This window comes from Asaia sp. SF2.1 (assembly GCF_000505765.1).
In the GTDB taxonomy this organism is placed as follows: Bacteria; Pseudomonadota; Alphaproteobacteria; order Acetobacterales; family Acetobacteraceae; genus Asaia; species Asaia bogorensis.
In genome coordinates this window covers 14156-71826 of sequence record NZ_AYXS01000009.1, presented here as the reverse complement: position 1 = coordinate 71826, position 57671 = coordinate 14156, and the positions used below count along the sequence as shown (strand labels likewise).

The 57671-nt window shown below is 58.8% G+C and carries 53 protein-coding genes and 1 pseudogene (1 of these 54 cut by a window edge); 27 read left to right on the top strand and 27 right to left on the bottom strand.

Translation table 11 applies throughout. From position 1 onward, the window contains the following. The 6 genes and pseudogenes from P792_RS25875 to P792_RS25850 all read left to right on the top strand — a co-directional run. Window positions 1-355, top strand: a pseudogene (locus P792_RS25875) (phage tail protein) (its annotated part extends 1295 nt beyond the left edge of the window); the annotation flags it as partial. Then, on the top strand, window positions 352-1959 hold the full coding sequence (locus tag P792_RS25870) for a hypothetical protein (protein ID WP_023978227.1): 1608 nt from the start codon (window positions 352-354) through the stop codon (window positions 1957-1959). The pseudogene P792_RS25875 and the gene P792_RS25870, both read left to right, overlap by 4 nt. A gap of 799 nt (window positions 1960-2758) precedes the next feature. Beyond that, window positions 2759-3529, top strand: coding sequence for a hypothetical protein (locus P792_RS25865; RefSeq protein ID WP_023978226.1), 771 nt, complete (start codon window positions 2759-2761; stop codon window positions 3527-3529). Beyond that, window positions 3529-4251, top strand: a complete 723-nt coding sequence (locus P792_RS35925) for a hypothetical protein (protein WP_023978225.1) — start codon at window positions 3529-3531, stop codon at window positions 4249-4251. Before P792_RS25865 ends, P792_RS35925 begins: the two co-directional genes overlap by 1 nt. Beyond that, complete coding sequence (locus P792_RS25855) at window positions 4236-4637, top strand: hypothetical protein (RefSeq protein WP_152530168.1); 402 nt, start codon at window positions 4236-4238, stop codon at window positions 4635-4637. The genes P792_RS35925 and P792_RS25855 overlap by 16 nt, the downstream gene beginning before the upstream one ends. Then, window positions 4630-4896: a hypothetical protein gene (locus tag P792_RS25850; protein ID WP_023978223.1), complete on the top strand. Its 267-nt coding sequence runs from the start codon at window positions 4630-4632 to the stop codon at window positions 4894-4896. The genes P792_RS25855 and P792_RS25850 overlap by 8 nt, the downstream gene beginning before the upstream one ends. Window positions 4897-5095: 199 nt before the next feature. Here the strand turns inward: P792_RS25850 and P792_RS25845 are convergent, their stop codons facing one another. Together P792_RS25845 and P792_RS0118445 are read right to left on the bottom strand one after the other, a co-directional pair. Next, the gene (locus P792_RS25845) at window positions 5096-5875 is read right to left on the bottom strand and encodes a hypothetical protein (protein WP_023978222.1); all 780 of its coding nucleotides are present in this window, start codon (window positions 5873-5875) and stop codon (window positions 5096-5098) included. Window positions 5876-6201: 326 nt separating this feature from the next. Beyond that, window positions 6202-6813, bottom strand: a complete 612-nt coding sequence (locus P792_RS0118445; protein ID WP_023978221.1) for a TetR/AcrR family transcriptional regulator — start codon at window positions 6811-6813, stop codon at window positions 6202-6204. Here P792_RS0118445 and P792_RS25840 point away from each other — a divergent pair. The 5 genes from P792_RS25840 (at window position 6812) to P792_RS25820 (ending at window position 11247) form a co-directional block, all read left to right on the top strand. Beyond that, window positions 6812-7309 carry a phenylacetaldoxime dehydratase family protein gene (locus tag P792_RS25840; RefSeq protein WP_023978220.1) on the top strand — a complete coding sequence of 166 codons (498 nt, stop codon included), beginning with the start codon at window positions 6812-6814 and terminating at the stop codon, window positions 7307-7309. The genes P792_RS0118445 and P792_RS25840 overlap by 2 nt on opposite strands. Before the next feature lie 120 nt (window positions 7310-7429). Beyond that, window positions 7430-7756 carry a lysozyme gene (locus tag P792_RS25835; protein ID WP_023978219.1) on the top strand — a complete coding sequence of 109 codons (327 nt, stop codon included), beginning with the start codon at window positions 7430-7432 and terminating at the stop codon, window positions 7754-7756. A gap of 745 nt (window positions 7757-8501) precedes the next feature. Then, on the top strand, window positions 8502-8930 hold the full coding sequence (locus P792_RS25830) for a hypothetical protein (protein ID WP_152530167.1): 429 nt from the start codon (window positions 8502-8504) through the stop codon (window positions 8928-8930). Continuing rightward, a complete protein-coding gene (locus P792_RS25825) occupies window positions 8927-9673 on the top strand; it encodes a phage antirepressor KilAC domain-containing protein (protein ID WP_023978217.1) in 747 nt (248 codons plus the stop codon). Before P792_RS25830 ends, P792_RS25825 begins: the two co-directional genes overlap by 4 nt. A 236-nt stretch (window positions 9674-9909) precedes the next feature. Then, window positions 9910-11247, top strand: coding sequence for an SH3 domain-containing protein (locus P792_RS25820; RefSeq protein ID WP_023978216.1), 1338 nt, complete (start codon window positions 9910-9912; stop codon window positions 11245-11247). A gap of 648 nt (window positions 11248-11895) precedes the next feature. On the opposite strand, the gene P792_RS25815 is transcribed toward P792_RS25820, so the two are convergent. Continuing rightward, the gene (locus P792_RS25815) at window positions 11896-12660 is read right to left on the bottom strand and encodes an EAL domain-containing protein (protein ID WP_023978215.1); all 765 of its coding nucleotides are present in this window, start codon (window positions 12658-12660) and stop codon (window positions 11896-11898) included. A 301-nt stretch (window positions 12661-12961) separates the two neighbouring features. Here P792_RS25815 and P792_RS25810 point away from each other — a divergent pair, with 301 nt between their 5' ends. Beyond that, window positions 12962-14224, top strand: a complete 1263-nt coding sequence (locus P792_RS25810; protein WP_235075424.1) for a DUF563 domain-containing protein — start codon at window positions 12962-12964, stop codon at window positions 14222-14224. A 137-nt stretch (window positions 14225-14361) separates the two neighbouring features. On the opposite strand, the gene P792_RS25805 is transcribed toward P792_RS25810, so the two are convergent. Then, window positions 14362-15711 carry an inorganic phosphate transporter gene (locus P792_RS25805; RefSeq protein ID WP_023978213.1) on the bottom strand — a complete coding sequence of 450 codons (1350 nt, stop codon included), beginning with the start codon at window positions 15709-15711 and terminating at the stop codon, window positions 14362-14364. Window positions 15712-16040: 329 nt separating this feature from the next. Beyond that, entirely contained in the window at window positions 16041-17159 is a 1119-nt protein-coding gene (locus tag P792_RS25800) for a zinc-binding alcohol dehydrogenase family protein (protein WP_023978212.1), read from the bottom strand. 60 nt (window positions 17160-17219) lie between these two features. Between P792_RS25800 and P792_RS25795 the strand changes: the two genes are divergently transcribed. Beyond that, window positions 17220-18191, top strand: coding sequence for an AraC family transcriptional regulator (locus P792_RS25795; protein ID WP_023978211.1), 972 nt, complete (start codon window positions 17220-17222; stop codon window positions 18189-18191). Between the two features lie 171 nt (window positions 18192-18362). Here P792_RS25795 and P792_RS25790 read toward each other — a convergent pair whose 3' ends face one another. Genes P792_RS25790 through P792_RS25775 form a run of 4 tightly spaced genes read right to left on the bottom strand, consistent with a single transcriptional unit; the run spans window position 18363 to window position 21843 of the window. Beyond that, entirely contained in the window at window positions 18363-19778 is a 1416-nt protein-coding gene (locus P792_RS25790; RefSeq protein ID WP_023978210.1) for a sugar porter family MFS transporter, read from the bottom strand. 9 nt (window positions 19779-19787) lie between these two features. After that, window positions 19788-20795 (bottom strand): asparaginase, encoded by a 1008-nt coding sequence (locus P792_RS25785; RefSeq protein WP_023978209.1) that lies wholly within the window; start codon window positions 20793-20795, stop codon window positions 19788-19790. Window positions 20796-20828: 33 nt separating this feature from the next. Further along, window positions 20829-21299, bottom strand: coding sequence for a hypothetical protein (locus P792_RS25780; protein WP_023978208.1), 471 nt, complete (start codon window positions 21297-21299; stop codon window positions 20829-20831). 43 nt (window positions 21300-21342) lie between these two features. After that, a complete protein-coding gene (locus tag P792_RS25775; RefSeq protein ID WP_023978207.1) occupies window positions 21343-21843 on the bottom strand; it encodes a Fur family transcriptional regulator in 501 nt (166 codons plus the stop codon). A 90-nt stretch (window positions 21844-21933) separates the two neighbouring features. On the opposite strand from P792_RS25775, the gene P792_RS25770 reads away from it, so the two are divergent. Genes P792_RS25770 through P792_RS25760 form a run of 3 tightly spaced genes read left to right on the top strand, consistent with a single transcriptional unit; the run spans window position 21934 to window position 24346 of the window. After that, window positions 21934-22842, top strand: a complete 909-nt coding sequence (locus tag P792_RS25770; RefSeq protein ID WP_023978206.1) for a metal ABC transporter solute-binding protein, Zn/Mn family — start codon at window positions 21934-21936, stop codon at window positions 22840-22842. A gap of 6 nt (window positions 22843-22848) precedes the next feature. Then, complete coding sequence (locus P792_RS25765) at window positions 22849-23526, top strand: metal ABC transporter ATP-binding protein (protein WP_023978205.1); 678 nt, start codon at window positions 22849-22851, stop codon at window positions 23524-23526. After that, window positions 23510-24346 (top strand): metal ABC transporter permease, encoded by an 837-nt coding sequence (locus P792_RS25760; RefSeq protein ID WP_023978204.1) that lies wholly within the window; start codon window positions 23510-23512, stop codon window positions 24344-24346. The genes P792_RS25765 and P792_RS25760 overlap by 17 nt, the downstream gene beginning before the upstream one ends. A gap of 137 nt (window positions 24347-24483) precedes the next feature. On the opposite strand, the gene P792_RS39535 is transcribed toward P792_RS25760, so the two are convergent. After that, the gene (locus P792_RS39535) at window positions 24484-24609 is read right to left on the bottom strand and encodes a hypothetical protein (protein ID WP_023978203.1); all 126 of its coding nucleotides are present in this window, start codon (window positions 24607-24609) and stop codon (window positions 24484-24486) included. Between the two features lie 67 nt (window positions 24610-24676). On the opposite strand from P792_RS39535, the gene P792_RS25755 reads away from it, so the two are divergent. The 3 genes from P792_RS25755 to P792_RS25745 all read left to right on the top strand — a co-directional run bounded on the left by P792_RS25755 (window position 24677) and on the right by P792_RS25745 (window position 28612). After that, a complete protein-coding gene (locus tag P792_RS25755) occupies window positions 24677-26158 on the top strand; it encodes a sugar porter family MFS transporter (protein WP_031240409.1) in 1482 nt (493 codons plus the stop codon). A 194-nt stretch (window positions 26159-26352) separates the two neighbouring features. Further along, window positions 26353-27222 carry an acetyl-CoA carboxylase, carboxyltransferase subunit beta gene (gene accD, locus P792_RS25750; protein WP_023978201.1) on the top strand — a complete coding sequence of 290 codons (870 nt, stop codon included), beginning with the start codon at window positions 26353-26355 and terminating at the stop codon, window positions 27220-27222. A gap of 76 nt (window positions 27223-27298) precedes the next feature. Next, window positions 27299-28612, top strand: a complete 1314-nt coding sequence (locus tag P792_RS25745) for a folylpolyglutamate synthase/dihydrofolate synthase family protein (protein WP_023978200.1) — start codon at window positions 27299-27301, stop codon at window positions 28610-28612. Between the two features lie 18 nt (window positions 28613-28630). Here P792_RS25745 and galE read toward each other — a convergent pair whose 3' ends face one another. Both galE and hydA read right to left on the bottom strand, forming a co-directional pair. Beyond that, the gene (gene galE, locus P792_RS25740) at window positions 28631-29620 is read right to left on the bottom strand and encodes a UDP-glucose 4-epimerase GalE (protein ID WP_023978199.1); all 990 of its coding nucleotides are present in this window, start codon (window positions 29618-29620) and stop codon (window positions 28631-28633) included. 207 nt (window positions 29621-29827) lie between these two features. After that, window positions 29828-31207: a dihydropyrimidinase gene (hydA, locus tag P792_RS25735; protein WP_023978198.1), complete on the bottom strand. Its 1380-nt coding sequence runs from the start codon at window positions 31205-31207 to the stop codon at window positions 29828-29830. 225 nt (window positions 31208-31432) lie between these two features. On the opposite strand from hydA, the gene P792_RS25730 reads away from it, so the two are divergent. Continuing rightward, a complete protein-coding gene (locus P792_RS25730) occupies window positions 31433-32887 on the top strand; it encodes an NCS1 family nucleobase:cation symporter-1 (RefSeq protein ID WP_031240407.1) in 1455 nt (484 codons plus the stop codon). Here the strand turns inward: P792_RS25730 and P792_RS25725 are convergent. The 4 genes from P792_RS25725 to P792_RS25710 are packed head-to-tail and all read right to left on the bottom strand — an operon-like array spanning window position 32847 to window position 37567. Beyond that, window positions 32847-33614 carry a TetR family transcriptional regulator C-terminal domain-containing protein gene (locus tag P792_RS25725; protein ID WP_023978196.1) on the bottom strand — a complete coding sequence of 256 codons (768 nt, stop codon included), beginning with the start codon at window positions 33612-33614 and terminating at the stop codon, window positions 32847-32849. The two genes, P792_RS25730 and P792_RS25725, sit on opposite strands and share 41 nt — an antisense overlap. 59 nt (window positions 33615-33673) lie before the next feature. After that, window positions 33674-34909: a M20 family metallo-hydrolase gene (locus P792_RS25720; protein WP_023978195.1), complete on the bottom strand. Its 1236-nt coding sequence runs from the start codon at window positions 34907-34909 to the stop codon at window positions 33674-33676. A gap of 16 nt (window positions 34910-34925) precedes the next feature. After that, the gene (gene preA, locus P792_RS25715; protein ID WP_023978194.1) at window positions 34926-36194 is read right to left on the bottom strand and encodes an NAD-dependent dihydropyrimidine dehydrogenase subunit PreA; all 1269 of its coding nucleotides are present in this window, start codon (window positions 36192-36194) and stop codon (window positions 34926-34928) included. Window positions 36195-36196: 2 nt separating this feature from the next. Then, window positions 36197-37567, bottom strand: coding sequence for an NAD(P)-dependent oxidoreductase (locus P792_RS25710; protein WP_023978193.1), 1371 nt, complete (start codon window positions 37565-37567; stop codon window positions 36197-36199). Window positions 37568-37948: 381 nt separating this feature from the next. Between P792_RS25710 and P792_RS25705 the strand changes: the two genes are divergently transcribed. From P792_RS25705 to purU, 4 genes are all read left to right on the top strand, one after another. After that, window positions 37949-38638 carry an aspartate/glutamate racemase family protein gene (locus P792_RS25705; RefSeq protein ID WP_023978192.1) on the top strand — a complete coding sequence of 230 codons (690 nt, stop codon included), beginning with the start codon at window positions 37949-37951 and terminating at the stop codon, window positions 38636-38638. Between the two features lie 291 nt (window positions 38639-38929). Then, on the top strand, window positions 38930-42283 hold the full coding sequence (locus P792_RS25700; RefSeq protein ID WP_051395830.1) for a TonB-dependent receptor domain-containing protein: 3354 nt from the start codon (window positions 38930-38932) through the stop codon (window positions 42281-42283). A gap of 143 nt (window positions 42284-42426) precedes the next feature. Next, window positions 42427-43542 carry a metallophosphoesterase gene (locus tag P792_RS25695; RefSeq protein WP_023978190.1) on the top strand — a complete coding sequence of 372 codons (1116 nt, stop codon included), beginning with the start codon at window positions 42427-42429 and terminating at the stop codon, window positions 43540-43542. A gap of 197 nt (window positions 43543-43739) precedes the next feature. After that, window positions 43740-44624: a formyltetrahydrofolate deformylase gene (gene purU, locus P792_RS25690; RefSeq protein WP_023978189.1), complete on the top strand. Its 885-nt coding sequence runs from the start codon at window positions 43740-43742 to the stop codon at window positions 44622-44624. A gap of 78 nt (window positions 44625-44702) precedes the next feature. On the opposite strand, the gene P792_RS25685 is transcribed toward purU, so the two are convergent. The 6 genes from P792_RS25685 to P792_RS25660 all read right to left on the bottom strand — a co-directional run bounded on the left by P792_RS25685 (window position 44703) and on the right by P792_RS25660 (window position 50632). Continuing rightward, window positions 44703-45584, bottom strand: coding sequence for a methylenetetrahydrofolate reductase (locus P792_RS25685; protein ID WP_023978188.1), 882 nt, complete (start codon window positions 45582-45584; stop codon window positions 44703-44705). A 25-nt stretch (window positions 45585-45609) separates the two neighbouring features. Beyond that, window positions 45610-46161: a flavin reductase family protein gene (locus P792_RS25680; RefSeq protein WP_031240395.1), complete on the bottom strand. Its 552-nt coding sequence runs from the start codon at window positions 46159-46161 to the stop codon at window positions 45610-45612. A 134-nt stretch (window positions 46162-46295) separates the two neighbouring features. Then, window positions 46296-47327: a methionine synthase gene (locus tag P792_RS25675; protein WP_023978186.1), complete on the bottom strand. Its 1032-nt coding sequence runs from the start codon at window positions 47325-47327 to the stop codon at window positions 46296-46298. Window positions 47328-47402: 75 nt separating this feature from the next. After that, window positions 47403-48380, bottom strand: a complete 978-nt coding sequence (locus P792_RS25670; RefSeq protein WP_023978185.1) for a DUF1852 domain-containing protein — start codon at window positions 48378-48380, stop codon at window positions 47403-47405. 209 nt (window positions 48381-48589) lie between these two features. Then, window positions 48590-49468: a LysR family transcriptional regulator gene (locus P792_RS25665; RefSeq protein WP_023978183.1), complete on the bottom strand. Its 879-nt coding sequence runs from the start codon at window positions 49466-49468 to the stop codon at window positions 48590-48592. Window positions 49469-49738: 270 nt separating this feature from the next. After that, a complete protein-coding gene (locus P792_RS25660) occupies window positions 49739-50632 on the bottom strand; it encodes an SDR family oxidoreductase (RefSeq protein WP_023978181.1) in 894 nt (297 codons plus the stop codon). 98 nt (window positions 50633-50730) lie between these two features. Between P792_RS25660 and P792_RS25655 the strand changes: the two genes are divergently transcribed. Continuing rightward, window positions 50731-51594, top strand: coding sequence for a helix-turn-helix transcriptional regulator (locus P792_RS25655; RefSeq protein WP_023978180.1), 864 nt, complete (start codon window positions 50731-50733; stop codon window positions 51592-51594). A 496-nt stretch (window positions 51595-52090) separates the two neighbouring features. Further along, window positions 52091-52414, top strand: coding sequence for an AlpA family transcriptional regulator (locus tag P792_RS25650; protein WP_023978179.1), 324 nt, complete (start codon window positions 52091-52093; stop codon window positions 52412-52414). A 28-nt stretch (window positions 52415-52442) separates the two neighbouring features. Here P792_RS25650 and P792_RS38485 read toward each other — a convergent pair whose 3' ends face one another. The 3 genes from P792_RS38485 to P792_RS25645 form a co-directional block, all read right to left on the bottom strand. Further along, complete coding sequence (locus P792_RS38485; protein WP_023978178.1) at window positions 52443-54398, bottom strand: hypothetical protein; 1956 nt, start codon at window positions 54396-54398, stop codon at window positions 52443-52445. A gap of 27 nt (window positions 54399-54425) precedes the next feature. Continuing rightward, window positions 54426-54917 (bottom strand): MobC family plasmid mobilization relaxosome protein, encoded by a 492-nt coding sequence (locus P792_RS0118430; RefSeq protein WP_023978177.1) that lies wholly within the window; start codon window positions 54915-54917, stop codon window positions 54426-54428. A gap of 265 nt (window positions 54918-55182) precedes the next feature. Then, complete coding sequence (locus P792_RS25645) at window positions 55183-55479, bottom strand: helix-turn-helix transcriptional regulator (protein WP_023978176.1); 297 nt, start codon at window positions 55477-55479, stop codon at window positions 55183-55185. Between the two features lie 318 nt (window positions 55480-55797). On the opposite strand from P792_RS25645, the gene P792_RS25640 reads away from it, so the two are divergent. Next, window positions 55798-56397: a recombinase family protein gene (locus P792_RS25640; RefSeq protein ID WP_023978175.1), complete on the top strand. Its 600-nt coding sequence runs from the start codon at window positions 55798-55800 to the stop codon at window positions 56395-56397. Window positions 56398-56420: 23 nt separating this feature from the next. Here the strand turns inward: P792_RS25640 and P792_RS25635 are convergent, their stop codons facing one another. Continuing rightward, window positions 56421-57281 (bottom strand): hypothetical protein, encoded by an 861-nt coding sequence (locus tag P792_RS25635; protein WP_023978174.1) that lies wholly within the window; start codon window positions 57279-57281, stop codon window positions 56421-56423. 10 nt (window positions 57282-57291) lie between these two features. Beyond that, window positions 57292-57671: hypothetical protein (locus P792_RS37490; RefSeq protein ID WP_031240382.1), on the bottom strand; the 380-nt coding region annotated here is incomplete at its 5' end.

The window sequence follows — 57671 nt, the reverse complement described above, 5'->3', positions numbered from 1 at the left end:
CTCGGCGGAAGCGCAATATCGTGCGGCGAATGACAACTTCACCAGTATCGCCGCGCAAGCCCAGCGTGGCGACTATGAGGCCCTGCAATCGCTGCGCAGCGCGTCCGAGACCTTTCTGGCGCAAAGCCAGAGCTATAATGGGTCAGGGCGTGATTTCGTCTCGGACTATACCCGCGTGCAGCAGCTGCTGCAGTCGATCGGGACCATCAGACCGAACACGATCACTGAATCGGCGCTCAAGGCCATGCTGGCGAGCAACAATCAGACCCTGGCGGAATTGCTGCAGCGTCTGCTTGATACGGCAAACAAGCAGCTGGCCGAGCAGCGCCACCAGGCACAAGGCAAGGCAGCATGAGCGGCGTTCTGTTCCATCTTGTCGAAATCGACATGGAGCGCGTGGTGGATGTCACCTTCGTCCGTGGTCTGGGTACAGCGGCGGCAGGCACGATCACGCAGCTGCCGTTCCGTATCAGCATCATCGACACCCTGCGCCTGTCAGATGCAGGATATGTTGATGAGGCAAGTCGGCCCTATCCGCCTTTGCTGACCGATGCCTTCGCGATCGATCGCAGGCTCGATCTGTCGCCAGCCTCACCCTCGGTGCGCGAAAGCTGGGGGGCGATTACCATCGCCAATCCAGACGGACGTTTCGACGCGCTGATTCGCGAGCGCGTGATCGACCGGATGCCGGTGCGTATCCAGACCGGTTTCAAATCGCGGGATTCGGTGCGTCAGATCGATCTCGACCCGGTGAGCGCAGCTCTCATGCCCATCTTCACGGGCCTGGGCAGTTCGTGGCAACCCGACCGGCTGAACGTGCAGATTCCGCTGCGTGAGGTCTCCGGCTGGCTTGATGAGGTTATCATGCCGGTTGGCTCCTATGCCGGTTCGGGGCGCTTTGGCGGGGATGCCAACGTTAAGGGCCGTTCGATGCCTCGCCTGCGTGGTACCGCGCTCAATCTGACCCCGGTGCTGATCGATGCCGTCAATCTTGTTTACCAGATCAGCGACGGGCCGGGTGTGGTCACGGCCCTTTATGAGGGCGGGTTTGCCGGGGGCATCGCTTATGCCGGGGCCGTAGGCGATCTCTACGGGGCCGCACCAGTGCCGGGCACCTGGCAGATGCAAAGCAGTTCGGGCGGGTTGTTCATCCGTCTCGGCACGAAGCCCGTCTATGCGATCACGGTGGATGCCACAGGCGATTTTCCTTCGGGGGCAGCGCCGCGCACCGTGTTGCCGCTCCTGCGCCAGATGCTGATCGAGGATCTGACCATGCCCGCGCAATGGCTTGCCGGATCATGGGACGATTCACGTCAGGCGGGGTGGTATTGGGACGGGAGCCAGGCAGTCACGGGGCGTCAGATCGTCAATACCTGGCTTTCGGGGCTCGGCATCCGTCTGGTCCCCAGCCACGAGGGTACGCTCACGCCCTTGCGCCTGCAAATATCCGGCGGCACGCCCACACGGGTGCTGACGGCAGACCAGGTCACGGCTCTGTCGGGGCTTGCGCTCGATAGCGGCCTGGCACCACCTCCCTATCGGTGGCGGATCGGCTACGCACACAACCAGACTGTGCAGCAGGGTGGCAACGCGCTGCATCCGCGCATCACGGCCGGGCGGCAGAGTTATGTGCTGCAGGAAGACCGGGTAGCGACTTGGTACCTGCCTAGCATCAAGCTGCGCTATCGCCAGCCTGGCGATCTGCCGGTGATCCCGACCGTACTTCTCGACGAGGACGATGCCCAGAACGCGGCCAATAGCCATGGCGATCTCTGGGGGACGGAGCGCCATCTTTGGGCCGTAACGCTGCCGCGCTCCGTCGCGAGGGGCATCGATCTCGGTCAGGCGCTGCGGCTCGATCTGCCAGCGCCGGGTTTGCGAGGGGGCGTGACCGGGCTCGTGATTGGCGAGCAGATCCGCTCTGCCGAGGCAAGCATAACCCTGACCGTATTGGTCTGATATCTTTTTCGGGGAGGGTGATATTCGGTTATTCGAATCGTTATTTTGCCGTTACATATGCGCGGGGTTTAGGTTAGGGTGTGCATGGCGTGATGCATGAACGCTAATTGAGCATCTGACTGACCAACCCTGAGGTTAGTCAGATGCTTCCCAAGCTTCGATGGTGTGACCGGGAAAGCAGCGTTTTCTTTCTGGTGGTTCGGGTGAGAGCGTCTCCTCCCTCCCCGTTGCATTGTCGCAGGCAAGGTGGCCCACCGTTTTTAACGAGATGGCAGCGGCTGGGCCACCTTTTGCCTTACGCCGCATTGATGAGCGGGCACGATAGTTCGGGTCTTCGAGAGCGTTCCCATAAACCCGCATATGCTAGGCCAGGTCGAAAGAAGCGAACCTTCCGGCGGTGTAGCGGCATATATCAGATATCATGATCAGTAATCGGGATTAATCTGAACATAATATATACAAATATGACGAATTGATTTTATTATGAATATATAATATATATCTTCATTAGAAATACATGGAAAATATCTTACACATTACATTAACATAGGCTGGAAATGCATATTTTATATCGTCGATGAGGTTTTCTATTTTACTGCGCATGGATATCCTCCCAGGAGAGATGCGTTCTTTCGTTCGACTAGAAAGATGTATTGTTCCAAAAGAATGGACCGAAAAGACGAGTCCTGCATAACGCGTTTGATCGAAAATATACATATATACTTATGTATATATCGGCTGATTATGCGCTGAATTATCCACAAATAACTCTACTCTTTGAATACAGGGAGATACGGCCATGGCCGAGGCCTGGACCTGCGCGTTCGGCGCAGAGAACGCGCTCATGGAGGCGCGGCTGGAGGGCAATGCCCAGGTGGCGGAGCTGCCCCTGAGCAATCTGCAAAACGATCAGGGGGCACCTTCGACCGCCTGGCGCGTGCCGGGAAAGGAAGCCTATCTCATCGCGCATCTGCCCCGGCCCATCCTGTGCCGGGGCTTTTCGTTTCACCGCACCAATCTCACGGCGGGGGCGCGATACTCCCTTGTCGCCCGTAATGGGGCGGGTGTCGTTTACGCCTCGGGCGGCCAGCAGACGCAAACCGTCTCGGGCCAGTTCCTCGTCGTGTTTCCGAACGACCAGACAATCACGCAGCTCGATATATCAATCAGCGATCAGGGCAACCCTGACGGCTTCCTGTCTTTCCCGCTCGCCTATCTCGGGCCGCTCTGGCAGCCCGAGCGCAATATGAGCTGGCAGGGCAATGAGAGCCAGCAGGCCACAATCGACGAAGCCACCAGCCTCTCGGGGGTGGAATATCCGACCCTGCGCTATCGCCAACGCGCAATCGCGATCGATCACCAGTCTCTGGGCATCGCCGAGCTGACGATGATCCGCAGCATCGAAAGCACGGCAGCGACCGGGCGAAACATCCTGTTTGTGCCCGATCTCTCTGCCGCCGATCGCAACAGCGCGATGATCTTCGGGCGCCTCACACCGGGCGACATCACCTGCCCGGCAGGCGCTGCCGATCGGCTGGCAACATCGATGACCATCAAGGAGCGTCTCTGATGCCGAAATTCGCCCCGTTCGTGCTCGAGCGGTCCAACAACCCCGGCACAGGCCCCTTTGCCCTGAGCGGAGCGCCCCCCGGTCGACGCGGCTGGAGCGGCGTATTTGAGGATGGCGAGGTTTACTACTTCGCCGATGACGGCACGAAGGCCGAATGGGGCATTGGCCGACTGACGCACGGCCAGCCTGCCACGATCTCGCGCGATCAGGTGCTGGGCAACACGTTCGACCGTCAGGATCGGCTCAACTTCACTGGGCTGGTCTATGTCTATTCCGACATTCCCGTTGAAGCCATAACCCCGCCTGCCACGCAGGGGCGCGTATCGATCCCCGGTGCCGAACTGGACGATCAGCGCCGGGATTTTTTCAGCCAGGATATCCGGGTCAGCGGCATCACGATGAAAGCGGAGTTTGCGGGCATAATCCAGCTCAAGGACTGGGGCGGCGTTACGACGACCGACTGGGGGTTCCTGCAGATCGTCTGCAGCCTGTACCGTCTGAGGTCGGATGGATCGGCCGCGCCTTACACGGCGGAGCAAAGGCGCCTGCGCGTCGACCGCAATGGACCTGTGCCCATTATCGTCAACGCTATGGCCGTTAATCTCAATCAGGGTGAAACGGTCCGGGCGGTGATCACGATCGTGACGCTGAACAAGAGTCGTCAGGATTTCACTTTCACGCCGGCCCTGTCCGATGCCGCCCTCACATGGCTTTCGGTCTGAACGAACAGGAGGATAACACCATGCGGATGCAGGAGTTCTGCCTGGGTGCGGCACTTGCCCTTTGGGCCTGTCTGCTTCTGGCGCTACCGCGGACGGATGTGACATGGCCTGGCATAGGGCAGCTTCTCGCCATCCTGCCCCGCGCCGATCATCCAACGCTTGTCTATGCCCTGCTCGCCTGGCTGACGGGCGGTGCGCAGATCGTGGGGGCGGTGTGCAATCATCCCGCCCTGCGTCGCGCCTCGGCGATTGCGGCTTTCACGGCCTGGGCATTCATCGCTTTCGGACTGATCGCCCCGAGCGCGCTTGTGCCTGCGATCGCAGCCTATGGCGCACTTGCCCTGCTCAATATCCGGGCTGCGCTGGGGAGAATGGGCAATGCCTGAGAACCTTACCCCGCAGCCCTGGTGGGTCGCGGTAATCGGCGGGCTGCTTTTCACCATCCGCTGGCTGATCGGCTTCGGCGCGTCGAGTTCGAAGGCCACGATTGCGTCGCAGCAGGAGGAGATCGACCGGCTGAATGCCCGCGTGGATAATCTTGAGGCAAGGGAGAAGGTCAATCTCGAGCTGATCGAGGAATTGCGAGAGCAGAATGGACTGCTGCGAGAGGCCCTTCGTCGAGTTGATTCGGTGGTGGTCCGTTAGGCCGAAATGGGGTGGGGGGAACGGAAGGTCCGGATTCAAGCGGAAGATAGGGGGAAACGGACATTTGTTTGCTTGGACAGTTTTGCTGATTATCTACAGCGGTATGCGCAAAAGACCGAGGCCAGCATGGCGAAAACTGCTAAACGGTGATGAGCCTGCCCCGGGCATAGGTGACGCAGATGGCTTTTCCTATTTGTGACTACTCAAGCCTGTCCAAAAAATCTCTCTTTCCCAGCCAAACAGAAATCCAGAATATTGGAGATAACATATGATTTGCTATGTAGAAAATTACCACCCCGCGCAGCAATAATATATTTCTCTTAATATTATTCATTTTCTTTGCATTCTCGTGATATATTTCATAATTTGTTACGAATTTATGCTTAATATATAATTTTATGTTGCGTTTACATTCTTCGATGGCGCGATGGTTCCACCATTTCTCCCATTTTTTTACCCACTTATCATTCAATATATCTATACTAGACGGATGATGGGTTGGGCCTTTTACATTTTTTGCAACTGATTCTTCTTTATATTTGGCCTCCGAGATTATTACTGTGATGCTATCAATCCTTTGGGTGCAGTATGCGTCTTCGTGAATATCAATCCACATCAAAGGAATGTTCGGAAGAGAGAAATAATATATAGAGTCATCCATATTTTTTATTTCAATATGCTCTTGAAACTTTATATGTCCTGATTTGGATTCTATTAAAATGGAAAAATAATCTGCAGAGAAAAACTTGTTTTTCCGGAAAATGATTTTGTTGAATGGCAAAGGATCTTGGCAGAAAATTTCATTTTCTACCCTGAAGTCATACTCAATCATTTCATTTATATTTTTCCAATATTTTCCCATTATCCTCCAGTCATTATATCTATCTTGAGACCATAAAAATGTTTTGAGGAAGAGCTTTTTTTGAAGCCTATTCCATATTGGACCAAATATCGCACTAATACCTGGGATATGAATCATGTGCTTTCCTTTTTATCCAAGACCAATGTTAAAATTTATGACCAAAAAACATAGTGATATGCTAACGTATGGTAGTTGATTGAGAAAATACTTGTTCGAAATATTGTTCTGAGTGTTATCTGTATCCGATTATTTGCTGTGGGTTGAAGCTCTGATTTAAGATATTCGATGGAGGGCGAACATTAACAGACGAGCGACAGAGTCAAAGCGATAATCCGCCCACGCATCATCCTTTTAACCTGCGTCCGCTTCCGGGTCACAGACTTGATGCTTCGTTCGTCGCAAATGAGGCGGGAGCGGTCGGTCGTTACGCTTCCCGTTCCTCCTCACTCAGTAGCGCCATCTCTATGCAGGCCTCTGATCACCAGCATAATGGCCGCACGTTCGCAGGATGATCCAGCATCTGATAATCCTCCATCGAGAGCCAGTGTGGCGAGGCCGTGAACAGCGGCCCAGCACGCGAGTGTCGCGGCCTCCAGGTTATCAGGTGCGACTTGCTGGACCCGCCGGACCATGACGCCATATGCATTGTCTTCAACAGGTGGTGGCCCGCCATCATGTCCGGCAAACATCAGGCGAAAAAGCTTAGGCTGATTCCGGGCAAAAGCGACATAGGCCTCGCCCTGTGCAAGCAGGGCCCTTTGGGCATCCGGCTGCTGGTCTGCGGACAGCAATACTTCGCGAAGCATCTCGAAACCATGCACGGCTACAGCGGCCAGAAGAGCCTCTTTGTCTCGAAAATGTCGGTAGGGCGCCATGGCTGACACACCTGCTTCGCGAGCAACGGCGCGTAGCCCCACCGCTTCTCCTCGCTCGAGAGACGCCAAAGCTGCGGCGACAAGGCGTGTCCGCAGATCGCTGGAAACGGAATCATTCATGTTTACAATGTACACCAAATTCAATACGCTTACATTGTAAACTCCATGGAGCTGCATCATGCAAGCCGCAATCAACCGCCAATCCGTCGACCTTTCTGCGTATCCCGATCTCGTGATGATCATGCTCGGTTTTCGGATGCGGAGCTGGCGCAGCCTGCTTGCCATGCGACGGATCGGGCAGGGGTTGGCGCAAATCGCTCGTGATCGCCCAGATGGCCTGCTTGCTGACGAGGGCCTGAGGTTCAGTTTGACGCATATCGGCTTTCGTCAATACTGGCGCGATATGGATGCGCTCGAGCGTTTTACGCGCAGCGAACCGCATGCCGACTGGTGGCGCCGTATACGAGAGATGACGGTGGGTGCGGGTTTTTGGCATGAAACCTATCACGCCCGTGGCGGTATCGAGGCCGTATACGTCGGGATGGATCAACCTGTTGGCTTGCAGCATTTCGCCCCTGAGAGAAGCCCAACGGGGCCTTTCGCGTCGGCTCGGTCGAGAATTCAAGGGGGCGCTGCAAACGCACCAGCGCAGCACGCGCCTGAACCAGTGCAATGAATGCGCTCTGGTATCCCTGATATCGACCTGAATATGTTCGGCTGACCGCAACAGCCGACGATGATCTTGACCCAAGCCGCCCCAACCCGGGCGGCTTTTTTCGTTCTGGAGACATGATCGATGATCGCTTCATTGGAAATCGCTCTGGCGCTTCTGCGTCGGGAGGATATCGAGGGGCTGCGTCTTGCGCCCTATCTCTGCCCGGCCGGGTATTGGACCATCGGGATTGGCAATCGCTTCCTCGGTGATGGCTCACCCGTCACGGCTGTCACGAAACCCGTTACAGAAACCGAGGCGCTCGATCTTGCAGGCAAAACGCTGGCCGGGCTGCGCCAGACACTGCTCGAAGTGGTGCATGTTTCGCTGGCTCCGTGGCAGGAGGGGGCTCTCCTGTCGTGGCAGTTCAATGTGGGCAGTGCCGCCATGCGTAGCTCTACGCTTGTCTAGCTTCTGAACAGGGGGCTCTACGCGGCGGCGGGACAACAGCTTTTACGCTGGGACAAAGCCACGGTGAATGGCTGCCTTATCGTGCTGCCTGGCCTTCAGCGCCGCCGCCGTATCGAGCTTTCTGTTTATCAGGGCCGCCCTGCTGCGGGTGTGCCGGTTACGGTCTGACTGACCGTCTCTCTTTTTTCCTACAATCGAATATGAGGACACACTGCCATGACATTGGACTGGCAAAGCCTTTACGCGTCCATTCTTCCATTCATTCCAGCCGAGATCTCGGCCGATATGACAATGGTTGGGACGTTTCTCGTCTCACTTTGCGCGGTAATCGCTCGATTCTGGCCACGCCCTGCTACAGGATCGAGATGGTTGATTGTCTATCGTCTGGTGAACTGCATCGGGATGAACGGGAGACACGCCGCGAATGCAGATGACAGCCGAAGAGGTTCTTAGGCTTCGTTCTGTTCAGATCTCAATCCGAGGATAATCAGCCTTCGGGCCGCCTCTGCTCTATTCGGCAAATCCGGCTGAGCACGCCGCCAATGATCGATCTCATCCCCAAGATCAGCGGGGAGACGGAGTTCAAATCGTGTCGGCTTTCGTTCCATAGTTCTTGAGATACGATAGCTACGGTTCGTACGTCAATTACGTTGACGCGTGGTTATATGATACGGTAGATACGTATCAGCCGGACGAAAAGGTGGTGCTTTTCGTCCGGCCTAACCTCCAGCAGGGATCACACCCCATGCCACAGGCTGATGCCTCCTCTAGCACGTCTCGACGTGCTGTTCTCTCTCAACTTGCTGTTGTGCCACTTGTCGGCTCAATCGCCGCCTTCATACCGGCCGCGCAGGCACTAGGCGATGCCGATGCCACGCTACGGGGGCATATAGCTCGAGCTATCGAAACGCATCGGGTCATGAATGACCGAACGCACAAGTCTTCCGATGAGGAATACCTCGCTCTCATGGACGAGTTCGACAGTCAGCTGGATAATCTGGCCGAGATTCGGGCCGTCACGCCTGCGGGGCTCGGGGCCAAAGCATGCCTCATACAGCTGTATCTCCCCTCCTACTTCCATGCGTTCGAGGTGGACGAGCGCAGCCCGGAAATCCGTCTCCTCCTCAGTTTCATCCAAGACGCCACCTTCTTCGCACAAAGGAATGCCGTATGAATGAGATGCTTATCCCCCTCAGCTTCGAGGGCAGGGAAATCCGCGTGGTGACGATCGGCGGCGAGCCGTTCTTTGTCGGCAGGGATGTGGCCGAGCGGCTGGGCTATGCCGATCCAACCAACGCGATGAAGCAACATTGCCGTGGGGTGGCGAAACACCACCCCATCGTCGACGCACTCGGACGGACACAGGATGTCCGCGTTCTGTCAGAGCCGGATGTGCTGCGGCTGATCGTGCGCAGCAAGCGCCCCGAGGCCGAACGCTTCGAGCGCTGGGTGTTCGAGGAAGTCCTACCCGCCATACGCAAGACCGGCGGCTACATGACGGCTGCCCCGGAGGAAACGCCCGAGGCCCTCGCCGCCCGCGCTCTGGTCGTGTTGCAGGCCACGGTGGCTCGGCAGAAAGCCGCGCTGGCGGAAACATTGCCCAAAGCGGAGGTGTACGATCGGCTGGTGAATGCCGAGGGCAGTCTGTGCATCACCGCTGCCGCCAAGAACCTGCATATGCGCCCCAAGGCCCTGTTCGACTGGCTGGCGCATAATGGCTGGATCTACCGCCGCCCCGGCGCCGATCACTGGCTGGGCTATCAGGCCCACACGTCTAACGGCGATCTGGACCACAAGATCACCACCGTTACCCGTCCCGACGGCTCGGAAAAGGTGACAGAGCAGGTGCGTATTACTGCCAAGGGCCTTGCCAGACTGGAAAAGCTGATGCCTGAGCGGCTGCATAGCGTGGCGTGAGAGTGTGCCGTAGATGTGCACGTATTAAAGGAATGGGCGGTATCAATGATAAAAATATCGTGAGTTACATTTTTTAATTTTCATATATAGTCAAACTATATTCTTCATGAATAAAAGGAAACGCCGTGAGAAATAGAGTTTCAACCCATATATTACGTTCGTCTTTCCTTATTATACCTCTCGTCCTCGCTGCCTGTCAGAGCGGGCCGGATCGTTCACCCCAGGACACGGCGAGGTTGAGCCCAGACTATATCGACCCAACCAAATCCGTTTTCCCTCTTACAAACTACTCGCAGTCGGTCGATCAATGGATCCTGGCCGGCGCAGACCCGACTGCGACCATTATCGACGCAGCAACCCAGCAGCGTTATTTCGCGGCGCTGAAATCACAATATTTCGGTATGGGTGATGACGGTCATTCCCCTTGGAATCCTGTCTTTGTGGGCAAGCTGCTCGCAGCCGGCGTGGAGAGCACGCGCGACTGGGGCATTAATGCTTATCTGGGTGCGGCGCGTCAGTCCTGGGGGCAGAATTTCAGAACTCACGATGACGCGTGGAAAAATGCGGTGCGCGATAACGCCGCGGTAGACATCGATAACGGCTATCACGCTGCCAATCGCGGTATCGCTCTGCGGGAAACCCTCGTGCGGGTGCTCCCTACTGATGATCCCGCCTATAACGACCCGCGCAAGGCAGGCGAGGGCTATCCGTTCGATAATCTTCAGATGTCGTCTGTGCGGCCTGGCACACCTGTCTACACACTGACCGTCAGTCGCGATCATCGCTGGAGATATGTTGTCTCGCCGGATGTCACAGGCTGGGTGCATTATGAGGATATCGCTCAGGCACGTGAGCCGTTCGTGAATAGCTGGGTCAAAATGGCGTCAGAGCATCTCGGTGCAGCGACCCGCCAGCCCGTTTCGATCTTTGACGATAACGTTTTTCATTTCACGGTCCGCATCGGTACGATTCTGCCGTTCAGGAGTGCCAAATCTGGCGTGACCGAGGTGGCTATCCCAGTGAGCGATGCCACGGGACATGCGCAGATCGCCTGGTACGCAGACCAGGATCAAGCCTTCGCGCCAATGCCGCTAGCGATGAATCGCACCAATCTCGCAATGCTGGTGCGCTCGCTCGTCAACCGTCCCTATGGTTGGGGCAATTATAACTTCTACAACGACTGCTCGGCGGAGCTGCGTAGCCTGCTCATACCCTTTGGCATCCTCATGCCGCGCAACTCGCTGGCACAGATCCAGGCGACAAGCCGCACCGTCGATCTGGGCAAGGCTGATGTCGAAACGCGGCTCGATTATCTCGTTAAAAACGGCAAGCCGTTCACCACGCTCATTCACATTCCGGGCCACATCATGATGTATATCGGGAATACGACCGTGAACGGTCAAACTGTGCCGATGACGTATCAGGATGTTTGGGGCTTGCGTCCTAAAGACGCTGACGGCCGTAGTATCATCGGTGGCTCGGTATTCTTTCCGCTCATGAAGTCCTACCCGGAAAACAGCAACCTGCAGTCGCTTGCCGGCAAGGCGAAATTTGAGGTCGGCTTTATCGAGTAGCCATGGCGATGCGAAAGATCCTCGATCTGGGGGTCTTTCGCCATCTTGGTATATGGGCCGGTTATAGAACCGTGGCACCTACCCGGATAGAAAGCCGGATAAGTCATCGCAAGTCTCAGGTGTTATCGTAATTATATCAATGACTTGTTGGAAAAACGAACAGGTTTTGTAAACCGAAGGTCGGGGGTTCAAATCCCTCACCCGGCACCATGATACTGCGGAAAAATAAACGCCGGGTGAGACGCATCTCATTGGCGGCTGGGATGGGCAATTTCCCGCTGTTTCCGGGCCAGTTGCAGACAATGGCCCACCATCCTCCGTCTGAAGCGTAAAACGTCCATACCCGCATCAATGCCCATAGCTGACGATGATCAGCGCTGGATAAGTTTTGGTGATCAACGGCCCCGTTCTTCGGGTCGCATTGTGTGGGCATAGAAAAAAGGGCTTTCTGGCGGAAGACTGATAACGATTTTCGGATCACGCAGATAGTGATCCAGGCCCACCTTATCCTACTCAAGTGCGGGGGCGCGCTGCCGGTGCCGATTGCAAGGCTATGGCAGGTCGGCAGTCAGAATGAAGAAAAACAGAAACGCCCTATGTGAGTAGGGCAACACGGATGACATCTCACAGGATGCACCTCGCGCCTTTTCAGTGCAGCATCGGCAACTCAGCCAGGGCCGGTTTGGCGTAGATATAGCCTTGTTGAAGCGAAATACCGAGATCCGACAGGACTTTGGCTTCCTCAGGGGTTTCGACACCCTCGCAGATTGGCGTGACGTTGAGCCCTTCCAGCATGGCGATGGTATGGCGCATCATGACCTGCTTGACCGGGGTGGTATCGATGGAACGTGACAGGCCCATATCGAGCTTCACGTAGTCCGGCTGGAAGCGCGAAAGCAGGCTCAATCCGGCATAGCCAGCACCAAAATCGTCAATGGCTGTCTTGAAGCCCATGCGATCATAGGTCTGGAGAATGTGCAGAAGATGCTCTGTATCCAGCGTTTCGTTCTCGCAGAACTCGAACAGGATGCGATCGGTTGGAAAACTGACGCGCTCCGCCGCTTCAAGCGTCGCGCCGATACAGGTCGTCGGATCATAGACAGCATTGGGCAGGAAGTTGATGGAGAGGAGCGCACCCTGCTCAACCAGTCCGAGTTCTGAAGCGAGAGTGATGGCCGTCACCCGGCATGTCTGGTCGAAGGCATAGCGGTTTTCAGGCGTGACGCGTGAGAGGATTTCCTGCGCACTGGCGCCATTCTTTCCACGAACCAATGCCTCATAAGCGAAGATCTGCCGTGTTGAGAGATCGACGATTGGCTGGAAAGCCATGGTGATAGGGACATCAAAGCCCGTGCCGTCGCTGCAGCCAACGCATGCCTTGCGTTTTCCACCACCCCAGAATGATGCCATCATCGCGCTACCCTCCCGCATCGACTTCGCGCCATCCCGAACGCAAGTGATGCTCACAAGTTGGTGAATCTGAATCAGGGAGAGCGATTATTTTTGTTACAGCAGACGAGAGGGGGATGGGCTCGTCATTGCAGCTGATAGGCCAGGCAACGTGTGATCACGGTGAAAAATATAAGATGGATAATTCCTTTGCTTGGATTGTATAAGATCAAGTTTTTTCAATAAACGTCCTTGATGATAGAATTCTTATAAATATAGTTTTCGTATGTACGAAAATGCAGTTTGTATGGATGCGGGATTGAAGGTGTTCGACCGGGATCCTCCGGTCGAAACCCGCTTTGACGCCCTTTATATCCCCCGTATCCCGGGGCATTACGATGCCGAATTCGGACTTTATGATCCCTACGGACGTTTGATCCAGACCGCTGGTCCGCGCCGTGGCTGGCCCAATGCCAGTTTGGGGCAAAGTCAGAGCTGCTGTGTCAGCCCCTCATCGGCCTTCCCCACCGCACCCGACCTGCTCTATTTTTATGGCGGCAATATCACCAATCATTTTGGTCATTTCCTCACTGAAACCCTGCCGCGTTACTGGGTTGGGCGGCAGAGCTACCAAGGGTTGAGGATCTTGGTCCATGCCGAAAGATCTCTTGATGAGCTCTTTTCTTTTACGTGGATAAGGGAGCTTTTCGACCTCCTCGGTTTGTGCCGCGATGATTTTGTCGTGTTCGACCGGCCCACGCGCCTGACTGCGGTCATCGTTGCCGGTTCGGCTTTTGAAGAAAATCATTTTGCCCATCATGCGCTGGCGCGGTTCTGCAATGACCTTGGGGAACGCTATGGCAAGAAGATGACGGACTCGGCTCCGCTCTACCTCACACGCTTGGGGTTCCAGAGCCAGATGCGTATCATCCTGGGCGAAGATGAGGTTGCGACCCGGCTTCACCATGCAGGCTTTATGGTGATCTCACCGGAGGCCTTGTCGATCAGGCAGCAGATCGGGCTGTTCTCATCCCATCGTCCGACAGCAGGATTTGTCGGGTCGGCTTTTCACAACAGCATTTTCTGCGCTCGACCCATCGGAGTTGCCCTGTGCTGCGATGGGCTGGTGTCTTCCAACTACGTGCTCATGGACAAGGTCAATCGTGCCAGGATGGCCTATGCCCAGACCCCCGGTATCAGGACGGAAAAATTCGTCATTGGAGAGCCTGCAATCTACCGCCTCACCGATCCCCCAAGGGTCGCGCGCCATTTCTGCGATCTGGTGCAGCAAGGTGCATGGGCTCAGATAAAAGATGAGGATCCCCCGATCAGGGTTGACCGCATGCCTGATCGCGTCTTGCGTACGGCTCATGACACCTGCCTTCAGATTGACCGGCAGACAGGGTTGCTGCGGCATGGATCCGGCGGCGGAGCGCGTATCGAGAAGGTGCTCGTCAGTCTGGACGATCACGGCTGGGCAGCCCTGACGACGTCGACGGGGATTGTCTGTCAGTGGAACAGAACACGCAGCAGGGTGCGGTTGTCTTCTTTCGCTACCAGCGCATTGCACATGACAGGGTCGCCCTGAAAAATCATGCCACCGGGCGCTTCCTGTGCGCCTTGCCCGATGGGCGTGTCTGCTGCGATCGTCTTGTGCCAGACGGATGGGAGCAATTCACGCTGTTTGTGCCCTGATCCCATTCGGGCCGGTACCTGGTCACGCAGTCAGTTCAAAAGGTAAAAGGCGCAGGCCGAAACCGTGATTGTGACGGGCAGGGTCAGCAGCCATGCCAGGGCGATTTTCGCGAGCATACGCATATTGATGCCCGATCCGGCGGCAACCATCGTACCTGCTACACCTGACGTGATGATATGCGTGGTTGAAACCGGCAATCCGGTATAGCCCGCTGAGGCAATGAGGCCAGCGCCGACAAGTTCCGAGGCAGCCCCCTGTGCGGGGGTCAGATGCTGCTTGCCTATGCCCTCTCCCAGCGTCTTGACGATGCGGCGGTACCCCACCATCGTGCCGACACCAAGACACAGGGCGCTGAGCACACGGACCCAGTAGGGTGCATATTCGACAGTCGGGCGAAGCGCCTTGGCAAGCCGGGTGCTCGTCTGTTTCTCCTGCGACGAGGAGGCCGGATTGGCACTCACATCCCGCAGTCCCGAGAGAATTTCATAGACGTCGCCGCGGATCTGGGCCGGTGTTGCGGGTGTGGTAACCATCTTCAGGCGGTCGATGGAGGCCAGTGCGTCCGGCTTGAAGCTGTAGCGGTCATATTGGGCGATCAGGGGCCTTGCCTCCTGCGCCATCTGGGCCAGAGCCGCGCGATCGGTCGGGTGATCCGGGTTCATGGCGTAACTGGCGGGCATCAGGCCGATGATTGTCAGCATGATAAGCCCGATGCTCTTTTGTCCATCGTTGCTGCCATGCGAGAAGCTGACGGAAGTGCAGGTCAGGATCAGCAGTGCCCGGACAATCGGGTTTGGGCTCTCATCGGGTTTTGGGGGAGTGAAAAGGGCTGGCATCCGCACAGCGAAGCGAATGAGCAGATAGAGCAGTCCGGCCAGAAAGAAACCAAGCAGAGGCGAGATGGCAAGCGCACGCAGGACCTTCCAGATCTGCCCCCAATCCACGCTATGACCCAGATCACGCGCATGCAGAAATGAATCCCCGATGGCGATGCCGATCAGCGCCCCGATCGTGCAATGCGAGGATGAGTTTGGAATCCCGAACCACCAGGTGCAGAGATTCCAGGCCAGTGCCGTGCCGAAAAGCGCCACCAGCATCGGCACCGCCGGGTTACCATTGGGGGGTGTCAGCACATCGGGCGGGAGCAGTTCGACCAGCGCATACGCCACGGCAATGCCGCCCAGCAGCACACCCAGCAGGTTCATGAGCCCCGACCAGATAACAGCCACACGGGGCTTGAGCGAGTTGGTGTAGATCACCGTTGCAACCGCGTTGGCCGTATCATGAAAGCCATTGGCAAATTCGAAGATACAGACAAGCAGGAAGCAGATCGCGAGCATGATCAGCGATCCCGTGGAGGAAGGAGCAAAGTGAAGCATCGATCAGGAAGCCTTTGCAGCAGGATGCTTCCAATCTCTGTCAGCGTTGACGTTTGTGAAAGACTTTGACGCAGGGTTTCTCTGAAACTTCATGATTGCAGGGAAGAGGGACGCGATCTCGGCAGAGTTCCAGCCTGTCCTCCACCAGGCAGCGCAGCCGCAGAGGATCTCCTGCCTCCGCCTGCGCCCATTCCGGGTCATGTCTCTCCGGCCAGCGAGGGGGTGGTATTATGAGAAGGTTTCTCTCGTCCTGTTGGCCGTATGGACCTGGTTTGCGGCTTTCAGGAGAGTAAAACCGTCTTTCGGTCGAGCGATATCCGGGCGCTTTCTCACAAGGTCACCACGAGCTTGCGCGCAGAGACACCACGGCGCTGTTGTTCCATGGCTTCTGGAACGTGGCCAAGACCATGCCCGACAACATGGGCGGGCGGCATGGCTTTATAAGCATCCTGTGCGAGCGCTTTGGGCAGGTAAGTCTCGTAAATCATCGGCCCGACGTCGTTGTGGATCAGAGAGCCGGCCCAGATCATCCTGGTGGCAGCCCCAAGGCGGTAGGATCGTAGCGTCAGGGCAAGATTGCCCATGATCATTCTGGCGACGGAAGGCACCAGTTTGCGCCACCGTCCCTTTCCGGCGGGAACACTGTCGAACGATGTAGGCGGTGTGGCCTGAGCCACGAAGCGGCGACCTGTGCTCTGGGCAAGGATATCCATACAGGCCTTGGCCGATCCCTTGCCGATTGCGATGGCACCAACCATCTTTCGCCCACGCAACGCCCCGATAATCGCGCGTTTGACGTCAGGGCTGTTATAATCGAACGCCTCGCTTGCACCGAGCGACCGGACATAGCCGAAATTATGAGGGCTGCATGTGGTGATGACCTCATAACCCGATGCACGGGCAAGCTGTATGGCGTTGCTGCCGACGCTGGTTGAACCACCCCAGACGAGTAGGGTCTCTCCGGTCGGGACCGGGTTGATCTGCGGTGCAGCGAGGCCAAGGAAGTCCTTCTGGTACATGCCACATGCTGCTGTGGACAGCCCCAGAGGAAGGACGGCCGCCTGTTCATAGGAGAGGTGCGCCGGTATGGGCGCGGTCATATGCGCGAGCAGCAGGACCTTTTCCTGAAAAGCCCCTTCGGCAGCCCGGTTGCGGCTTTTCTCAAGACCTGCGGCCTGCCCGACTACGCGATCCCCCTGGGCGAAGCGCGTCACGCCTGCGCCAATAGCGAGAACCTCGCCAGCCACATCGGTACCCGGCACAGCGGGGTAGGTCAGATAGGACGTTATCAGGTCGCCCATTGTCTGGATGTAGCGATCGAACGGATTGACCGCGACCGCATGGGCGCGAATGACGATCTCGCCCGGGCCCGGCGCAACAGCGGGCGCAGGACCCACAATCAGCCCACGACGACTGGCGGGCAGCCACAGGGCAGCATGTTCAACCATGAGGTGCGTCCTTTCTGATAGCGCTGACCATGATCTAGGCGTAATCGATATGGACCCTCCATGCTCGATGGTCGGTATTCTCGTCGTGATCGTCTGAGACTGATGGACCCGCTTTCCGATATCCTCACGCTGATGCGCCCGGGTGGCTATGGCTTTCGTGGTCTGGCAGCCGGGGGCGACTGGGCGCTCTCCTTCCCGGCAGCAGAGGGACTGCGCTGCTTTGCAATCGAGGCGGGAAGCTGCTGGTTCCGCTTCGCGGGAGATGAAGCGCCTGTGCGCCTGCAGGAGGGTGATCTCGTGCTGATGGCTGCAAGGCGGGAGGTCTTTCTCTTTTCGTCTGTGGCGGTCGATCCGGTCGATGCCATAGCCCTTCTGACAAGTGTGCCGCCGGGCGCGCTGGCGACACTCAACGGGAGCGAGGCCTGTCGGGGTATTGGTGGATTTTTCGGGTTCGAAGGGGTGGCGCTCGATAGCCTGCTCGACGCCGTGCCACCGCTTTTGCATATCCATGCTGATGCCACCAAGGCTGTGCTTCGCGATGGTATACGGCGCCTTATGCGTGAACTTGGGACACCGCGCCCGGGTGGAGCGCTTCTTGCCAGCCATCTGGCTCAGGCGCTTCTGGTGGAAGCCTTGCGCGCTCATCTGGAGGAGGGCGCGGCGCGACAGGGGTGGCTCGCAGCGTTGGCTGTTCCGGCCATGAGCCGAGCGCTTGGCGCCATGCATGCAGATGTCGCCCGGCGCTGGACCTTGCGCGAACTTGCCGGTGTGGCGGGCATGTCCCGAGCAAGCTTTGCCGCGTATTTCCGGCGCGTCACGGATGAAACGCCCATCGCTTATCTGACCCGCTGGCGCATGATGCTCGCGGCGGATCGAATAAGGCATTCGCCCCTCACACTGGGCGAGGTGGCTCTTTCGGTTGGCTATGAATCTGAGAGTGCGTTTGGCGCAGCGTTCAAGCGGGCAATGGGCCAATCGCCCCGTGCCTATGGCCGGGATGCGGGATCAGGACGCCCGAAAGAGAGCCGATGACCGTCTGACAGTGAGAAAGGCGCTCCCGGCTCTGCGTGGGAACGTGGATGGTTCACGTTAAACCGATCAGGAGCGGGTCACATGGCCGAGGGAAAGACACTGCCTCGGGCCTTGAGGATACGGTTGGGCCCATGAACTGCCGGGGGGCATGGTGGCCCCCCGGTGGAAAATTCAGCGTCCGAGTTTGCGCAGCTTCTCGCCGCGCATCAGGCGCTTTTCGATCACTTCAAGCGACATACCCTTCGTCTCGGGCACAAAGGCGAAGGTAAGCACGATGAAGGAGGCATTGAGTCCGGCGAACAGCCAGAATGTGCCGGAGGTACCGAACGTGTTCATAAGCGTCAGGAAGCTCGCACCCACCACCATGTTGGTAATCCAGTTGGTGAGTGTCGAAAGCGAGATACCCAGATTACGCCCCTGCATCGGCTGGATTTCGGAGCAGAGCACCCACATGAGCGGACCTGCTGACATCGCAAAACCCGTGCAGAACAGCAGCAGCAGGAAAATGGCGATGAATTTCGATGTCTCACCGGACATGTCGGTGTTGAGCAGCACGGCAAGCGCAGCCATACCCAGCGCCATGACGGAAAAGCCGATATAGAGAATGGGCTTGCGGCCCCATTTATCGACGAGACCAACTGCGATGAACGTTGCGAGCATGTTCACCAGACCGATAATGGCCGTGCACCACATCTGCGACGTCGCATCGAATCCGGCGCTCGAGAGGATCTTCGGCGCGTAATACATGATGATATTGATGCCGGCGAGCTGCTGCATGGCCTGCAGCATGATGCCGAGTGCGATCGAGCGACGGAAATTCGAGTTCGTCTTGAGCAGTTCGAAGCCATGCTGCTTGATTTCAAGCTGCTCACGAATGGCCTTGATTTCCTTCGCGGCCTCAAGCGGGTCTTCGCGCAAGGAGAGCAGCACTTCCCGCGCTTCCTTGTGACGTCCCTGCATGATCAGCCAGCGCGGGCTGTAGGGCAGGAAAAGCACGCCGATCAGAAAGAGACCTGCCGGGATGGCAGCTACACCGAACATCCAGCGCCAGTTGCCGCTGTAGGAGAAATAGGTGTTGGACAGGAAGGCGAGGAAAATACCGACTGTCACCATCAGCTGATAGGTCGATACCATTGCACCGCGTGTTGCCTCACTGGCAATTTCCGACAGGTAGAGCGGTGCGGTGAAGGCTGAGATACCGACAGCCAGCCCCATGACCACGCGAAAGGTGATCATGGAGGGAATGGACCAGCTCAGCGCACAACCGATGGAGCCGATGACAAAAATCGACGCACCCGCGATGAGCGAGCGCTTGCGGCCGAGCGCGTGAGACATCCAGCCCGCGGCAAGCGCGCCTACGGCAGCACCCGCCATCATGGAGCTCACCACCCATTCCTGGGCAAAGGTTGAGGCATTGAACTGCTTGGCGAAGAAATCGAGCGCACCGGCAACCACGCCGATATCAAGACCTGACATCAAACCCGCAAGCGCGGCCAATACCCCGATTACGATGATCTTGAACTTGGTTGCATCGAAAACCGACGCCAGCACGCCATCTGAGTTTCCGGCATCTGTATCTATCGCCATCTTTAGGTCTTATCCTTTACCGGCGGCACGCAGTGTGCCGACTTCTCGTCCATTCCAGTTTCTCATGACCTGATGCGACAATCCGGCGAGCGCTTCGCGGTCCTGGTCAGACCAGTGCGCGTCTTCCAGGTCGAGCAGAAGGGCGGCAAGCGCCACTTCGGCTGCCCGGTTTGCCCCGTCATCGGTCTTGATCGCAATTCCCAGCCCCAGCTCGGGCAGAGACGCGACCATGACCCCTTCTGCACCCATCTTGCAGAAGATTCGGTTACCGAAATGCGTCATCAATGTCGTATCGAAACGTCCACTCCCTGCCACCATGAAGGGATTGGACGCGACTGCTGAACGCAGGCGTGACGCTGCCGACGCATCGCTTTGTGAAAAATTTTTGCCTGTGCCAAATCGGGCAAAACCCGTGGCCAGAGCCGCCAGCGGAACGGCGTAGGTTGGCATGGAACACCCATCCAGCCCGCGGTTTTGATCGTTATGCGGGGTCGAGGTCGCCATGACGAGCGCCTCGGTTACCTGACGCTGCGCCGCGTGGGACGGATCGATATACCCCTTCGGATCGAGCGACTGGTCAATGGCGAGGCAGATCAGCCCGGCATGTTTGCCAGAGCAGTTGTTGTGCAGCGCGTTTGGCACGCCGCCCGAGGCGGCAAGCGCCTGTGCTGCCTTGTCATAGGTGGGCCAGTGCGCCCCACATTCCAGACAGGTCAGACCCTGACCCGCCTTGCCGAGCATGGCAGCCGCCGTCTCAGCATGGCGGCGCTCGCCATTATGCGAGGCACAGGCCAGAGCAAGCTCGGCGTCAGTCAGGCCAAGACGATCGGCCGCGCCTGTGGCGACAAGCGGCAGGGCCAGCAGGGCCTTGACCGTCGAGCGTGGAAAGACGGGTTTGTCGATGGCACCCAGACCATGAACGACGCGACCGGCATCGTCCATGACAGCGATGCGCCCGAGGTGACGTGATTCAACGCGGCCACCGCGTGTGACTTCGGCGATAGCGATATCGTCCATGACGGTTTCCTTGAAAGCTTGAAGGGCCCGGACTCAGCCGAGCGGTATCTGTCTCGACAGCAGATAGCAGGATGCGCCCAGACGCGCACTCATGTCGGGGTCTTTTTCGAGCCATGGCGCAACATGGGCATGGCGCACCCGCAGAAGAACGGGCTGCACCCCATCTCCTGTTTGCGCGTGGTCGATCAGCAACGCCAGCACGGCGGGGCGGGCGCATAGCAGGAGGGGGTAGCGCGTATCGAGGGGAAGCCCGTCCTGAAGCAATGCCTCGCCAGCTTCAGCGCTCGTCAGGCAGTAAAGCCAGCCATCGTCTTTCTCACAGTCGGAAAAGGCCCTTGTCGTGACCAGCAGGAGGGGAGCCTCCTCGGGGTCGAGACGGGTGCGTCTGACGGGCGGTACATAATCGAAAAGGTCGGGCTGGGTGCTGTCAGGGGGCACCGGGCCGGGTGGCGTCCTGCGCGTGTGGCGAGCGGCAGGGCGCGAGCGGCTTTCGCCATCGGTCAAGGGGAGCTTTCCCGAGGAGGCCATCAGAAGCGGCTTTGACCGATCAGCCTTTCTGACACGTTGCGCACAGCCCTTCGATCTCGACCGTGGACTGGTGCGGCCTGAATCCGATCTTTGCGGCAGCACGCGCAATGGCGTGGGAGATCTCGCTATCCTCAACCTCGCTCACCGTGCCGCAGCCACTACAGATCAGAAACTGGGCGCGATGGCCACACCCGTGACCATGATGACACTCCAGACGATGCGCGCAGCCAATGAAGGCGCTCATACGCTCGATACGATGGATCAGCCCTTGCGCGAGCAGGAAGTCGAGTGCCCGATAGACAGTGGGTGGGGCGGCATTGCGCTGATACTGCCTGAGATGGTCGAGTATCTCATAGGCGCCTACCGGCTTGCTGCTTTCCAGAATAAGGCCGAGCACCAGCCGTCTGGTTTCTGTCAGGCGGCTGGCACGCGTCGCGCAGAAAGACGCTGCACGGTCCAGCAGGGCCTGTGTGTCTGCCGAAAACGCGGGCTGATCTGTCGTTGCCGTAAGGGTGAGCATCTGGAAATTCCTTTTCCGGCTTGTCCTGACCAGAGTTCCGCCTCTATATCGCGTATCCCAGTCGTTATAATATAACTAAAGGCGACTTTTTTGCGCCAGCTTCTGCTCATCATACTCTGTGCCCTCGCCCTGCACGGCCTTGCCGGAACCAGCCGGGCGCAGTCTGCTGCCGGTACGCCGGTGTCAACGCAGCCGCCCAAGGCACGGATTTTCTGTGCCGAAGCGCTCTGGTGCGATCTCACCACAGGGCTGGGGGGGGATTCTGTCAGCCCTGCCAGTGTCCTGACCTCACCGCGCATCGACCCGCATGATTTTCAGGTCACGCCTGATATGGCGCTTACTCTGGCGCAATCCAGTCTCGTAGTGATGACGGGCGGCCATTATGATGACTGGATGACCCCACTGCTGGATGCCCAGCCCAATGCGGCGCGTCGTGTCATATCGGCGTTCGATCTCGCTGGGCTGAAGCCGGGTGACAACCCGCATCTCTTCGATGATCCCGAGGCTGTCGGCCGGGTGGTGGATGCCCTTGCCCGTGACCTTGCTGCGCTGCTTCCACACAAGGCAGACGATATTGCCGCCGCACAGGCGCGGTTTCACCAGATGCTCGATGGCTTCAATGCCCGGCTGAAAATCTTGCATCCCCGCACGCAGGGCATGAAGATTGCTGTTACCGAGCCCGTTGGGGGACCTCTTTTTGCAGCGCTTGGTCTGGAGATTATCGATCCGGACTTTGCGCTGGCGGTCATGAATCACGTTGATCCCGCGCCGCGCGATGTGGCGCGGCTGGAAGAGGCCCTCCAGCAGAAGGCCGTCAAGGCGCTTGTCATCAACCCGGCGGTCGAAACGCCGTCCATCTCGCGCCTGATCGCGCTGGCCCATCGCTCCGGTATTGCTGTCGTGGCCTTTGACGAATTTCCTGCCCCCCCTCTGCTGTGGCAGGACTGGATGACCGTGCGGCTCAACCGGCTTGCAGCTGCGCTGGACATTCGTAACTGATTGGCCATGACTGATCTGCCCGATGCCCTGACCCTGCGTGATGTGACCCTGGCCCATGGCAGCCGGGTCCTGTTTGCGCAGGCAAATCTCACCTTGCCGGCCGGAAGCTTCACCGTGCTGGACGGTGCGAACGGTCATGGCAAGACGACATTGCTGCGCACGTTGCTTGGTCTGCACCGCCCTCAGCAGGGGCGAATTGAAGTGCTGGGTCGCAATCCTGCCGCCATAAGAGGGCAGATCGGTTACATGCCTCAGGATCGTCGTCTGCCAGCACCGCAGATGACCGGCCATGCGCTCTTGGCGGCCTCATGGCGGGGAGCCTCTTTCGGCCTGCCGGGCTGGGGCGGGAAACTGAATGCCCGTATCGGGGCTGCTTTGACTCTCACAGGAGCCGAGGCCCTGGCCCGGCAACCGCTCAGCCAGCTTTCGGGTGGGGAGCGGCAACGGCTTTTCCTTGCCGAGACCCTGCTGGATAGCCCGTCTTTTCTTGTTCTGGATGAGCCATTGAGCGGTATGGATACGCAATGGCAGACGCGGATTTTATCCATGCTGCATAAACGATGCCGCGACACCGGCATGTCGGTTCTCATGTCCTGCCACGGGCTCGACGCCGTCCGACCCTTTGCCGATCATCTGCTCCGGATCAGTGATCAGAAACTGGAGCTTCATGATGCTGCATTATGAGTTCATGCAGAATGCCTTCATGGCGTCGGGCGTCGTGGCGCTTCTGTGCGGGCTGGTGGGGTGGTTTCTGGTGCTGCGCGGCCAGAGTTTTGCTGGGCATGCGCTCTCGCATATCGGCTTTGCAGGGGCCACCGGTGCCGTACTTATCGGCATGACGCCTTTGACAGGCATGGTGCTCTCTGCTCTGGCGGCAGGGCTGGTGCTCGGCTGGGAGCCGCAGGGCGATCTGCGGGCCAATGCGGCGAGCGCCAGTCAGCGGGACAGTGTGATCGGTCTTGTACTGGCTGCCAGCCTCGGGCTTGGTCTGCTGTTCCTGCAAATGGCCCATACCCCTGCCAGCAGCACCACGGCTCTGCTTTTCGGTAATGTGTTAGGTGTGGACCGGGCGACCTTGCGTATGTTGCTGGCGCTTGGGGGTGTGTCTCTGGCCGGGCTTTGCGTGCTGGGTCGGCCCTTGCTGTTTGCCAGCCTCGACCCGGACCTTGCAGCAGCCAAAGGCGGGCGGCTGCGCGTTGTGGCCTGCGGCTTCATGATGCTTGTTGCGCTGGCTACGGCCATAGGCTCGCGCACGATTGGGATTCTGCTGGTGTTCAGCCTGCTGGTCGGGCCAGCCTCATGCACACTGCGCCTTGGTCTCTCACCCTGGGTAGGGTTATTGGTTTCCGCACTTCTGGCCCTGGCCTTGTCCTGGGGCGGACTTGTCGTGGCATGGTATACCGGGGTGCCGGTCTCGTTCTGCATCAGTGCGGGGGCGGCGCTTTGCTATCTGCTGGCGCGGGCGATCGCCAGCCGCGGGCTTATCACAGCTGCGCGTTCATGATCCGACCGGCGCGGTTATAGCTGACACAACGGTAAAAGCACGTCCTCTCGGACGAAGCATACCGTCTCCTGAACTTGCCGCTCTGACAGCGTGACAGAGCGTCTGCCGCTTCCCTGATCGGTGAAGTCCTCGACGGCTCAGTTCAGATGCCAGTCGAGCAGCATGATGCCGACTACGAACAGTGCAAGGACGATATGCATGATGATCAGCTCACGCACGTTGATTGTCGGCACATCCTGCCGGGGCTTCTGCGGCTTTGCCATAACTGGCTCCTTCTTGTTTTTTGCCCGACGATCTTAAACCAGTTTGCTGGTCTTCAGTTATATCGTCATGAAAAATAATTCAGAGACAACTGACGCCGGGGCGCGCCCTCATGACGATCATCCGATCGAGGTCTCTCCCTATGCACGATATATCCTGATTCTGGCGGCCGTGGTCGCTGCAATCTGTGGCGGTCTGTACGGCTACGATACCGGGATCATCTCCGGTGCGCTGCTGCTGATCTCCGATGATTTTCATCTCAGCAGCACCATGCAGGAGATGGTGGCTTCGGCCATTCTGGCAGGCGCCATTCTCGGCGCCCTGGCAGCCGGGTCCTTCTCCGAGAAATACGGACGACGCGCCTGCGTGACGCTGGTCAGCGGGGTGTTCGTGCTTGGGGCGCTGGCCTGCGCCTTTTCGCCCGATGTCTGGCTGCTGATTATCTCACGCGTGTTCCTCGGCTTCGCCGTGGGCGGGTCCACGCAGGTCGTGCCGATGTATATTTCGGAGCTCGCACCGGCGGAAAAGCGCGGCACACTGGTCACGATGTTTAATGTGGCCATCGGGCTTGGCATCCTTCTGGCCAACATCATCGGCTATACCGAACGTGAGGCCTGGGGTTGGCGCCCGATGGTGGGCCTTGCCGCCGTGCCTGCTGCCATTGTCTTTGTCTCCATGTTCTTCATGCCCAAGAGCCCACGCTGGACTGCTGAAAATGAAGGCATGAAGCGCGCTATCATCGAGCTCGGGCGCATCCGGACATCGAAGAAGGTGATCCGCAAGGAAGTGCGCGAGATGCGCGAGAACGCGGAATCCGCCGATCCGCGCAATCGTGGCTGGAAGGGACTGTTCCGGCCCTGGGTGCGTCCGGCCCTTATTGCCGCTCTGGGCGTGGCCTTCTTCACCCAGTGCGGCGGTCTGGAAATGATGATCTATTACGCGCCGACCTTTCTGCGCGATGCGGGATTCGGCGCTTCATCGGCGCTTATGGCCTCGCTGGGTGTGGCCATCACCTATTGCATCATGACCTTCATCGGCTGTCTGATTGTCGATCGGGTCGGCCGTCGCCGCCTCATGCTGATCATGGGGCCGGGTTCCATTGTCAGTTTGATTGGTCTGGGGATTGTCTTTGCCATGCACCCTGCCGCAGGCAGCGCGGGCTCCTATCTGGTGATCGTGTTCCTGCTGCTGTTCATGGCGTTCAATTCGGGCGGCATCCAGGTCTGTGGCTGGCTGCTTGGCGCCGAGATGTTCCCGCTTTCCATGCGTGGTCAGGCCACCAGCCTTCATGCTGCAACGCTCTGGGGCTCTGACCTGCTGGTGACGGGCACGGCGCTGACGCTGGTGCAGCTCATCACGCTGGGTGGCACCATGTGGTTCTATGCGGCGGTCAATCTGGCCTCGGTGGCGTTCATCTTCTTTTTCGTGCCAGAAACAGCCGGTGCCACGCTCGAGGATATAGAGCTTGCCCTGCACGAAAAGCGCTTTCGCCCCAGCAAGGGGCAGACACGCATCGTTTCTGAAGACGTTCAGGAAGAGGCTGCCGCCTGAGCCATACAGCTTCAGGAGGGCAGTTCGCGTGACGATGGGGGTGGCCTTTCATGGAGGGGCCACCCCTTTTTCGTGAAACTGGCATTGCGCTGCAGAAATCGCTAAAAGCGGGCTCTGAATGACGATTGCCCATTCGACCGCAACGCCTGCACGCCAGGGAAATCCATGCGGATCGGGCGAGAAGTAGGATCAAGATGAGCTGGCTGACCGAATACGTTCGACCGAAAATCCGTGGCCTTCTGCAGCGCGAAGTGCCGGAGAATTTGTGGACCAGCTGTGAGTCCTGCTCGCAGATGATCCTGATCAAGGATCTCGAGAAGGCCCAGCGCGTCTGCCCCCATTGCGGCCATCATGGCAAGGCGCTGGCCAATGAGCGCCTTCAGTGGACCTTCGATGACGGTAAATACACAAAGATCGAGCTGCCCAAGGTTCCCAGCGATCCGCTCGGCTTTCGTGACCAGAAGAAATATGCCGACCGCCTGAAGGACGCCAAGACCAAGACCCATCTTGATGAGTCGCTGGCTGTGGCCCACGGCAAGATCGGTGGTCATGATGCCGTTGTGGCCGTTATGGCCTATGAATTCATGGCAGGCACCATGGGCACGGCTCTTGGCGAAGCCTTCATCGCGGCCTGCCGTCTGGCCGTGCTGCAAAAGGCAGCGCTGGTGATCTACACCGCCTCGGGTGGTGCCCGCATGCAGGAGGGTGTTCTGTCGCTCATGCAGATGCCGCGCACGACCATTGGCGTCGAGATGCTCAAGGATGCCGGTCTGCCCTATATCGTTGTGCTGACCAACCCGACCACGGGCGGTGTCTCGGCTTCCTTTGCCATGCTGGGCGATGTGCAGATTGCCGAACCCGAGGCGCTGATTGCCTTTACCGGCCCACGCGTCATTCAGGATACGGTGCGCGAGAAGCTGCCCGAGGGCTTCCAGCGTTCCGAGTATCTGCGTGACCACGGCATGGTGGACATGGTTGTGGCGCGTCCCGAGCTTCAGACCATGCTCGGCCGTCTGATTCGCATGCTGATGAACAAGCCTGCTGCTGCCTCTGAAGCAGCCTGACGGGCTCTGCTCCCTGCTGGCCCCGTCCTGTGCAACAGGGCGGGGTTTTTTCTTTCGCTCCCACACGGATTGACCCATGACGACCCAAGCCGCCCCGGCCAGACTCAGCGATGAATATGAGGGCCGGACCGGTGTCGTGCTGGCCCGTGTGCAGGCGCTTTATCCCAAGCTGATCGATCTCTCCCTTACGCGGCTGCACGCCCTGCTCGACAAGCTGGGCAACCCTGAACGTGCGCTGCCGCCCGTCATTCACGTGGCCGGGACGAATGGCAAGGGCAGTACCTGCGCGACCTTGCGCGCCATAGCCGAGGCGGCCGGGCTGCGCGTTCATGCCATGACCAGCCCGCATCTGGTGGACGTGACGGAGCGGTTTCGTGTGGCGGGCACACTGGTGACCGAAGAGGCGCTGGTTGCGACACTCGAGGAAATCGAGCGCATCAATAATGGCGCGCCTATTACCGTGTTCGAGGTTCTGACGGCGGCGGGTCTGCTGCTGTTTGCCCGAACACCTGCGGATCTGACGATTCTTGAAGTCGGTCTGGGCGGTCGTCTGGATGCGACCAATGTTGTTGCGCGCCCGATTGTGTGTGTGATCACGCCGGTCGATCTCGACCATCAGGCCTTTCTGGGTGAAACACTCGGCCTGATTGCTGCCGAAAAGGCTGGTATCATCAAGCCGGGTGTGCCGGTTGTATGCGCTTTCCAGCATGATGAGGCCCGACAGGTGATCGAGGCCCAGGCCGCGTCCTGCAAGGCCCCTCTGTGGGAGGTCGGACGCGACGTAACCTGCGATCGTGATCCTGATGGCACCCTGACCTATCAGGATCCGCTCGGGGTGCTGTCACTGCCGGCACCGGGGCTGAAGGGTGTGCATCAGGTCGCGAATGCCACTCTGGCCGTGGCCGCCCTGCGGGCCAGCGGTTTCCCCCTGCCTGACCAGGCCTGGGCCGGGATCGCCCATACGCAATGGCCCGCCCGATTGCAGCGTCTCGAAGGCAGGCTTGCCGCCCTTTTGCCCGCAGGGTGGGAGTTGTGGCTCGATGGCGGGCATAACCCCAACGCTGGCGAGGCACTTTCTGCCACGCTGGCCGACTGGTTCGACCGTCCGCTGCATGTCATTGTTGGCATGAAGCAGAGCAAGGATGCCGCGGGTTTTCTCCGACCCGTACAGCGCCATGCGACGACACTTCATGCTGTGGCAGAAGAGGGCCAGCATCTCGCTTTGCCCGTCGAAGCCATCATTGAGGCCTCAGGTGGCCATGCTGTTGCCGGGCCGACAATCGCAGCGGTCCTTCCCCGCTTCGAGGGGCCACCCTCACGGGTGCTGATCTGCGGCAGTCTCTACCTGGCAGGTGTGGTTCTGAAGCAGGATGGCACATTGCCTCGCTGAAAATCATGCCACGCCCCTTCAGTCACTCGCATAACCATTAGGATGGCGAACTCGCCACGCAAGCGCTGTGGCAACGATCGAGTCGATATCTGAAAATTCCGGATTCCATCCAGTTTCTTTTCTGATTCTGGTCGAGTCAGCAATCAATATCGCGGGGTCACCTTCGCGTCGATTATCCCACCGCCACGGCACGCTTTTTCCTGATACTCGTTCAACACTGCGGATTACTTCAAGATTGCTAAAGCCTGACCCGTTTCCAAGATTATAGCTTACGGATCCGCTATCTAATCTGGATATCGCCCGGATATGCGCATCTGCGAGATCAGCAACATGTACGTAGTCGCGTATGCAGGTACCGTCGGGTGTGGGATAGTCCTGCCCAAAAAGTCGTAAGGTGGGGCGTCTTCCTAGCATAGCGTCAATTGTCAGCGGTATCAGATGGGTTTCGGGATGGTGGTCCTCCCCCAAACGCCCCATGCGATCCGCACCAGCTGCGTTGAAGTAGCGCAGGCAAGCGGAGCGCATACCATGAATACGGTCGGCCCAGCGCAGTGCCCGCTCGATGATATATTTGCTTTCACCGTAAGGTGAGCCGGGATCGATCAATGCTGAGTCATCAATCGGTATCGTACGCTCGCTCCCGCCGAAAAGCGCTGCGGTGGATGAGAATATGAATTTCTCGACTCCATTTCTTGTGCAGGCTTCAATCAGGTTTAATGATGTTATCGTGTTTTGGCGGAGATAGGTATAAGGCTCCGCCATGGAGGCACCCACAAGAGAGAGGGCTGCGAAGTGCAGCACAGCATCCCAACGCCCTTCGCTGACAAGACTGTTGGTATCTACAGCATTTGCAAGATCGATTAGCTCAAAACGTGCGCCGGTAGGGATGGCCTTCCTGTGTCCGGTGCTTAGATTATCGAGGATGACAACCTCATGCCCTGCATCAAGAAGGCTTATGGCGACATGACTACCGACAAAGCCGGCTCCGCCAGTAATTAGAAAACGCATGAGGCATCCTGTAGAATTTGTTTCGGCTTATCAAAAACATTGAGAGATAGAAACACCAAATTTGTCGCGTTTGTCCAACTAAGATGGTATATAAATAATAATAAAAACATTATTTATATAATAACTAAGAACAACATAATATTTTTCAATATAAGTCATAAATTTATCGAATAATAAAATTAAACAATAAGTGATCCTTGTGTGTCTTCAAGCGAAAGCGGGTCGGGGTACGTAACGGCCTTTGCCGCGTACGGCGCGAAGGGTTCCATCATCCCAGACGACCTCGCCCTGGCTGATGGTTTTTCTCGCAACGCCGGTCAGGGTCATGCCTTCATAGAGCGTGTAATCGACGTTCTGATGCAGGGTGGCGGCAGAGAGGGTGCGCGAGGCAGTTGGGTCCCACAATACCAGATCGGCATCTGCCCCCGGTGCAATACAGCCCTTTTTGGGGAAGATATTGAAGATACGGGCCGTGTTGGTCGACGTGATGGCCACGAACTGCTCGGGTGTCAGGCGACCACTGACAACCCCGTGATGCCACAGCACGCTCATGCGTTCCTCGATCCCCGGCACGCCATTGGGGATTTTCGTGAAATCATCGCGGCCGCGTTCCTTCTGGTCGCGACAGAAGCAACAATGATCCGTGGCGGTTGTCTGTAGCTGGCCCGAAACCAGCCCGCCCCACAGGGCGTGCTGATGGGATCTGGCGCGAAAGGGCGGGCTCATGACATGGCGGGCAGCGGAGAGCCAGTCCCCGTCGTGATAGACGCTCTCATCGAAAACGAGATGCTGCGGAAGTACCTCGCCATAGACCTTCATACCCTTGAGACGGGCAGCAGCGATGGCTTCCGTGGCCTCGCGGGTCGAGACATGCACGATATAAAGCGGTGTGTTCTGAAGCGTCGCCAGGGCAATGGCGCGTTGGGCTGCCTCGCCTTCGACCTCGGCGGGGCGTGACAGCGGATGGGCGTGGGGGCCGATCTCACCCGCGGCGAGAAGCTGCGCCTGAAGGAATGACACGGCGTCACCGTTTTCGGCATGGACGGTGCAAAGGGCACCCAGCGCGCCAGCACGGCTCATGGAGCGCAGAAACACGGTATCGTCGATCATCAGGGCGTTTTTATAAGCCATGAAGTGCTTGAAGGAGTTGACGCCGCCTTCCTGCACCAGACGACCCATGTCCTCGTGTACCTGCTCATCCCAATGCGTGACCGCGACATGAAATCCGTAATCGGCAGCGGCTTTCTCGGCCTTGCCTCGCCAGTCCTGCCACGCCTCGAACAGCCGCTGCCCGGCTGCGGGTATGACAAAATCAATGATGCTGGTCGTGCCACCCGCCAGCCCTGCCGCCGTGCCGGTGTAGAAATCGTCGCTCGCGGTCGTACCCATGAACGGCATTTCCATATGGGTATGGGGGTCGATTCCACCCGGCATGACCAGCAGCCCTGTGGCATCGACCAGCGTACAATCTGTTGGCTGCTCCAGATCGGGACCTGTGGCGGCAATCCGGCCTTCATCGTCACACAGGACATCACCGCGCATACTGCGCTCGGCTGTGACGATCGTTCCACCCTTGATGAGCAGCATGACACTGTTCTCCTGTGAAAAAGCCCGGATAAAGGAACCAGCCATAATATCGTTGTAATACCGAAATCATAAGACTAGCCTGACCAGATGGTCAATCTATTGCTGGCACGCCGGGCGTCCGGCTGAGTCATGCAGGATGGCCATGCCGTGAGGGTCGTGACAAGCTCGGCAGGGCGGGGCAGTCATGACAGGGTGATCATGACGGGACGACCGGAAAGGATGGCGATGACGCAGGCACACGTGAACATGCTCTCTGGGCCGTTATCGAATGAGGATCTCGCTCCGGTGTCGGAGCGGCACTGGGCCTGGAAAGACTATCTGTTCCTGTGGATGTCCAATGTTCACAGCGTTGCGGGTTACATGACCATTGGCAGCTTTTTCACCATGGGGTTGCCGGTCAGCGCTGTCCTGTCCGGGCTTCTGACGGCGGTAATCATCGTATATGTGCTGTGCAATCTGGTGGCGGTCCCCAGCCTGCGCGCTGGCGTGCCGTTTCCGGTGGTCATACGAGGGGCCTTCGGCGTGTATGGCGCGGTCGTTCCCGCGCTGGTGCGTGGCGTCATCGCGGTGGGCTGGTACGGTATACAGACCTGGCTGGCGTCGAATGCGATCGTTCTGTTCATCCTGCACATGGACCCCGGTGTGATGGGCTATGCGGATTCGCATCTGCATGGTGCTCTTGGGCTGTCCCTGCTGGGCTGGGGTGCCTTCCTTTTTGTCTGGCTGTTGCAGATTGCCGTATTCTGGCGAGGGATGGAGTCCATCAGGCATTTCATCGATTGGGCAGGGCCTGCCATTTATATTGTCATTCTCGGGCTCGATATCGCGCTTTTATGGCGCACGCACGGTGCCTTCCATCTCTCCGTTCTACCCCAGTCGGTCGTCAGCTGGCCGGTCGCCCTTGCCGGGGTTTTCAGCGTGGCCTCCCTGACATTGGCCTATTTCTCGCCGATCATTCTCAATTTTGGTGATTTTGCCCGTTACGGCACGAGCATGTCTGACGTGCGTCGGGGCAATTTCTGGGGATTACCCGTCAATTTCATGGCGTTTGTCATGCTGGTTCTGACCACACTCGTTCTGGCGCGTTCTGCACTGGGGCGGCTGATCCTGGATCCTGCCGGAACCATCATGATGTTCGACAGCCCGACCATCATGCTTGTCGGGACGATCACCCTTGTCTCCGCCACGATCGGGATCAATATCTCGGCCAATTTCGTCTCGGCCGCGTTCGATTTTTCCAATGTTGCCCCCGCCAGCATCTCATGGCGCAAAGGGGGGCTGATTGCCTCAATCGGGGCGGTCCTGCTGACACCGTGGAATCTCTACGCTCATCCCGAGCTTATTCATCTGACACTCGATATTCTCGGACTGTTCATTGCACCTGTTACGGGCATCCTGCTGGTCGATTATTATCACGTGCAAAAAGCCAGTCTCGATTTTCCTGGTCTTTATTCCACAGCGCCTGATGGCCCGTACTGGTACCGGGGCGGCGTCAATCGGCGTGCTGTTCTGGCATTGGCGCTATCGGTGGTGCTGGGGCTCATGGTGGTCTTCGTCCCCGCGCTGCATGGTGCGCAGAACTACGCCTGGGTGATCGGGCTTTTGACCGGCGGCGTGTTTCACTTCGGCCTTTCGGGCCTCAGCCCGCGCGGGGGAAGAGCGGCCTCACAAGAATCATGAAGGTTTCGAGCGCGGTATCATAATCGCGCTCACCCAGAGGGGCCGTGTCGAGCAGGGCCTCGAACTGGACCTGCATATCGGCATAGGCCTGTGTTCCAGACCAGAGCAGGCACAGGAAATGCGTGGGGTCTATGGGGGTCATGAGCCCCCGTGACTGCCAGCCGAGAAAGATCGCGGCATGGCGGTCTACATGGGCGCGGAGCACGTCCTTCAGAAAGCCTTCGAGCCGCTGCCCTCCTGAAAGCAGTTCCTGAGCGAAAAGCCGCGACCCTTCCGGTCGGGTACGTGAGAACGCGATCTTGGCGCGCAGATAGCCTTCCATGCCCTCAATCGGGTCACGATCGGCGCTGAGCCAGTGATCGGCATCATCCAGCCAGACATCGAGAAGTCTTTTGAGCGTGGCGTTGTACAGCTCCTCCTTGGAACCGAAATAATAGAGGATATTAGCCTTGGGGATGTCGCACAGCGCAGCAATCTCTTCCAGACGCGTGCCATTCAGGCCTCGCGTCCCGAAGGTCGTCTCGGCGGCATTGAGGATCTGGGGCAGCATCGCCTGGCGCGGGGCACTGGGCCTTCTGGGCTTTTTGATTGTGTCGGTATCAGGTGACGCTTTTGCCCTGAAGCCACGAGGGGCGAGGTCACTGTCTGCGCTGTCATGGTGAACAGAGGCGAGGTGATCCTTATGGGGCAGGATCCTTCCGGCGAGGGGCGCAGTATTATCGGTCATTCCGTCCTGTCTCCTGCTTCTTGAGCCGTCGGGATCCTGTCTTGCGGGCTCACCTGGCCTCAAAAGACCTTGTCGGCGCGCAGCAGGGCGCCCAGCAGCACATTGGCACCGGCTTCGGCCTCGGCTTTGGTAATGCTTTCGGCTTCGTTATGGCTCAACCCGTCACGACAGGGGACGAAAATCATGGCGGTTGGGGTCATGCGCGCCATATAGGCGGCATCATGGCCGGGGCCGGACACAATTTCCATCGCGTCGAATCCGGCATCACGCGCGGCGTCAGACACCATCTCGATGCAGCGTCGGTCGAACGGGACGGCAGGGGCATCCCAGATCTGGCGCAGGGCAAGTTCCACCCCGGCCTGCTCGGCAAGATTGGTGAGAGCCTGCTTCATTTCCTGCTCCATCACGGCAAGCGTCGCATCCTCCGGATGGCGCAGATCGATTGTGAAGAAGGTTTCTCCTGGCACGACATTATGGCTGTTCGGCCGGTTCTCGATCAGGCCGACAGTGCCAAGACCCTTGGGCGCATGAGCCGTGGCGACATCCGATACGGCACTGATCATGCGTGCAGTCGCCAGAAGCGTGTCGGCGCGCATGGTCATGGGGGTTGAGCCCGCATGGGCATCGCGACCTGTCACCGTGACCTCATACCAGCGCATCCCCTGCACGCCGGTTACAGCGCCAATGACCCGATTTTCGACCTCGAGGATCGGCCCCTGCTCGATATGAAGTTCGAAATAGGCGGCGACCGGGTGATCGCCGCATTGCTGCGTGCCACGGTAACCAATCGCTTCCAGTGCGTCGCCAAAACGTTCGCCGGCACGGTCACGCTTGTCAAGAATCTCCTCCTCCGTGAAAACGCCTGCAAACGCGCCGGAGCACATCATGGGGGGAGAAAACCGCGAGCCTTCTTCATTGGTCCAGTTGATAAGCTCGACGGGGTGACGCAACACATGCCCGGCCTCGCGCAATGCACGCAGCACGGCCAGGCCGCCCAGCACACCCAGAATCCCATCGAACTTGCCGCCTGTGGGCTGGGTGTCGAGATGGCTCCCCATGGTCAGGGGCGGCAGGCTGCTATCCTGCCCCTCAAGACGGGCGAACATGTTACCCAGTCGATCGACCGTAACCGTGCAGCCGAGCGCCTTGCAGGTGGCAGCAAACCAGTCACGTACCTGACGGTCCTCTTCCGTCAGGGTCAGGCGCTTGATTCCCCCCTTGGGGGTCCCGCCAAAACGCGCAGTTTCCATGAGATCGGCCCAGAGGGCGCGGCCATCGATACGGATATTGCTCATGCGGCGGGAGATCCTTTCAGGCGGAGAGGCGATGCGGATTGGAGGGATGGTCAAGCCAAGTCATCTCGCCGTCAACAGGCTGCGGTGTCATGGTGATGCAATCATCCACCGGGCAGACATGGGCGCAGAGATTGCAGCCCACACATTCGTCCTCGATCACGCTGTATTCGCGACGGTTCGGCCCGGTGCTTTTGGCGATGGCCTGATGCGAGGTGTCCTCACAGGCGATATGGCACAGGCCACACCCCACGCAGCTTTCCTGATCGATCTGCGCGATGGTGCGGAACTTCATGTTGAGCTGGTTCCAGGGCACGAAGCGCGACACGGCCCGCCCGCTCAGATCGGGCAGGGTCACGTAATCCTTGCTGTCCATCCAGTTCGAGAGCCCGTCAATCATGTCCTCGACGATACGGAACCCGTAATGCATGGCCGCCGTGCAAACCTGAAGCGCGCTCGACCCCATGGCGAGGAATTCGGCTGAGTCCCGCCAGTTGCTGATGCCCCCCATGCCCGAAATGGGTATTCCCGCCATTTCGGGATCGCGGGCAATCTCGCCGATCATGCGCAGGGCGATGGGCTTGACCGCCGGGCCGCAATAGCCGCCATGCGTACCCTTGCCTCCTACGACCGGCATGGGGGCCATGGCGTCCAGATCGACCCCGATGACCGACTGGATGGTGTTGATGAGCGACACCGCATCGGCCCCGCCACGACGGGCGGCGCGTGCGGGCATGAGGATATTGGTGACATTGGGGGTCAGTTTGACGATGACCGGCATGCGCGTGTTCTGCTTGCACCAGCGCGTGACCATCTCGACATATTCGGGCACCTGCCCCACGGCAGAGCCCATATTGCGTTCGGACATGCCATGCGGACAGCCGAAATTCAGTTCGATTCCGTCCGCCCCCGTTTCCTCGATAAGCGGCAGAATGGCCTTCCAGCGATGCTCCTCGCACGGCACCATAAGGCTGACGACGAGCGCCCGGTCCGGGAAATCACGCTTCACGCGCTTGATCTCGGCGATGTTGGTTGCCAGCGGCCTGTCGGAAATCAGCTCGATATTATTGAGCCCCATAAGGCGCTTGCCCTCGAACTGAAGGGCGCCGTAACGCGAACTGAGATTGACCACCGGCGGGTCTTCTCCCAGCGTTTTCCAGACCACGCCGCCCCATCCGGCCTCATAGGCGCGACGGACATTATATTCCTTGTCGGTGGGTGGGGCAGAGGCCAGCCAGAACGGATTGGGTGAGGTGATGCCGGCGAAACTGGTGCGCAGATCGGCCATGATCAGAGAGCTCCTGTGCCGGAGAGGGAAAGATCGTCAGGGGTCAGGTCGCTGTGAATGGCCTGCGCCGCTTCGCGCCCGTCGCGTACGGCAGCCACGGTGAGATCCTCACCTGCCGTACAGTCGCCGCCAGCATAGACGCCAGCCAGTGTGGTGCGGCCTTTTTCGTCCACCACCAGGCGGCCATTCTCGATCAGAATCTGATCCTGCAAAACCGGGTCAGGGACAAAAACCTGCCCGATGGCCTTGAGCACCATATCCGCGGCAATCGTGAAATCGACAGGAGGCGTGGCAGGGCCTGTCGATGCCTTTGCGGCTGCGTCAGTGCGTCTGAATGTCACGCCGGTGAGGGCCCCATTGTCGAATTCCAGCCGGGTTGGTGCGGCCCAGAGCCGGAGCGTGACCCCGTTGGTCTGCGCCCAGTCGCGCTCGACGTCCGTGGCCGACATTGTGGGCTCACCCCGACGATAAACCAGCGTGACCTCCTCGGCACCAAGGCGCTTTGCCTGTACGGCGGCATCAATGGCCGTGTTGCCTCCACCGATCACGACCACACGCCGCCCGACCTGCACCGAGGCCAGTGGGTGGGAGCGCAGATGTTCAATGAACGCCACGGCATCCTTGACGCCAGGCATGGTCTCGCCGGGGAGGCCAAGGGCCCGCACGCCGGACAGGCCGATCGCCAGAAAGACGGCGTCGTAATCCTGTCGCAATGTGGCGAGGTGGATCGTCTCGCCCAGAATGGCCCGCCCCTGATAATGAATACCGCCAATTGCCATCAGGAAATCAATTTCCTTCTGGGCAAAATCATCCGCCAGCTTGTAGGCGGCAACACCATATTCATTCAGGCCGCCCGCCTTTTCGTGCCGGTCGAACAGCGTCACCTCATGACCGTGCATGGCGAGACGATGAGCGCAGGCGAGACCCGCAGGACCCGCACCCACGATGGCGATATGTCGCCCCGTCGGGGTGGCGCGTGTGAAAGGGTGCGTGTCCTGGGCCATCTGCCAGTCTGTGGCGTAGCGCTGCAGGGCGCCGATACGAACAGGTTTATGGGTTTCGATGGCGGTGTGCACACATTTCTGTTCGCACAGGATCTCGGTCGGGCAGACGCGTGCGCAGGAGCCGCCGAGGATGTTTGATTGCAGGATGGTCCTGGCCGCACCGGCTGTGTTCCGCGAGGCAATGGCCTTGATGAAACGCGGAATGTCGATATCGGTCGGACAGGCCTCGATACAGGGCGCGTCATAACAATAGAAACATCGATCGGCTTCCAGCGCTGCCTGTTCGGGGGTCAGTCCCGGATGGGCATCCGCGAAATTTCGCGCCAGAATATCTTGGGGCAGGCGACCACAGGCAATATCAGGGCGCATGGGAGAATCCGGTTCTGTTTGTTCCGTAAAACGAACGTTACGGTCGGGATGATGCGCGCTGCAAGTGAAATCTGACCATATGTTCAGATATCTGACACCCGAGGCTTACTGCCTGATCCCTATGAAAGGCGCGGCAGTCAGAACAGCAGGGGCAAGAAAACATGTCGCGCATCTATGTGTGTCGATATCGATACGTAAATCGTGCGAACAAGGGTCATACCGGGGAAGGTGCATCGCTTGCGCAATGCCGTGACGATAAAGAAGTGGAACCCCTTTGCATTTGGCCCGGGGAGCCTGACCGGATTGGAACGCCCATCCCGCAGGCGCTATAGGGCGAAGCGCTGGTCGCGACAAAGCAAAGAGTGGGGATAAACGATGAGAATGATCGGGCTTCTGGGCGGTATGAGCTGGGAGAGCTCGGCCATGTATTATCGTCTGCTCAATGAAGGTGTGCGTGACAGGCTTGGTCCAGCCTCGTCTGCACGCTGTCTTTTGTGGTCATTCGACTTCGCCGAGATCAAGGATCTGCAGCATCGCGGCGCATGGGATGTCCTGACCGCGCGTCTGATTGAGGCGGCGCGTCATCTGGAGAAGGCGGGAGCGGATGATCTGGTAATCTGTACGAACACCATGCACTGCGTGGCGGATGCGGTGCAGGCGCAACTATCGATTCCCCTCCTGCATATCGCTGACGCCACCGGCGAACAGATCAGGCGGAGCGACCTTCGACGTATCGGGCTGTTGGGCACGCGCTTCACCATGGAGCAGGATTTCTACAGGAAGCGACTGACCGAGCGTTATGGTCTGGAGGTGATCATTCCCGACGAACGGGACCGCATGGACGTGCATCGTATCATCTATGAAGAGCTCGTGGCCGGGCAGATCAACCCATCATCCCGCGCGCTTTATCGCGCCATCATGGCCCGCCTTGTCGCTTCGGGTGCTGAGGCGATCATTCTGGGATGCACGGAAATCATGCTGCTTGTCCGGGCTGAGGATTGCACGGTGCCGCTTTTCGATACGACAGCCCTGCATGTTCACGCCACACTCGAAAAGGCATTGGCCGACTGACGAGATGTCCGGAAAGGTATGGAAAATGGCCGTCCCCTGAGGGGGGAGGCTGAGCGCGCGTCATTAACGCACCATCACAGCGATTAAGGGCTATCGCCGGGCAGGCTGGTGGTCTGCCGTGGTCTTTGGCGTAGCGAACGTCATTGTGAAGCAGGTTGTCACAATATGTTGCGAAAAAGCAACGACGTCCAGTATTTTTCGTTATCGTTGCGTTATAGATACCAAACCGGAAAAATTTCCTTACGGTGTGTTTCATTATTTTTACGAAACATATTCACGGGGAGTCTCACGATGGTGCGCCGGGTAACATTGCCTTATCGTCACAGGGGCCTGCGGCAGAGCACATTGATGGTTGCCCTGTTCTGCACAGTGTTTGCTGCGCCGGCAGAGGGCCTTGCCCAGACCATCGCTCAGGGGGCGGGAACCGCGCACAAGAAGACCACCGCGCGTCGGTCATCCCACGCGACGAAAAAACCCGCTCATGCAACGGCCAAGGCAACATCCTCGAAGGTGGGCGTGGCGGCAGGGAGCGCTGGTGGCAGCGCAGCGTTAACCGGTGCAGGCACTGCATCGCAAAACGGCGCGTCGAGTGCTGCCGCCCAGCCTGCCCTGCCTTTCTCAAGTGGCGTGGAAACGGCGGATTCCTCGCCGCAGAAAGAGACCATCATCGTCACCGGCACGCGCCTGTCGCAATCGCGCCTGACGAATGTCATGGCAGGATCGACCCTGGGTGGGGAACAGATCCGACGCCGGGGATATTACGATCTCGGTACGGCCCTGCTGCGCGAAAATCCGGCAATCAGCCAGGGTGGCAATTCCACCATCGGTAACCAGGGCAGCTTTGGGGCGGGTCAGTCCTTTATCGGCCTCCTCAATCTGGGCGCCCAGCGTACGCTGACCCTGATCGATGGCATGCGTATGGGCGGTGGCGCGACAGCCTCGATCTATGGTTCCGGTTCGGGCTCGCAGGTGGATGTGAGCACGATTCCGACCTCGCTCATCAAGGGTATCGATACGCGCCTCGGCGGCGCGGGCGCGGCCTATGGTGCCGACGCCGTGGCAGGCGTGATGAACTATACGCTCGATGACCACTTCACCGGTGTCGATTTCAATGCCCAGGGTAACTGGTCGCAAAAGCTCGATGCACCGGGTGAGAAACTGACCTTCAAGGCTGGCCGCAATTTCGACCATGACAAGGGCGGCATGGTCTTTGATGTGGAATACCGCAACCAGGGCGGTATGGTCGCCAATGACCGGCCTGATGTGTTCGGGCGCGACGCGGTGCTTTATCATCGCGTGCCGCTCGGGCAGAGCTCGCCCTATACCTATGTTCTGGGTGCTGGCTCACGGTTCATCCAGAACTCTGTGACCGGTATTCCCATGATCACCGGTGATTACGGCAATCTGCCGGTCTATGCGGGGTCTGCTGGCGCCGCGCTGGCCGGTCAGGCCAATAACGCCGTGGCCAATGGCGCCAATATGCCGCTCATGTTCAGTCAGAATGGCCAGTCGCTCATTCCGCTTCAGGCAAATGCCTATCTCAAGGGAGACACCACGCACGGCATCGGCGGGAACGGTATCGCCCTGCAGGACTACAATCAGTTGATCGCCCCCAATGACAAGCTGAACCTGACGTTGCTTGGGCATTACGACATTACCCGGCACATTCATGCCACATGGCAGGGCTGGTATGCCCGTGGCAGCGCCGAGAGTCAGGTGGGTCAGGGCACATGGAGCACGACCCAGTTCGACAATCCCCTGACGCTCAATACGGCTGGCCCGATGAGCAGCAGCTACTACACCAACGATGTCGTCAACGGCGCCTATGCGCTGAGCACGAGCAATCCCTATCTTACCAGCGCCGAGCAGCAGACGATCAGGAATGCGCTCGCTGCCAATGGCCAGCCGACAGACACCTTCTACCTGAACCGTCTGAACCAGGACCTCGACGCCGGTCTGTATCGCACGAAGGTGCAGATGTACCGCTTCCAGGGCGGGCTTGCCGGTGATTTCAATGCAGTGGGGCGCAAGTTCGACTGGAAAGTGCGTGGTGAATACACGCGCTACATGAACAATACTTGGACGCCTTCCATCGTCATTCCCAACCTCGTCAATGCCCTCAATGCAGTGCGTGATTCCAGCGGCAATATCGTGTGCGCTTCGGGCTATCAGAATGCACCCATCGCCACGCGCAGTTCGACCTGTGAACCACTCAATCCATTCGGCTATAACCAGATGACGCCGGGCGCACGTGACTATGTCATTTCAGATGCCCATTCGCGCAACAACAACACCCAGCGCGATATCCAGGCCGAACTGAGCTCAACGGTGTTCCGCCTGCCCGCAGGCGATATCCGGTGGGATCTGGGCTATGAGCATCGCCGCGAAGGGTATCATTTTGATCCGGGCGCGTTCTTCCGCGGCTGGCCGCAGGGTGATGGCACGTATCAGCAATACGGCAACAGCACGGCTATTCCGCCCACGGGTGGTGCGTATCATACGCATGAAGCTTTTGGCGAGCTAGACGTACCTTTCGTCTCGCCGACCATGAACGTGCCGGGTATCTATAACCTGTCGGCCACAGCCAATGGTCGCTTCATCAATAACAGCATGACCGGCAATTACTGGACCTACATGTTCGGCGGTGCCTGGTGGCCGACCGAGGATTTCGGCCTGAGCGGCAATTATGCCCAGTCCGTGCGTAATCCCTCCGTGACGGAACTGTTTTCGCCCCGCTCCACCGATTACGAATCAGGCGTTGATCCGTGCTCCGACGCAGGTGTCGGTTCCGGCCCCAACCCGGCCATTCGTGCAGCAAACTGCGCGAAGGCAGGCATCACCCAACCCTTCACCTCCAACTTCAATTTCTACACCATTCCGGGCAGCGCAGGCGGCAATAGCAACCTCAAGAACGAAACCTCAAAGAGCTATACGGGCAGCCTCGAATTCCGGCCGCATTTCGTGCGTGGCCTCGACATGAAGGCGTCTTTTGTGGACGTGAAGGTGAAAAACGCCATCACCTCACTGGGCGCGCAGGATCTGATGAATGCCTGCTATGACTCGTCCAGCTACCCGTCCAATGCCTTCTGCAATACCTTCACACGTGATTCCTCCGGGCAGCTCTCGACCTTCAGCGCAGGCTATTACAACATTGCCAGCTATGAGACGCAGGCTTTGCAGGCAACCTTCGACTACTACGCTCCCCTGTCGCGTTTCGGGCTGGGCGACGGTGCCGGTGAAATCGATCTGAGCGGCAACTACGTTCACTATCTCAAGAGCCAGAACACCTATCTGGGCAGCACCTATTTCCTCTCGGGAACGACAGACGCACCCAATGACAACTTCACGCTCAACCTGAACTACATGCGCGGTCCGTTCTCGGCCCAGTGGCAGACGCTCTGGTATGGGCCGACCCAGTACGCGGTGCAGGTACCGGCCACGCGTTATCAGGATAACAAACGCCCCTCATTTGCCTATTTCAATCTCTCCCTGGCGTATGAGATTACCAGGAATCTCGCGGCCAATTTCGTTATCAACAACATCACCGATGCCCTGCCGAAGGACCCGGGCATCTATGATACCAACCGTTATTACGAGGCCTTTATCGGACGGAGCTTCCAGCTCAATATCGGCGTGCATTTCTGATGCAACCGCACCCCTCTGCAAAAGCAGAGGGGTTTTTCGACGCGCCTTTCCCGATGGTCCTGAAAGTGGCGCGGCACAGGGAAAACCTTTTGCCTTGCGGGAGCGTTGCCTGTTACGGCCCCATTTTCAGGATCATCTGTCTCTTGCGCCCATTCATTTTCGGTACGCTTTTCGTCGTTGTCATTCTGAACTGGCTCTGGCCGCTTCCTCTGGCACTTCCCGTCAAACTGGCTGCGATCATCCTGATCGTTGGAGCGGCGCTCTTTCACCAGTGGAGCCGCCTTTCTTCCGGCTCTGTCTTTGCGCCGGAAATGCCGCGCCCTGTGGTCATCCTGTTCAACTGGGCCTTCGGCGCCCTGATGTTCGTGACCGTCGGGCAAATCTTGGTTGATAGTGTCGCGGCTCTGTTGGCATTGGTGCAGTGGCATGGAATCGTGATCGGCACGATCCCGCGCGTAGCGATCGGTGGGCTTGCTGCCTTGCTGTCGGCGCTGGGAGTATGGAATGCCGTTCGTGTACCGCCGGTCAGGCATGAGACAGTCAGCATCGCGGGGCTCGATCCTGCTTTTGACGGTTATCGTATTGCCCAGCTAACCGATCTGCACATCACCCGGGTTTTCCCGCGTCGCTGGGCCGAGGAGGTGGTGTCACGCACCAATGCCATCGGGGCAGACCTGATCGTCGTGACCGGGGATTTTATCGATGGATCGGTGGCCATGCGCCGCGACGACGTTGCCCCGCTCGCGCAACTGGCGGCCCCTGACGGGCTGATGGCCTGTCCGGGTAACCATGAATATTTTTTCGATTATCGCGAATGGATGCAGCATATCGGTTCGCTCGGCTTTCACATGCTGCTCAACACGCATCGGCTCATCACCCGTAACGGCGCGTCGCTGGTGGTTGCGGGTGTGACAGATCACTCCGCAGCCGGTCATGGTGAGGCCAGGCCCGATCTGGCGGCGGCGCTGGCAGGACGTCCTGAAGGCGTTCCTGTCATACTGCTCGATCATCAGCCCGGTGGCGCGCGTGAGGCTGCCGCTCAGGGCGTGGCGCTTCAGCTTTCGGGCCATACGCATGGGGGGATGATCTATGGTCTCGACCGCATGGTGGCGCGTGGCAATAACGGCTTTGTTTCCCGCCGCTACGAAATTGGCACCATGACGCTTTACGTAAGCAACGGCACCGGTATCTGGCCCGGCTTCGCACTTCGCCTTGGCAGACCCTCCGAAATTACCTGCTTTCACCTCAGATCCGCCTGACCGCTGGCGCGAAAAGGGTAGGGCGCGTCACAGTCTGGAAGGCTATGGCCCTGCTGTATGCACGGCCGTATGAAGCTGCTACGTCCCGCAGGAATAAAGGCGGTTGTGATAACCGTGCGGCCGGTCAGGGCGCAGGCCGGGGATATCGTGCCTCGGCGATGAAGCAACGACATGCTGGCGATGGACAGGGGAAGAGGATGGGCCGTTATTGCGTTACGGTAACGTGCGAGGCACGTCGCGGAATTGTGGCTGTGATCTCGGGGTATCTCGCAGGAAAAGACTGCAATATCCGCGATAGCTCACAGTTCGACGACGTCGAATCAAACCGGTTTTTCATGAGGACCAGTTTTCTGGCCGAGGCGAATACGAGCCTTGAGGAATTGCAGCGCGATTTCGCCCCGATCGCCGCGCAATACGGCATGACCGCCACCTTCCATGACGAAAATGAGCGTCTGAATGTCGTGATCATGGTGTCACGGTTCGGCCACTGCCTGAACGACCTGCTCTATCGCACCCGTATCGGGGCCCTGCCGATCAATATTGTTGCGGTGATTTCCAATCATCTGGATTTTCAGAAGCTGGTGGTCAACCACGACATACCCTTCCACTACATCCGGGTGACGAAGGAAAACAAACCCGAGGCCGAAGCGCAGCAGCTTGCCATCATTCGCGACAGCGGGGCGCAGCTTGTGGTGCTGGCGCGCTATATGCAGGTTCTGTCTGATGAGATGTGTCAGGCCCTGTCAGGGCGCACGATCAACATCCATCACTCCTTCCTGCCCAGTTTCAAGGGCGCTCATCCCTACCATCAGGCTCATGCGCGTGGCGTCAAGCTGATTGGCGCGACAGCGCATTATGTCACGGCGGAACTCGATGAGGGGCCGATCATCGAGCAGGACATCATTCGCGTATCGCACAACCAGTCACCTGAAGACTACGTCACGCTGGGGCGTGATGTGGAAAGTCAGGTTCTGGCACGCGCAATCCATGCCCATGCTCATCGTCGTGTGTTTCTCAACGGCCGCAGCACGGTGGTCTTTCCCGCAAGTCCGGGATCCTTTGCCTCGTCACGTAACGGCTGAACCAGACAGCGCCCCTGTTGCACGGGATCGCTGTCAGTGGCGATTACCGGGCGATGGGCATGGCGGTTCTGGGATCCATCACCCTTTGCCGATGCGTTGGCCAATCCAGTCCATGGTGCGCCCGAGATTACCGAACGGGTAGAAATGCAGGCTGACCGGGCCATGCGGGTCGGCAAGCTGCTCTTCAAGCTGTGTGATCAGCTGGTCCGGTCCGGCGCTTCCCAGTAACTTGCCAAGCGATATGCCATATCGGGAAAGCACGGAAGCAGAGGCGCCTACCCCGCAGCGTGCGGCAAAACGCAGCAGGGAGGCGATCGACGCAGGTCCCGGAACACCTATTCTGATGTGGCATGTGATCCCACGTTCACGCAGGCGCATCAGCCACGTCGTGATGGCCTGAGCATCAAAGCCGAATTGCGTGACGATTTCTGGCGTCATGCCCCGTGCCTCGATATCGCGGCATTTATGCTCCAACACCGTCCAGCCTTGTTCAGGCGTCATGAGGGGATGGCCTTCCGGATACCCCCCAATACCAACAACCCCGATCCCTGCTTTCTCGAACAGGCCGGTTGCCAGCAGGGCAGCGCTGTCGGCAAAGGGGCCTGCAGGCTCGGACGGGTCCCCTGCGATAATGAAGCATCGCTCAATCCCGGCCTCGGCCACCATCTGTGCCAGCAGGGTCTCGCAGGCCGCTTTCGAGGCAAGGCGTCGGGCAGAGAAATGCGGCACAGGAAGCAGACCAAGAGTCCTGATGGTGCGGATGGCCTCCAGACGCGCTGCTTGCGTGTCATTGGCCAGATGGGGGATCATGACAGGTGTGACTGGCTCCAGGGGCGATGCTCCCGATGACATCATGCCTTTCAGGGATGGCAGATCCCTGGTCGTGACTTCGAGCGAAAAGCGCCAGAGCCCACCCGGGTTGTGTGCCCCGTCCGTTTTCCCCGTTGATTGCACCGTCATGGCGTCCCCCTGCCCGTTATGGGGATCATGCCCTGTGTTGTCGTTCAGGGCTGCATGAATCTGGAGAGGCGATGGATTTGAATTGCCCGGCATGATGCAGGAGCGGGCGTGCGGCCTTATCATGGGTCATGCTGCATACCTGACCGATCAGTATGACATGATCTCCCGCTGTTACCTGCTGCACGAGATCCGTGGTGAAGACCGCCCCTGCGCCTTTCAGAACCGGCAAGCCGTCGCACGGCTCGAACAGAGCCTGCAATGCGTCGTTGCGTCGTCCCGCAAAATGCATGGCATGGGCTCCCATATCCTGCGCGAGGACACTGACGGCAAACCGGCCAGCATGGCGGACCCGCGCCAGAAGCGTGGAACGCGCACCAACACAGACACCAATCAGGGGTGGGTCGAGCGAGACCGACATGAAAGCGCTGACCGTCATGCCATGATCGCCCTCCTCTGTGCGGGTCGTCACAACCGTGACGCCGGTCGCGAACTGCCCACAGCAGGCGCGCAGGGCTTTTGGATCAAGGCTGTTTTGGGCCTTGATGTCAGGACTGTGCTTCAGGCGGGCTTCTGTCATGATCTCTGCCGAATCTTCGTTAAATGAGCGCGGAAAATGCGGCCCTGCCGCCATTGGGGCCGAATCCTGGAAAACAGGCCGGTCAGCTTTCGCGGCCAACCGGCATCGTCTCGCTCATGATCGAGAGGGTGGGATCAGGCGCAGGTCAGCTCGCGACGGACGATCTCGGCACCGGCGGCGAGAGCCTGAAGTTTGCCTCTGGCCACGTTGCGTGAAAGCGGTGCCATGCCGCAATTCGTGCAGGGGCAGAGATTTTTGGCATCAACAAACTGAAGCGCCTTGCGCAGGGTATCCGCAACCTCTTCCGGGGTTTCGATGCGGTTGCTTGCGACATCGATGGCCCCGACCATCACCTTCTTGCCTCGCAGCAATTCGATCAGTTCCATCGGCACGTGGGAGTTCTGGCATTCCAGCGACACGAGATCGATGTTCGAGGCCTGCAGCTTCGGGAAGGTGCGTTCGTATTGGCGCCATTCATGGCCCAGCGTCTTTTTCCAGTCTGTATTGGCCTTGATGCCATAGCCGTAGCAGATATGGACGGCGGTCTGGCATTTCAGCCCTTCAATGGCGCGCTCCAGCGTGGCAATGCCCCAGTCATTGACCTCGTCGAAAAACACGTTGAAGGCTGGCTCATCGAACTGGATGATATCCACACCGGCCTGCTCCAGCTCACGGGCTTCGGCATTGAGAATGGCGGCAAATTCCCAGGCCAGTTTCTCGCGGCTTTTGTAGTGTGCGTCATACAGCGTGTCGATCATGGTCATGGGGCCGGGCAGCGCCCATTTGATCGGCGCCTTGGTCTGCTGACGCAGGAATTTTGCATCCTCGACAAAAACCGGCTTCTCACGCGCGACCGCGCTCACGACTGTGGGCACGCTGGCTTCGTAGCGGTTGCGAATGGTGACGGTCTCGCGCTTCTCGAAATCGACACCGGCGAGATGCTCGATGAATGTAGTGACAAAGTGCTGGCGTGTCTGCTCGCCGTCGCTGACGATATCGACGCCTGCCACCTGCTGCTCAAGCAGCGAGACGCGAAGCGCATCCTGTTTGGCCTCAACCAGAGCCTCGCCCTCCATTTTCCAGGGGGACCAGAGCTTTTCGGGCTCGGCAAGCCATGAAGGCTTTGGCAGGCTGCCAGCAGTCGCAGTGGGGAGAAGCTTCTTCATGAAATATGACTCTTCAGAGGGGGGGGGCCAGAGGGATGGCCCGCAGGGGCAGCATAGTGATGCTGAATGAAGGGCTCAGGCGGCGTAGCGGCTGGACCATTGCTCGAGAAGGCTTTTGTGCGGCGCAATGAAATGCTCGCCTGCAAATCGTCCCTGCTCGATGGCGAGGCGCGTGCGCTCCTCGCGGTCATAGACCACACGGGTGTTGGAATAATCGTTCTGGCGCAGGTTGGGCTTGTAGCGTAAGGCGGCAGCCGAGTTCGCGTTGTAGATTTCCGGACGATAGATACGCTGGAAAGTCTCCATCGTGCTGATCGTGCTGATCAGTTCGAGAGGCGTATAATCATTGAGCAGATCGCCAAAGAAATAGAAGGCGAGGGGCGCGACGCATCCGGGCGGCATGAAATAACGCACCTGCATCCCCATCTTGCTAAAATAGCTTTCGGTCAGTGAGGTCTCGTTGGGTGTGTATTCCACGCCCAGCACGGGATGCTCATTGGTGGTGCGGGTATAGATCTTGTTTTCAGAAACGCTCAGGCAGATCACGGGGGGCTTTGTGAAATGGGCCGCGTAGGCCTCAGACGCGATGAAAGCCTTGAAGATCCTTCCATGCAGAACGCCGAAATCATCAGGAACTGAAAAACCGTCACGTCCGCGATTATGCTCGGGCAGGAGCACGCTGAAATCATAATCGCGCACATAGGATGAGAAATTATTGCCTACGATGCCCTCTATGCGCTTGCCACTGGTCCGGTCGATGATCGTGGTCCGGAGAAGTTCGATGGCAGGAAAGCTCTCGCCGGACCCGGTGATATCCATATCGATGGAGACGATATCGAGTTCGAGCGCATAGCGATGACCCTCAGGGTTGTCCCATCGAGCGAGATCGTTGAAGCGATGATCGATCATGTGCAGCGCCGCCCGCAGGTTTTCCTGACGGGATTCACCTCTCGCGAGATTGGCGAAATTGGTCGTCAGCCGCGTACCGGGAGCCGGCGCATAGTTTTCGTCAAACCGGAGGCTTTTGACCTTGAAGGTGAAATCACGGGTCATGATGGGCGGGTATCCTCTGCTGGAACCTGTTTTCCGCGCCACGTTGAAAGTGCCGCCGCGCGGTGCGAGCGAGGCCCGTTTATCCGGCGTGACCCATCATGAAGACAAATGATTATAATTCGTTATAACATGACAATCTGTCATGTTTTCCTTGTCGTGTCAGAAAGGTGAGCGGGATGCTGTATGCCCGGCGCCGTTGATCATCGGCGTCATGAGTCGATTTTAACACTGGCTGCCAGTTTGATGAATCCGTCCAGATATGGGGGTGCCGTACCCGTGCGGTGGCCCAGATGGATGGATTTGAGAATTCCGTTACCGATCCTGACGCCTTTCACCCCTTTCACCTTGCGTAGCAGCCAGTCCGGCGTGGCGCTGACAGCCCGTCCGGATGCCACAAGGCGCAGCATCAGATCTGTGGTTTCCACTGTGCGGTGCCGCCGCGGCAGGGCATGGGCCGGGACGAGGAATTGCGTGTAGATATCAAGCCGCTCGCGCGAGACGGGATAGGTGATCAGCGTCTCGGTTGTGAGGTCAGAAGGCTCGATATGGTGTTTCTGCGCCAGAGGGTGCGTGTCGGACACGGCCAGTACGAGCTCGTAGTCGAAGACGGGCGTGAAGGTAAGCTCCGGGCGCACAATCGGATCGGGCGTGACGAGAATATCGATTTCATGGCCGAGCAGAGCCGTCAGGCCGCCAAACTGAAAGGCGGTCGTGACGTCGAGTTCGACATCAGGCCACGCAGCCAAAAAGGGATCGACCACCTGCATCAGCCAGTCCTGACAGGGGTGACATTCCATACCGATACGGATCGAGCCCCGTCGACCGCGCGCGTAATCTTCCAGCACACCGGCGCCATGCTCAAGCTGCGGCAGGACGCGCTGGGCGAGCCCGAGCAGATAGTCTCCGGCGAGGGTAAAGCGCAATTTGTGGCCTTCGCGCTCGAACAGCTTGACGCTGTAACGGTCCTCGAAACGGCGGATGGCATGACTGACGGCAGACTGGGTCAGGCATAATTGCTCTGCCGCCTGTGTCAGGCTGCCGGTGCGATGGATTTCACGCAAAATGGCAAGCGGCTGAATGTCGATCATGATCCATGAATATCCGTCAGGTTTCCCTCATCTGTGATGAATTTCAGGCAGGAATCAAGCAGATGGTCTGGCGGGATCACGATCCGGGAGCGCGAACGGCGTCTCTCTGGCCCCGGCACGTTGCTCCGGTTTTCGCGCCCCGGTGACGCATCTGGCCAGGCACGTTCGGCAGGGAGATGGCAGTTTTCGCCGCAGTGAGCGCGCTGAGTGGTCAAAGGCAAGCTGGCGCAGCCCTTATGGGATACGCCAGCAGGGTTACGATCTGCCGACTCACGCCGCCTGAGGGCTGAGATTGTCGATGTCACTCAGCAAGCTGGCCCCAATGGGCTGCCAGCCAAGGCGTTGCTGCGTCTTCTGACTCGAGGCCGTCATGTCCTTGCTGACGAAGCCATATAACCAGCCGAAATGGGCCATTGCCTCATCCTCGCTCAGTCCGGTGACGGGCAAGCCGAGAGTTTGCCCGATCCTTTCCGCAATGGCGCGTACCGACACACCTTCTTCCGCCGTTGCATGATAGCGTGCGCCGTGGGCCTGCTTTCCAAGCGCCAGACGATAGAGTGTGACGGTGGCCGAAACAGGGGCTGCCGACCAGCGATAATCCGTGTCCGCAATATAGGCGGAACGCCTTGTCTCGCGGGCGAGCTGGATCAGGAATGTCACGAGGCCCTGACGCGCCGTATCGTGAATTTGCGACAGGCGCACCAGCGAGACATTCCGGCCGCGATCGATCATCCCCTGCGCTGCGACTTCCGAAATGACCCGTGGATTCTTGTGCTGGGCGTTGAACACATCCTCATCCGCGCACGCGCCGGGATGAGCTTCGCCGAACAGCGTTGTGGAGGTGATTACGAAGGGGCGGTTCGAGCCCTCAAGCGCCTCACCGATGACGTCGATAGCGCGTCGGTCTTTCTCGCAATTGGCAAGATAATGCGCGAAGTCATGGTCGAACGCGGTATGGATAACGCCGTCGCTCCCTGCCGCTCCTGCGCGCAGGCTGGCGAGATCCTCAAGATCGCCGTGCAGCGCCTCTGCACCTGCAGCCTTGAGCCTTTGTGCGCCAGCCGCCGAGCGCGTCAGGCCGAGCACCTGATGGCCTGCTCCAATAAGTTCCGCAACGAGTCTGGCGCCGATAAAACCGTTCGCCCCGGTCAGAAAAACGCGCATGATCCAGTTTCCTTGGTTGTCAGATCATGATCATGGCCGCCATAGTCATCCCGTTACAGTAGTGACGTTATCATAGTATCAGCACTGACAGGCTTGCCGTGACATCTCCCACCGCCCTTGGCGCCTATCTGCGAGACAGGCGTGATCGTCTCGATCCGGCGGCTTTCGGCTTTCCCACCACAAGGCGACGCACGCCGGGGCTGCGCCGGGAGGAAGTCGCGCAACGCGCCAATATCAGCCCCACATGGTACACCTGGCTTGAGCAGGGGCGGGCGGGTTCGCCCTCGGCGGATGTGCTTGATCGTATTGCCAAGGGGATGCTGCTGACCGAAGCAGAGCGGGAGCATCTGTATATGCTGGCGCTCGGACATCCGCCAGAACGGCGGTACAGGGCGGCCGAAGGTATCACGCCGCGCCTGCAACGTGTGCTTGATGCGCTCACCTGGAGCCCAGCCATCGTCAAGACACCCCTATGGGATGTCGTTGCCTGCAACCGGGCGGCCTCCTGCGTGCTCACCGATTACAGCAAACTGGCGCGGGAAGACCGCAATATCCTCAAGATCGTCTTTTGTACGCCCCGTATACGCGCGATGCAGACAGACTGGTCGAGCCTTGCTTATTCAGTGGTCGCGGCTTTTCGTGCCGATGTGGTGCGGGCTGGTGCTTCTGCCGAGATCGACAGGCTTGTCGCTGAGCTGAGCGCTGCCAGCCCGGATTTCGCGGCGCTCTGGCAGCATAATGACGTGTTGCAGCAGGGTGAGGGAACCAAGCGCCTGCAACATCCTGCGGTGGGGCTGATCGAACTCGAATATTCAGGGTTCGCGGTCGATGGGCGGCCAGATCTGGGCCTGATCATCTACAATCCGGCTACAGAAGGCGATCTTGAGCGCATCCAGCGCCTCATGGCAGAGACACCTTCGGACAGTGGCGTCCCGGTGGCTGACGGGGGTGGCCCGAACTGATGTGATGTGTCGGATGCGGGCAGGCCGTAGCTGGAGGCTCAAGACGCCGCCTACAGATATTCGCTTTTGAATGAGAGGCGCGATTTGCCTGTAAGGGATTGGCCGTGAACTTCCTGACCCTATCAGGGTGCAGGACAACAGACGACCAAGCAGTAAAATGCCAGACTGTCTGACTTGAAACGCTGTTCTGTTTTTCTAGAAATTCCGCATCTGCGTCATCGCTTTGTACCGAAAAATCCGGCCTGTAGCGTGGTGTCCCGTACGGGATTCGAACCCGTGTTACCGCCGTGAAAGGGCAGTAAGAAACTTTGGTATTCCTGAGGTTTAGAAGATAATTACCTGATTATCGAGTGTTTTGTATCACCATTGGTCACTGTTTGTCACCCCTGATCTTCCTCCGTTTGGCTCATGGTTGGCTCATGGCTCAGCCACATTCAGTTGACGTGTCTATCATCTGACGGCTTAATAAGAGGCTTCGTTTCCGAACGCTGGACTCATGGCCGATACACCTGATCCTCTCCGACCGGCCGTGCTGAACTACGAGGATGCTGCGCGCTATCTCGGCATTTCCCCTGGGCGCTTACGCAATCTCAAGTGGATGGGTATCGCTCCGAAATCCATCAGCTATGGCAGACGCGACGTGCGCTTTCGCGTGACTGATCTGGACGCATGGCTCGACCAGAAAGCAGGCGTTGCATCGCCACCCGAACCAGCGCGTAAACGCCCCAAGAGACCGCGTAGAGGTGTGACCGTCTGGATCGTTCCAGCCCTGCTAGGTCTCATTGGCCTAATCATCTGGCTGATCAGTCTGTTCCTGTGACGTATTCGGGTCTGGTCTAATCTGACCATTACGGCTCAAAAACGGAAGATGGTTTTACCGAGCAGGGAGCTGGAAGCTCGGCGAAGGGGGTAGCTTTTTCGCTCTTCATTTCCTCTGCAAGTCTCTCCGCCTCTGCCTGGTCCAACTTCCTCACAGCGACTCGCGTCACGTATTTGGCTTTTTCAAGATTGCCGGTCAGCTTGCATTTCATGATCTCTGCCTGTGTCTCACGAGGCAGTTTTGCTGGCGGCATCCAGATAGCCTCCAGCAGATCCAGATCTCTCCTGGCCCTATCGCACTGTGAAACATGGCGTGCTTTCCATGCGGCGATCTCCTCTTGCCTGCGCCTGTCGGCCTCGCGGCAGAGCGTGACAAGCCATTCCCTGCATGTATCCCGTCTGACGATCTTCTGAAGCAGCTCACGGTTCTCTCTCCGCAGCCGTGCATTGGCTTCTTCGCGTTCGGTCGGCACAGGCAGGCAAAGCGGTTCGGGTGGCGTAGCCCGCAGGCCAAGATGCCAGAACACAATCTCCAGAAGATAGCGCAGGATCTCCGCCAGCATTTTCGAAAGCCGTTCAATCTCCTCGTCGAGATGGGTGAGGCGTTTTTTCTTCGAGAGGACAAACACCTTCTCACGCAGGGCGTCACGCTCCTGTTGTGTTTCCTGCAGCTGTTTTCCGGTCTGCCAGAGCTGCCTGCGCGTGTCTTCTATCTGCGCAAACAAAGCCGCGCCTTGTTCATCGACAGAGCGCCGTGGACCATACTCCTGAGGCGGTCTTGCATTCAGTACCGTGCGGCACGCCCTGGCTTCATGCTTCCACTGCCGGATGTAGTGAGCGAAGTTTGGTGGCAGTAAATCGATACAATCCAGCGAGACGATCCTCGGCTGTTTTTCCGCAGGTTGTGACGGCCCTCCTTTGGCAGCCGCTCTCGCAAATGCTTCAGGGTCACGCCTGAGTTCCTCAAGGGGCGGCAGAAGCAGACCGCTCCGCTCTCCATGATGCACCATCGCTGCCATCTCCAGAGGGGCACGCTCCAGGAGCGGTTTGACTGCTGCCCGGATATCTCCGCATTTCGGTCTGGTCGCTTCACCCACCAGAAGCTGGCGGAAATCCTTCATGCGTGTCTTCGTCAGGCGCGTGAAAGACCCGATCAGCACACCATCAGCCGTCTCGATTATGTGCGCGTCCTTGCGCGTGTCCTGCCGGTCTCCAGCGCGCATGACCCAGCCCCTTGTTTTCAGCAGGGCGCGAAAACGGTGCAGCTGATTATCCGACTGCGCCCAGAGAGAGGCGATGACCTTCTTTGCTTCAGCAAGATCCAGCCCCTGTCGCTCGGCCATGCGACGTGATTGCGAGGTGTAGGCTGCACGTGGAAGGGGCCGTGACGCGGGATGTGGTTCGGTCAGAAAGGACGGTGTGTCAGGAGATGCTGGGGCAGGGGCTGCGAGGTTTGCAGTCTCGGCTGCTGGCCCCTGCAGGACCGCCTCAACGCGCTCCGCTTCTGCCGTCTTTCCTTCCTGACGCAGGGCTTTGACAATGGCCCGGTCATGCCGTCCCGGCACCAGCTGATGCCCGAGACGGATTTCCTCGAGACGGGCGCATTTCTCCAGACGCTGCCAGGAGAAGCGCGAGCTCAGCACATGATTGTCCTGCCATTCGGGCAGAAGCAGATGGCCATGGGTGCTGCCATCCTTCTGATGTACGACCATCGTCATGCGCTCCCTGTCCGCCTGCAGCTCATCGCACAGCCTGGCTGCAAAAGAGGCGAGGGCCGCGTCACTCATGGGCTCGTAAGGGTTGAAGGCGATATGACGCAGGCCATAGCGTATGCCCTCGCGCCTTGCTTCCTTCATCCAGTCCATAAGACACCAGTCACTGCCACACAGAACACGTATGGCTTCGTTCCTTGCGCCCCGAAGCACATGGCGTGAAACGGCCTGATGGCCGCTGCTTGTCCGGATACGGGTTTCCTGCACAATCATGCGTTCCCCTCCGGAGTTTGAGGAGGCTTAGTGTAGTGTTGTGGGCGAGGTCGCTATCGGCTGGGATACTTCCGCCTCTGTCCCTGTCTCTGGTTCGACCAACTGACGCTGTCGGGACGTCCTTCTTGTCCTCGTCACACGCATGGATTTGAGCAGGACATCGACGCGGTCCTTTGTCTTTTCCAGCGCATCCAGAACATCCCCCGCCCGGACGGCGTCGCCACAATGGGCCGAATGAGCCAGTTGATTGAGGTTGTTGCCAATGCGCCCAAGCTCGCCCCGCAACTTGCATAACGAGGCGCCCACCGCCATCCCGTCATGACCGGTCAGGGCGGCTTCCTTCAGCAGGGAGCGCACCCAGAGGGCAGTGGTCTCATGACCCAGAAGACGCGCTGTACCGGCCCAGTCAGCCAGCTCCTCAGGCGAGGCACGGACCGACAGGCGGGACGAGCGGGCAGGGCGGGACAGGCTGAGGACAGGATGCGTCACGGGCACAGGAACATGGGGCGAAGCAGACATGGGATGCGCTTTCCATCAAGGGGGTCAACGGGGGCGACAGCCCCCTTGCCAGCTGCGTCGTGCACCCAACGGGTAGCCACGAAGCACTGCTGGCTCAAGGGAGCCAACCTATGACCTCATGATAGAACAGGACAAGAACAGATGCCGGACAGAACAGGCGGCCTCTGACAAACCCCGTGCAGAACGAGGGGAAATTTCTGCCTTCCGTCTGATGAAAATCCGCTCTCTTGCGGGCTGTCCCCTCCGGTCTCCCGGGGGACTTTCCTCAGTTTTCCGCGGTCTCCTGTGAGGCAGTCTCAGCGGCATCGGCATCGGCCTTAGGCTCCTCAACGGCCTTCAGTCTCACACCGGGGCCGAACTGCTCATCGGCCGCAATGAACACCGCCCCGCAGGCTTCCAGCGTTTCACGCATGGCCCGCAGAGTGCGGATATGGGGTGTGCGGGCATTGGTCTCGAAATCGGCCACCGTGCGATGCGCCATCTCGGCCATTCTGGCCAGGTCACGCTGCGAGAGCCCCAACATGGCGCGGGCGGCACGGCATTGCGAAGCAACGAGCGTCATGGAGGGCTCCGTAAAGGTAAGGGCAGGGGGTGGCAGAGGAGAGGAAAAGGAAGAGGAAGAGGAAGAGAGACAGGCGATAGGGACAGAAAGTAGGGCAGGGATATTGATGCCGATACTGCCTCATATGCGGCGCTTTCGAAAGACGCTCGGACGGTTTTCTGAAAAAAGCCGGGGTTTTTGCGTGGCTTGGTGTGCGGAAGTCAGACACAACGAGTTCAAAAGAGATTGTAGGGAGTCCATATATGGTTTGGAGTCCAAATACGTTGACTGTGACCTAAGAACGCCGCTATCTGTCGTCTCGAGAAGGAGAACGCAGTCATGGCGCGCTATGGATATGCCCGTGTGTCGACCGATATGCAGAGTGTCGATGCCCAGCTTCCCGCTCTCGAAGCCGAGAAGCTGGACATGATTTTCGTTGAGACCGTGTCAGGTGCCGTGCCTGCCAGAGAGCGTCCCGTCCTTGCCTCGCTGCTGGACCGGCTGCAGCCTGACGACAGCCTTGTCGTGGTGCGTCTCGACAGGCTCGGGCGCGATGCAATCGATATGCTGCAGCTCGTCTCCGCGCTGGATGAGCGCAACGTCAGAGTGCGTATTCTCTCGCTGGGTATCGAGACGGGCACGGCCAATGGCCGCCTGTTCCTCACTATCCTGATGGCGATAGCGGAGTTCGAACGCGAGCTCATTCGCGAACGTACTCGGGCCGGGATTGCGGCAGCGCGGGCGGCGGGGCGTCGCATCGGTCGGCCCCGTGCGCTGACGTCGGCGCAGACCCGGCATGTGAGGGCATTGGCGGCACAGGGACTGTCTATCCGGGACATCGCGTGCGTCATGAATGTCGGGCGCGCTACCGTGCATCGAGCGCTGCAGGGCGAGGCTGGACCGCTGCAGGTCGGGCAATCCTCCAGCGCCGCAGCCTGAGCCTGACGCCGGGGGGCATTGCCTCAGTGGCTGGGCCTGTGCATCAGCGCGAGACCCGCCAGACCGCAGGCGGCGACTAGCGCAAGCCAGTAGCCGCCATTCCATGAGGTGGCATCAATCAGCGCGGTCGCCTGCTTCTGCACCATGGCCTGCAAATCATGCTGCATGGCGGCATTACCGCCAAAACCGCCAAGCAGCTGACCTGTGCTCTGCGCTGCCTCGGTTGCGAGATGACGCAGCCGCGCATGCACGACCAGAGGCAGGGCCAGCAGCAGAAATAGCGGCAGGGTATTGAGCAGACGCGCCCGGGCAAAACCGAGCCATGGTGTCACCCAGGGCAGCAGCGTGATGGCACAGCCGACCAGGCGCCAGAAGCCGAACGTCACAGTGATGTCCGCGCCTCCCATCTGCACACCGAGCAGCTGGTTCAGCGTGTAATCGAGCCTCATGCCCAGCATCGTGTTGCCTGCATCGAGCGTCCATCCCGGCAGAGCGTAGAACCCGAGCAGCAAGGCACCTGACATGACCATGCCGGGCAGGGTCATGCGGTCTTTCTGTTGCCGCAGATAAGGGAGCATCACGGCCCCCAGTGAGTCACCATTGCTGCGCAGGGTCTGGCCCAATGCGCTCAGCGTCTCATTGGCCAGGACATCGCGGCCAAGCACATGGATGGACGCGATGCGTCCTTCCGGTGTCAGGGTAAAGCTGACTTTCTGGTTCAGGGCCGGGGCTGCCGGTCCCTGCCAGATGCCGGAGAGCATGAACGCGTATTGTTTCCCATCGGACACGAGAAGGCCTGGCTGGGCGTCGGGAATGCGGATGATTGTGCCGCGATGTGCATCATTCGTATTCACGGTGCCGGACGAGGAGGAGGAATGGTTCATTGGTCTGTCCTCACAGGGCGGGCTTGGCGGAGACATGTGCGAGTTTGGCGTCAATGGCTGCATTGAGCTGCCGGATGATCTCGGCTGTGATGGCCTGTTCGGTACCGATATCCTCGGTTGTGATGCTCAGGCTGCGCACGGCGGAGGGATTTTGTGGGACGACGCTGACAGCGATGCGCAGCCAGGCCTGTGTCGTGGCAGCACGCGGGTCTGACGAGGGCGAAGGATCAATCCCGGTGCCATCCGCTTTCTCGGTGACGTTGCCGCTTTTGAGAGCGTAGAGCGCGGTTGCGGCACTTCCATCCGACAGCGGCGGCAGATGCGCCGTGTAGTGCGCGGTGAGCTCGGTCTTGAGGGCATCGTATCCCGGTGCATTGAGAGGCGGGTAGG

Coding starts and splice junctions, on each gene's coding strand:
- P792_RS25760 (WP_023978204.1), top strand. CDS start 23,510: ATGATGCTGCATTATGAGTTCATGCAGAATGCCTTCATGGCGTCGGGC.
- P792_RS25870 (WP_023978227.1), top strand. CDS start 352: ATGAGCGGCGTTCTGTTCCATCTTGTCGAAATCGACATGGAGCGCGTG.
- P792_RS25705 (WP_023978192.1), top strand. CDS start 37,949: ATGATCGGGCTTCTGGGCGGTATGAGCTGGGAGAGCTCGGCCATGTAT.
- P792_RS25710 (WP_023978193.1), bottom strand. CDS start 37,567: ATGCGCCCTGATATTGCCTGTGGTCGCCTGCCCCAAGATATTCTGGCG.
- P792_RS25680 (WP_031240395.1), bottom strand. CDS start 46,161: ATGACAGAAGCCCGCCTGAAGCACAGTCCTGACATCAAGGCCCAAAAC.
- P792_RS25725 (WP_023978196.1), bottom strand. CDS start 33,614: ATGACCGATAATACTGCGCCCCTCGCCGGAAGGATCCTGCCCCATAAG.
- P792_RS25855 (WP_152530168.1), top strand. CDS start 4,236: ATGGCTTTCGGTCTGAACGAACAGGAGGATAACACCATGCGGATGCAG.
- P792_RS25790 (WP_023978210.1), bottom strand. CDS start 19,778: ATGGCGATAGATACAGATGCCGGAAACTCAGATGGCGTGCTGGCGTCG.
- P792_RS25815 (WP_023978215.1), bottom strand. CDS start 12,660: ATGATGGCATCATTCTGGGGTGGTGGAAAACGCAAGGCATGCGTTGGC.
- P792_RS25835 (WP_023978219.1), top strand. CDS start 7,430: ATGATCGCTTCATTGGAAATCGCTCTGGCGCTTCTGCGTCGGGAGGAT.
- P792_RS25845 (WP_023978222.1), bottom strand. CDS start 5,875: ATGATTCATATCCCAGGTATTAGTGCGATATTTGGTCCAATATGGAAT.
- P792_RS25645 (WP_023978176.1), bottom strand. CDS start 55,479: ATGACGCTCGTTGCTTCGCAATGCCGTGCCGCCCGCGCCATGTTGGGG.
- P792_RS25635 (WP_023978174.1), bottom strand. CDS start 57,281: ATGAACCATTCCTCCTCCTCGTCCGGCACCGTGAATACGAATGATGCA.
- P792_RS25800 (WP_023978212.1), bottom strand. CDS start 17,159: ATGGTTGAACATGCTGCCCTGTGGCTGCCCGCCAGTCGTCGTGGGCTG.
- P792_RS25685 (WP_023978188.1), bottom strand. CDS start 45,584: ATGACGGTGCAATCAACGGGGAAAACGGACGGGGCACACAACCCGGGT.
- P792_RS25775 (WP_023978207.1), bottom strand. CDS start 21,843: ATGCTCACCCTTACGGCAACGACAGATCAGCCCGCGTTTTCGGCAGAC.
- P792_RS25765 (WP_023978205.1), top strand. CDS start 22,849: ATGACTGATCTGCCCGATGCCCTGACCCTGCGTGATGTGACCCTGGCC.
- P792_RS35925 (WP_023978225.1), top strand. CDS start 3,529: ATGCCGAAATTCGCCCCGTTCGTGCTCGAGCGGTCCAACAACCCCGGC.
- P792_RS25850 (WP_023978223.1), top strand. CDS start 4,630: ATGCCTGAGAACCTTACCCCGCAGCCCTGGTGGGTCGCGGTAATCGGC.
- P792_RS25660 (WP_023978181.1), bottom strand. CDS start 50,632: ATGCGCGTTTTTCTGACCGGGGCGAACGGTTTTATCGGCGCCAGACTC.
- P792_RS0118430 (WP_023978177.1), bottom strand. CDS start 54,917: ATGTCTGCTTCGCCCCATGTTCCTGTGCCCGTGACGCATCCTGTCCTC.
- P792_RS25755 (WP_031240409.1), top strand. CDS start 24,677: ATGAAAAATAATTCAGAGACAACTGACGCCGGGGCGCGCCCTCATGAC.
- P792_RS25650 (WP_023978179.1), top strand. CDS start 52,091: ATGGCCGATACACCTGATCCTCTCCGACCGGCCGTGCTGAACTACGAG.
- P792_RS25825 (WP_023978217.1), top strand. CDS start 8,927: ATGAATGAGATGCTTATCCCCCTCAGCTTCGAGGGCAGGGAAATCCGC.
- preA (WP_023978194.1), bottom strand. CDS start 36,194: ATGGCCGATCTGCGCACCAGTTTCGCCGGCATCACCTCACCCAATCCG.
- P792_RS25730 (WP_031240407.1), top strand. CDS start 31,433: ATGACGCAGGCACACGTGAACATGCTCTCTGGGCCGTTATCGAATGAG.
- P792_RS0118445 (WP_023978221.1), bottom strand. CDS start 6,813: ATGATGCAGCTCCATGGAGTTTACAATGTAAGCGTATTGAATTTGGTG.
- P792_RS25745 (WP_023978200.1), top strand. CDS start 27,299: ATGACGACCCAAGCCGCCCCGGCCAGACTCAGCGATGAATATGAGGGC.
- P792_RS25865 (WP_023978226.1), top strand. CDS start 2,759: ATGGCCGAGGCCTGGACCTGCGCGTTCGGCGCAGAGAACGCGCTCATG.
- P792_RS25805 (WP_023978213.1), bottom strand. CDS start 15,711: ATGCTTCACTTTGCTCCTTCCTCCACGGGATCGCTGATCATGCTCGCG.
- P792_RS39535 (WP_023978203.1), bottom strand. CDS start 24,609: ATGGCAAAGCCGCAGAAGCCCCGGCAGGATGTGCCGACAATCAACGTG.
- hydA (WP_023978198.1), bottom strand. CDS start 31,207: ATGCTGCTCATCAAGGGTGGAACGATCGTCACAGCCGAGCGCAGTATG.
- P792_RS25795 (WP_023978211.1), top strand. CDS start 17,220: ATGCTCGATGGTCGGTATTCTCGTCGTGATCGTCTGAGACTGATGGAC.
- P792_RS25700 (WP_051395830.1), top strand. CDS start 38,930: ATGGTGCGCCGGGTAACATTGCCTTATCGTCACAGGGGCCTGCGGCAG.
- galE (WP_023978199.1), bottom strand. CDS start 29,620: ATGCGTTTTCTAATTACTGGCGGAGCCGGCTTTGTCGGTAGTCATGTC.
- P792_RS38485 (WP_023978178.1), bottom strand. CDS start 54,398: ATGATTGTGCAGGAAACCCGTATCCGGACAAGCAGCGGCCATCAGGCC.
- P792_RS25640 (WP_023978175.1), top strand. CDS start 55,798: ATGGCGCGCTATGGATATGCCCGTGTGTCGACCGATATGCAGAGTGTC.
- P792_RS25830 (WP_152530167.1), top strand. CDS start 8,502: ATGCCACAGGCTGATGCCTCCTCTAGCACGTCTCGACGTGCTGTTCTC.
- P792_RS25675 (WP_023978186.1), bottom strand. CDS start 47,327: ATGAAGAAGCTTCTCCCCACTGCGACTGCTGGCAGCCTGCCAAAGCCT.
- P792_RS25665 (WP_023978183.1), bottom strand. CDS start 49,468: ATGATCGACATTCAGCCGCTTGCCATTTTGCGTGAAATCCATCGCACC.
- purU (WP_023978189.1), top strand. CDS start 43,740: ATGGGCCGTTATTGCGTTACGGTAACGTGCGAGGCACGTCGCGGAATT.
- P792_RS25840 (WP_023978220.1), top strand. CDS start 6,812: ATGCAAGCCGCAATCAACCGCCAATCCGTCGACCTTTCTGCGTATCCC.
- P792_RS25720 (WP_023978195.1), bottom strand. CDS start 34,909: ATGAGCAATATCCGTATCGATGGCCGCGCCCTCTGGGCCGATCTCATG.
- P792_RS25785 (WP_023978209.1), bottom strand. CDS start 20,795: ATGGACGATATCGCTATCGCCGAAGTCACACGCGGTGGCCGCGTTGAA.
- P792_RS25670 (WP_023978185.1), bottom strand. CDS start 48,380: ATGACCCGTGATTTCACCTTCAAGGTCAAAAGCCTCCGGTTTGACGAA.
- accD (WP_023978201.1), top strand. CDS start 26,353: ATGAGCTGGCTGACCGAATACGTTCGACCGAAAATCCGTGGCCTTCTG.